Origin of the sequence: Actinophytocola sp. (genome assembly GCF_036378875.1) — a bacterium.
In the GTDB taxonomy this organism is placed as follows: domain Bacteria; phylum Actinomycetota; class Actinomycetes; order Mycobacteriales; family Pseudonocardiaceae; genus Actinophytocola.
On the sequence record NZ_DASUVO010000038.1, the window covers coordinates 1 to 57671 of the forward strand.

The 57671-nt window shown below is 69.4% G+C and carries 51 protein-coding genes, 2 tRNA genes and 3 pseudogenes (1 of these 56 running past the window's edge); 27 read left to right on the top strand and 29 right to left on the bottom strand.

The window, feature by feature from the left end:
- Positions 1–170: 170 nt before the first annotated feature.
- From VF106_RS10040 to VF106_RS10055, 4 genes are all read right to left on the bottom strand, one after another.
- The gene (locus VF106_RS10040; RefSeq protein WP_330839349.1) at positions 171–725 is read right to left on the bottom strand and encodes a DUF4383 domain-containing protein; all 555 of its coding nucleotides are present in this window, start codon (positions 723–725) and stop codon (positions 171–173) included.
- Positions 726–854: 129 nt separating this feature from the next.
- Positions 855–2315, bottom strand: a complete 1461-nt coding sequence (locus tag VF106_RS10045) for a dihydroorotase (RefSeq protein WP_330839350.1) — start codon at positions 2313–2315, stop codon at positions 855–857.
- Positions 2312–3010 (bottom strand): ABC transporter ATP-binding protein, encoded by a 699-nt coding sequence (locus tag VF106_RS10050; protein WP_330839351.1) that lies wholly within the window; start codon positions 3008–3010, stop codon positions 2312–2314. Before VF106_RS10050 ends, VF106_RS10045 begins: the two co-directional genes overlap by 4 nt.
- Positions 3004–3726 (bottom strand): ABC transporter ATP-binding protein, encoded by a 723-nt coding sequence (locus tag VF106_RS10055; protein ID WP_330839352.1) that lies wholly within the window; start codon positions 3724–3726, stop codon positions 3004–3006. The genes VF106_RS10050 and VF106_RS10055 overlap by 7 nt, the downstream gene beginning before the upstream one ends.
- Before the next feature lie 298 nt (positions 3727–4024).
- Here VF106_RS10055 and VF106_RS10060 point away from each other — a divergent pair, with 298 nt between their 5' ends.
- Entirely contained in the window at positions 4025–4984 is a 960-nt protein-coding gene (locus tag VF106_RS10060; protein WP_330839353.1) for an arabinan endo-1,5-alpha-L-arabinosidase, read from the top strand.
- Positions 4985–4990: 6 nt separating this feature from the next.
- Here the strand turns inward: VF106_RS10060 and VF106_RS10065 are convergent, their stop codons facing one another.
- The gene (locus VF106_RS10065) at positions 4991–5242 is read right to left on the bottom strand and encodes a hypothetical protein (protein WP_330839354.1); all 252 of its coding nucleotides are present in this window, start codon (positions 5240–5242) and stop codon (positions 4991–4993) included.
- Between the two features lie 287 nt (positions 5243–5529).
- Between VF106_RS10065 and VF106_RS50850 the strand changes: the two are divergent.
- The 3 genes and pseudogenes from VF106_RS50850 to VF106_RS10080 form a co-directional block, all read left to right on the top strand.
- Positions 5530–6141 (top strand): annotated as a pseudogene (locus VF106_RS50850) (MMPL family transporter); the annotation flags it as partial.
- Positions 6142–6457: 316 nt separating this feature from the next.
- Positions 6458–9004 (top strand): valine--tRNA ligase, encoded by a 2547-nt coding sequence (valS, locus tag VF106_RS10075; RefSeq protein WP_330839417.1) that lies wholly within the window; start codon positions 6458–6460, stop codon positions 9002–9004.
- A gap of 202 nt (positions 9005–9206) precedes the next feature.
- A pseudogene (locus tag VF106_RS10080) lies at positions 9207–10078 on the top strand (AMP-binding protein).
- Between the two features lie 305 nt (positions 10079–10383).
- Here the strand turns inward: VF106_RS10080 and VF106_RS10085 are convergent.
- The 3 genes from VF106_RS10085 to VF106_RS10095 all read right to left on the bottom strand — a co-directional run bounded on the left by VF106_RS10085 (position 10384) and on the right by VF106_RS10095 (position 12844).
- Positions 10384–11391, bottom strand: a complete 1008-nt coding sequence (locus tag VF106_RS10085; RefSeq protein ID WP_330839355.1) for a hypothetical protein — start codon at positions 11389–11391, stop codon at positions 10384–10386.
- Complete coding sequence (locus VF106_RS10090; protein ID WP_330839356.1) at positions 11388–11960, bottom strand: PadR family transcriptional regulator; 573 nt, start codon at positions 11958–11960, stop codon at positions 11388–11390. The genes VF106_RS10085 and VF106_RS10090 overlap by 4 nt, the downstream gene beginning before the upstream one ends.
- A gap of 92 nt (positions 11961–12052) precedes the next feature.
- A complete protein-coding gene (locus tag VF106_RS10095) occupies positions 12053–12844 on the bottom strand; it encodes an HxlR-like winged helix-turn-helix transcriptional regulator (RefSeq protein WP_330839357.1) in 792 nt (263 codons plus the stop codon).
- Positions 12845–12928: 84 nt separating this feature from the next.
- On the opposite strand from VF106_RS10095, the gene VF106_RS10100 reads away from it, so the two are divergent.
- The 4 genes from VF106_RS10100 (at position 12929) to VF106_RS10115 (ending at position 15363) form a co-directional block, all read left to right on the top strand.
- Positions 12929–13366 (top strand): PPOX class F420-dependent oxidoreductase, encoded by a 438-nt coding sequence (locus VF106_RS10100; protein ID WP_330839358.1) that lies wholly within the window; start codon positions 12929–12931, stop codon positions 13364–13366.
- Between the two features lie 26 nt (positions 13367–13392).
- On the top strand, positions 13393–13860 hold the full coding sequence (locus tag VF106_RS10105; RefSeq protein WP_330839359.1) for a nitroreductase/quinone reductase family protein: 468 nt from the start codon (positions 13393–13395) through the stop codon (positions 13858–13860).
- Between the two features lie 307 nt (positions 13861–14167).
- Positions 14168–14776 (top strand): ClpP family protease, encoded by a 609-nt coding sequence (locus tag VF106_RS10110; RefSeq protein ID WP_330839360.1) that lies wholly within the window; start codon positions 14168–14170, stop codon positions 14774–14776.
- Positions 14773–15363 (top strand): ClpP family protease, encoded by a 591-nt coding sequence (locus tag VF106_RS10115; RefSeq protein ID WP_330839361.1) that lies wholly within the window; start codon positions 14773–14775, stop codon positions 15361–15363. The genes VF106_RS10110 and VF106_RS10115 overlap by 4 nt, the downstream gene beginning before the upstream one ends.
- Before the next feature lie 4 nt (positions 15364–15367).
- On the opposite strand, the gene VF106_RS10120 is transcribed toward VF106_RS10115, so the two are convergent.
- From VF106_RS10120 to VF106_RS10140, 5 genes are all read right to left on the bottom strand, one after another.
- Positions 15368–15709 carry a helix-turn-helix domain-containing protein gene (locus VF106_RS10120; RefSeq protein ID WP_330839362.1) on the bottom strand — a complete coding sequence of 114 codons (342 nt, stop codon included), beginning with the start codon at positions 15707–15709 and terminating at the stop codon, positions 15368–15370.
- Positions 15710–15770: 61 nt separating this feature from the next.
- Positions 15771–16325 (bottom strand): hypothetical protein, encoded by a 555-nt coding sequence (locus tag VF106_RS10125; protein ID WP_330839363.1) that lies wholly within the window; start codon positions 16323–16325, stop codon positions 15771–15773.
- 84 nt (positions 16326–16409) lie between these two features.
- The gene (locus VF106_RS10130; RefSeq protein ID WP_330839364.1) at positions 16410–17192 is read right to left on the bottom strand and encodes an ESX secretion-associated protein EspG; all 783 of its coding nucleotides are present in this window, start codon (positions 17190–17192) and stop codon (positions 16410–16412) included.
- Positions 17193–17209: 17 nt separating this feature from the next.
- Positions 17210–18652, bottom strand: coding sequence for a hypothetical protein (locus VF106_RS10135; RefSeq protein WP_330839365.1), 1443 nt, complete (start codon positions 18650–18652; stop codon positions 17210–17212).
- Between the two features lies 1 nt (position 18653).
- Positions 18654–18962 carry a PE domain-containing protein gene (locus VF106_RS10140; protein ID WP_330839366.1) on the bottom strand — a complete coding sequence of 103 codons (309 nt, stop codon included), beginning with the start codon at positions 18960–18962 and terminating at the stop codon, positions 18654–18656.
- Between the two features lie 189 nt (positions 18963–19151).
- Here VF106_RS10140 and VF106_RS10145 point away from each other — a divergent pair, with 189 nt between their 5' ends.
- From VF106_RS10145 to VF106_RS10160, 4 genes are read left to right on the top strand one after another with little or no spacing between them, the layout of a single operon-like run.
- Positions 19152–20573 (top strand): hypothetical protein, encoded by a 1422-nt coding sequence (locus VF106_RS10145; protein WP_330839367.1) that lies wholly within the window; start codon positions 19152–19154, stop codon positions 20571–20573.
- Complete coding sequence (locus VF106_RS10150) at positions 20570–22243, top strand: Hsp70 family protein (RefSeq protein WP_330839368.1); 1674 nt, start codon at positions 20570–20572, stop codon at positions 22241–22243. Before VF106_RS10145 ends, VF106_RS10150 begins: the two co-directional genes overlap by 4 nt.
- A 2-nt stretch (positions 22244–22245) precedes the next feature.
- On the top strand, positions 22246–22833 hold the full coding sequence (locus tag VF106_RS10155; protein WP_330839369.1) for a hypothetical protein: 588 nt from the start codon (positions 22246–22248) through the stop codon (positions 22831–22833).
- Between the two features lie 60 nt (positions 22834–22893).
- Complete coding sequence (locus VF106_RS10160; protein ID WP_330839370.1) at positions 22894–24099, top strand: cytochrome P450; 1206 nt, start codon at positions 22894–22896, stop codon at positions 24097–24099.
- A gap of 81 nt (positions 24100–24180) precedes the next feature.
- Here the strand turns inward: VF106_RS10160 and VF106_RS10165 are convergent.
- Both VF106_RS10165 and VF106_RS10170 read right to left on the bottom strand, forming a co-directional pair.
- Positions 24181–25308, bottom strand: a pseudogene (locus VF106_RS10165) (monooxygenase); the annotation flags it as partial.
- A gap of 279 nt (positions 25309–25587) precedes the next feature.
- Positions 25588–26175 (bottom strand): copper resistance CopC family protein, encoded by a 588-nt coding sequence (locus tag VF106_RS10170; protein ID WP_330839371.1) that lies wholly within the window; start codon positions 26173–26175, stop codon positions 25588–25590.
- 199 nt (positions 26176–26374) lie between these two features.
- Here VF106_RS10170 and VF106_RS10175 point away from each other — a divergent pair, with 199 nt between their 5' ends.
- The 6 genes from VF106_RS10175 (at position 26375) to VF106_RS10200 (ending at position 32197) form a co-directional block, all read left to right on the top strand.
- Positions 26375–27583, top strand: coding sequence for a helix-turn-helix domain-containing protein (locus VF106_RS10175; protein WP_330839372.1), 1209 nt, complete (start codon positions 26375–26377; stop codon positions 27581–27583).
- Positions 27584–27899: 316 nt separating this feature from the next.
- Positions 27900–29420, top strand: coding sequence for an arsenate reductase/protein-tyrosine-phosphatase family protein (locus tag VF106_RS10180; protein WP_330839373.1), 1521 nt, complete (start codon positions 27900–27902; stop codon positions 29418–29420).
- Positions 29421–29534: 114 nt separating this feature from the next.
- Positions 29535–29607, top strand: a tRNA-OTHER gene (locus tag VF106_RS10185).
- An 11-nt stretch (positions 29608–29618) separates the two neighbouring features.
- Positions 29619–29690: transfer RNA gene (locus tag VF106_RS10190), tRNA-Ala, on the top strand.
- 18 nt (positions 29691–29708) lie between these two features.
- Entirely contained in the window at positions 29709–31043 is a 1335-nt protein-coding gene (locus VF106_RS10195; RefSeq protein ID WP_330839374.1) for an SDR family NAD(P)-dependent oxidoreductase, read from the top strand.
- Positions 31040–32197 carry a leucine-rich repeat domain-containing protein gene (locus tag VF106_RS10200; RefSeq protein ID WP_330839375.1) on the top strand — a complete coding sequence of 386 codons (1158 nt, stop codon included), beginning with the start codon at positions 31040–31042 and terminating at the stop codon, positions 32195–32197. Before VF106_RS10195 ends, VF106_RS10200 begins: the two co-directional genes overlap by 4 nt.
- Here the strand turns inward: VF106_RS10200 and VF106_RS10205 are convergent.
- The 4 genes from VF106_RS10205 to VF106_RS10220 all read right to left on the bottom strand — a co-directional run bounded on the left by VF106_RS10205 (position 32162) and on the right by VF106_RS10220 (position 39813).
- Positions 32162–33466, bottom strand: coding sequence for a hypothetical protein (locus tag VF106_RS10205; protein ID WP_330839376.1), 1305 nt, complete (start codon positions 33464–33466; stop codon positions 32162–32164). The two genes, VF106_RS10200 and VF106_RS10205, sit on opposite strands and share 36 nt — an antisense overlap.
- A gap of 25 nt (positions 33467–33491) precedes the next feature.
- A complete protein-coding gene (locus VF106_RS10210; RefSeq protein WP_330839377.1) occupies positions 33492–37520 on the bottom strand; it encodes a family 43 glycosylhydrolase in 4029 nt (1342 codons plus the stop codon).
- A 224-nt stretch (positions 37521–37744) separates the two neighbouring features.
- Positions 37745–39316 (bottom strand): acyl-CoA synthetase, encoded by a 1572-nt coding sequence (locus tag VF106_RS10215; protein WP_330839378.1) that lies wholly within the window; start codon positions 39314–39316, stop codon positions 37745–37747.
- Positions 39316–39813, bottom strand: coding sequence for a pyridoxamine 5'-phosphate oxidase family protein (locus VF106_RS10220; protein ID WP_330839379.1), 498 nt, complete (start codon positions 39811–39813; stop codon positions 39316–39318). Before VF106_RS10220 ends, VF106_RS10215 begins: the two co-directional genes overlap by 1 nt.
- Positions 39814–39858: 45 nt before the next feature.
- Here VF106_RS10220 and VF106_RS10225 point away from each other — a divergent pair, with 45 nt between their 5' ends.
- Positions 39859–40488, top strand: a complete 630-nt coding sequence (locus VF106_RS10225; protein ID WP_330839380.1) for a TetR family transcriptional regulator — start codon at positions 39859–39861, stop codon at positions 40486–40488.
- Here VF106_RS10225 and VF106_RS10230 read toward each other — a convergent pair.
- From VF106_RS10230 to VF106_RS10245, 4 genes are read right to left on the bottom strand one after another with little or no spacing between them, the layout of a single operon-like run.
- Positions 40474–40899 (bottom strand): DUF1801 domain-containing protein, encoded by a 426-nt coding sequence (locus VF106_RS10230; RefSeq protein ID WP_330839381.1) that lies wholly within the window; start codon positions 40897–40899, stop codon positions 40474–40476. The genes VF106_RS10225 and VF106_RS10230 overlap by 15 nt on opposite strands.
- A 59-nt stretch (positions 40900–40958) precedes the next feature.
- The gene (locus tag VF106_RS10235) at positions 40959–41363 is read right to left on the bottom strand and encodes a methyltransferase family protein (RefSeq protein ID WP_330839382.1); all 405 of its coding nucleotides are present in this window, start codon (positions 41361–41363) and stop codon (positions 40959–40961) included.
- A 16-nt stretch (positions 41364–41379) separates the two neighbouring features.
- Positions 41380–43008: a LuxR C-terminal-related transcriptional regulator gene (locus VF106_RS10240; RefSeq protein ID WP_330839383.1), complete on the bottom strand. Its 1629-nt coding sequence runs from the start codon at positions 43006–43008 to the stop codon at positions 41380–41382.
- A 51-nt stretch (positions 43009–43059) separates the two neighbouring features.
- Positions 43060–44154, bottom strand: a complete 1095-nt coding sequence (locus VF106_RS10245; RefSeq protein WP_330839384.1) for a flavin-containing monooxygenase — start codon at positions 44152–44154, stop codon at positions 43060–43062.
- A gap of 93 nt (positions 44155–44247) precedes the next feature.
- Between VF106_RS10245 and VF106_RS10250 the strand changes: the two genes are divergently transcribed.
- From VF106_RS10250 to VF106_RS10275, 6 genes are all read left to right on the top strand, one after another.
- Positions 44248–45384: an alpha/beta fold hydrolase gene (locus VF106_RS10250; RefSeq protein ID WP_330839385.1), complete on the top strand. Its 1137-nt coding sequence runs from the start codon at positions 44248–44250 to the stop codon at positions 45382–45384.
- A gap of 98 nt (positions 45385–45482) precedes the next feature.
- Positions 45483–46061 (top strand): carboxymuconolactone decarboxylase family protein, encoded by a 579-nt coding sequence (locus VF106_RS10255; RefSeq protein ID WP_330839386.1) that lies wholly within the window; start codon positions 45483–45485, stop codon positions 46059–46061.
- 36 nt (positions 46062–46097) lie between these two features.
- Positions 46098–46661 (top strand): OsmC family protein, encoded by a 564-nt coding sequence (locus VF106_RS10260; RefSeq protein WP_330839387.1) that lies wholly within the window; start codon positions 46098–46100, stop codon positions 46659–46661.
- Positions 46662–46671: 10 nt separating this feature from the next.
- Positions 46672–47856, top strand: a complete 1185-nt coding sequence (locus VF106_RS10265) for an NAD(P)/FAD-dependent oxidoreductase (protein ID WP_330839388.1) — start codon at positions 46672–46674, stop codon at positions 47854–47856.
- A 165-nt stretch (positions 47857–48021) separates the two neighbouring features.
- Positions 48022–49410, top strand: coding sequence for a pectate lyase family protein (locus VF106_RS10270; protein ID WP_330839389.1), 1389 nt, complete (start codon positions 48022–48024; stop codon positions 49408–49410).
- A gap of 15 nt (positions 49411–49425) precedes the next feature.
- Positions 49426–50973 carry a right-handed parallel beta-helix repeat-containing protein gene (locus VF106_RS10275; RefSeq protein ID WP_330839390.1) on the top strand — a complete coding sequence of 516 codons (1548 nt, stop codon included), beginning with the start codon at positions 49426–49428 and terminating at the stop codon, positions 50971–50973.
- Between the two features lie 65 nt (positions 50974–51038).
- Here VF106_RS10275 and VF106_RS10280 read toward each other — a convergent pair whose 3' ends face one another.
- Positions 51039–51419 (bottom strand): nuclear transport factor 2 family protein, encoded by a 381-nt coding sequence (locus tag VF106_RS10280; protein ID WP_330839391.1) that lies wholly within the window; start codon positions 51417–51419, stop codon positions 51039–51041.
- Positions 51420–51605: 186 nt separating this feature from the next.
- On the opposite strand from VF106_RS10280, the gene trxA reads away from it, so the two are divergent.
- Entirely contained in the window at positions 51606–51965 is a 360-nt protein-coding gene (gene trxA / locus VF106_RS10285; RefSeq protein ID WP_330839392.1) for a thioredoxin, read from the top strand.
- A 6-nt stretch (positions 51966–51971) separates the two neighbouring features.
- Positions 51972–53078, top strand: coding sequence for a cysteine--tRNA ligase (locus tag VF106_RS10290; RefSeq protein ID WP_330839393.1), 1107 nt, complete (start codon positions 51972–51974; stop codon positions 53076–53078).
- Between the two features lie 39 nt (positions 53079–53117).
- On the opposite strand, the gene VF106_RS10295 is transcribed toward VF106_RS10290, so the two are convergent.
- The 5 genes from VF106_RS10295 to iolD form a co-directional block, all read right to left on the bottom strand.
- Positions 53118–53765 carry a response regulator gene (locus tag VF106_RS10295; protein ID WP_330839394.1) on the bottom strand — a complete coding sequence of 216 codons (648 nt, stop codon included), beginning with the start codon at positions 53763–53765 and terminating at the stop codon, positions 53118–53120.
- Between the two features lie 98 nt (positions 53766–53863).
- A complete protein-coding gene (locus VF106_RS10300) occupies positions 53864–54397 on the bottom strand; it encodes a flavodoxin family protein (protein ID WP_330839395.1) in 534 nt (177 codons plus the stop codon).
- Between the two features lie 108 nt (positions 54398–54505).
- Entirely contained in the window at positions 54506–55174 is a 669-nt protein-coding gene (locus VF106_RS10305) for a lysophospholipid acyltransferase family protein (RefSeq protein WP_330839418.1), read from the bottom strand.
- Between the two features lie 153 nt (positions 55175–55327).
- Positions 55328–56812: a CoA-acylating methylmalonate-semialdehyde dehydrogenase gene (locus tag VF106_RS10310; RefSeq protein ID WP_330839396.1), complete on the bottom strand. Its 1485-nt coding sequence runs from the start codon at positions 56810–56812 to the stop codon at positions 55328–55330.
- Between the two features lie 10 nt (positions 56813–56822).
- A protein-coding gene (gene iolD, locus VF106_RS10315) for a 3D-(3,5/4)-trihydroxycyclohexane-1,2-dione acylhydrolase (decyclizing) (RefSeq protein WP_330839397.1) crosses the window boundary here: on the bottom strand, positions 56823–57671 show its 3' portion. Its footprint extends 1002 nt past the window's final position; the window shows 849 of its 1851 coding nt (coding positions 1003–1851); its start codon lies off the right edge, out of view; it ends in the stop codon at positions 56823–56825.

The window sequence follows — 57671 nt, forward strand, 5'->3', positions numbered from 1 at the left end:
TCAGTGTGGTCGTGGTCAGCGAGAGGGTGCCCTTACGCATGTCCGGTGTCCTTCCGAAGTGGTGGTGTGTCTGCCACCTAGATTCGGTGTGGACAGGTGCGTGTCGATGCACGGCTGTGGTGCACATCGGTAGCACGCCGACTACTGTCTGTATTGGACGCTCGGGGCGCCTATGGCGCGTGCGGTTGGCCCAGTTCGAGCGGCCGGGCGGGAACCGTCGTGACTGATGGGGCGCGTTCGTGTCGATGTCGGGTGCGGGAGATCCGGTCCGAGCCGAGGTAGATCGCCTTGCGCGCGGGGTGGATGGCGATCAACAGCCCGACCACCGCCGCGCCCAGATGCCACCAACCGTCCGAGATGGTCAGACCAAGTGGGTCACCTGGCCAGGGCGGTGGGTTGCCGGCGATCATGCCGTTGAGCACGAGGCCCCAGACGAACAGCAGTCCGCACCCGCCGAACAGGAACCAGCAGAACGCGCGCGCGGTCAGCGAGGTGAAGGCCTCCACCAGACCGAGTAGACCGAGCCCCAGATAGATCCAGGACCGGGGCGGGTTCAGCGTCAGGCCGTACGCCGTCATCCGAGTGTCGTCGAACAGGTTGGTTCCGGTCCGCAGTAGACCGATCGCTCCGATGAGGACGAAGGCGGCGGCGGCCAGCCCGGTGAGAATCTGAACTGGTTGCACCCCTTCGACCACGAGGTGCGTGTGCGCGTGAGAGGAAGCCATGACGCCTGCCTTGCCACCGGACCAGCTCTTGTCTTTCCAGTCGCGTACCCGGCTCTTCTCACCCGAAACGGACGAAAACTCCCCTCAGCGTGTCGGGTCGAAGCGCAGGAGCACGTATCTTTCCGACCACTATGGACGGTTGGCGAATCCCGGCCGGCGAAGATAGCGACCCGTCGGCCGGCCCACCACGTTGCCGTCTCGTAGTACATGGTGGCCTCGGACGAACGTGTCGGTCACCGTCGCGGGCATGTCGAAGCCCTCGAACGGGGTGTAGTCCTGCGCCGACGCTGAGTCCGCCGCGTGCACGGTCCAGCTCCTGGACGGGTCGACCAGGCAGAAGTCGGCGTCGTAGCCCTCCGCGATGGCGCCCTTGGTGAGCAGACCGAACCGCTGCGCCGGCTGCCACGATGTCAGTGCGGCGACCCGGGCGTGGGGCAGTCGGTTCACGAGACCCGGCAGCAGGTAGTCCGTCCCGCCGAAACCCGACTTCGCGGCGAACACGTCGTCCGCCGGCACACCGAACTTCTGTTCGGAGCGGCCGCAGGCGTGGTCGCTGACCACCCAGTCGACCTCACCGGCCAGCAGGTGTTCCCACAACGCGTCGACGTCCTCGCGGGGCCGCAGCGGCGGGTTCACCTTGCCCCCGATGCCGGCGGCGGTGTTCACGTCCGCCAGCAGGTGGCCGATGGTGACCTCACGCCGGAAGTCCACCGCCGGGAACGTCTGCGCCATCAACCCGGCCGCCGCCATGGCCTTGCGTGACGACAGGTGCAGCAGGTTGATCGCCGGCAGGCCGGTCTCGTGCGCGAGGTACGACGCGATGGTGATCGCCAGGCCCTCCGAGTGCGGCGGCCGGGACGCGCTGTACGCGGCGAGCCCGGACAGTGTGCCGTCCTGCTCCACCATTCTCGTGTAGGCGGTCATGATCTCGGCGGTCTCACAGTGCAGCGACAGCGAGATGTACCGCGCGATGTCCGTGAACTTCTCCCTCGCCGCCTGGACACCCCGCATCACGAACTCGAAGTGCGCGAGGTCGTAGCGTTCGTCGTCGGGGAGCATCAGGAAGGCGTTCTGGTCGTTCGACCTGCCGTGGAGGCCATGACCGCCGTAGAACATGAAGATCTTGAACGACGTGACGCCGAACTCCTCCACGAGGTAGGGGATCTCCGCGATGTGCTCGCGGGTCATCGGCGCCAGGTGGAAGCCGTAGTCCACATAGGATCTGTCCTGCACCGCGGCCAGCACGAGCGGGAAGAACTCCCGGTAGCTGCCACCCCGGTTGAGGTAGTACTGGCCGGTCCGCATGTACGTCAGCGCCGTCGTGACCCCGCCATGCGCACACGCTCTGCTCTCGGTGTCGGCGTCCTGCTCCAGCGGGTGGTAGATCCCCCAGTGCTGATGTGAGTCGATCACCCCGGGGAAGGCCAGTAGTCCGCGCCCGTCGACGACCCGGGCCACGCCCTCCGTCAGGATGTCCGGCCTGACCTCGACGAACCTGCCGCCCGCGATGCCGATGTCCGTCCACATCGGCTCCAGCAGGTCGTGCCGCACGACGAGGACGTTCTTCACCACTGTCTCGAGCGGACTCACAGGGAACCTCCACCCAGATACGCGGCGCGCACCCGGTCGTCGCGGGCCAGCTCGGCTCCGGTGCCCGTCAACACCGCGCTGCCGCTCTCCAGCACGTAGGCACGGTCGGCGATCGCCAGTGCCTGCACGGCGTTCTGCTCGACCAACAGCACCCCGACGCCTCGGTCCCTGATCGCCAGCACCGCGTCCAGCACCGCTCTCGTGAGCTTGGGTGCGAGCCCGGTCGACGGCTCGTCGAGCATCAGCAACCGGGGCCGTGCCATCAGCGCGCGCCCGATGGCGAGCATCCGCTGTTGTCCGCCGGACAGTGTCTCCGCGATCTGCCGGCGACGCTCCGCCAGGATCGGGAACAACGCGTACACCTCGTCGAAGTCGAGCACCGACCTGGTCCACGCACCCATGCGGAGGTTCTCCTCCACGGTCAGCGGGCCGAACAGTGCCCGCTCCTCCGGTACGTGCACCAGCCCCGCCCGCACCAGGTCACTCGTGCGCCGACCGTCCACACGGGAGCCGAGGAACTCGATCGTGCCGGCGACCGGCGTCAGCACACCGCTGATCGTGCGCAGCGTCGTCGTCTTGCCCGCCCCGTTGGCGCCCACCAGCGCCACGATCTCGCCGTCGTCGACCCGCAACGACAGCGCGTGGAGAACCCGCGAGCCGCCGTAGCCGGCAGACACCCCGACGAGGCTCAGCACGGCTCCTCCCCGAGATAGGCCTCGACGACCCGGGGATCCGCGGTCACCTCGGCGGGCGCCCCGCACGCGAGCACCGCGCCCTGGTCCAGTACGAGTACGCGGTCCGACAACCGCATCACCGCCGGCATGATGTGCTCGACGAAGACCAGCGTCAGGCCGTCGCGCTCACGCAGCCCGGCGAGCAGCTCGAGCACCGGCTCGCGCTCCGCCGGCACCAACCCCGCGAGCACCTCGTCCAGCAGCAGCACCCGTGGCCGCGTCGCGAGGGCTCTGGCCAGTTCGAGACGCTTGAGCCCCGCGGCCGGTAGCGTGCCGGCGCGGACGTTCCGCCACTCGTCGAGGCCCACCCGTGCCACCACTTCGGCGGCGCGTGACCGTGCCTCGCGTCGTGACCGGACATGTGTCATCGCCGCGATGTCGACGTTGTCCAGCACACTCATCGACGCGAACGGACGCATCAACTGGAACGTGCGGACCAGTCCCGCCCGCGCGACGCGGTGTGCCGGCATGCCCGTGATGTCGTGACCGTCGAGCACCACCCGACCCGAGTCGAGCGGCAACCCGCCGGCCAGCACGGTGAACAACGTCGTCTTGCCGGCGCCGTTCGGTCCGATGACACCGAGGATCTCGCCGTCGGCCACCTCGAAGCTGACCCCGTCCAGCGCACGCAGGCCGCGAAAAGCCTTGCGCACGGCGGAAACACTCAGGATCGCCATCTGCGCGGCCTTTCCTCCGCCGCGCCGTACACACCCTGCGGGAGCGCCAACACGATCACGATCAACAGCACGGCGTAGAGCAGCACGTCCAGCCCGCCCCTGCCAGCGAGGAACCCAAGAAACTGATCGAGGAGCGGGTGGACGCGAACCGTGGTGGGCCGGGCAACCCACAGGCTGATGACTTTCGCGAGTCGCTGAGGGCGCGCTACAGTATTGGGAGCGCTCCCAGTTGTGCGGGCAGGGCGTACGACACGGTGCGCGATTCGCGGCGACCATTCCACCGAAATCGAGGAATCCCGTGACCGCATCGCGAAAGTACCCCTTGACCCTGCTGCTCGCGTTCGTCATGACGATCGCCATGGCGCCGAACGCGGCCGCCTACCCCTTACCAGGCCGGGTGACCGGCGACATCAGCGTGCACGACCCGACCGTGGTCAGGCGCGCCGACGGGAGCTACCTGGTGGCCCACACCGGTGTCAACATCGCGCTCAAGACCTCCACCGACCGGATCGCGTTCCGCAACGCGGGTGCGGTGTTCCCGGGTGGCGCGCCGTGGACCACCACCTACACCGGCGGCAGCCGGAACCTCTGGGCGCCCGACCTGTCCTATCGGAACGGTCGATACCACCTGTACTACTCGGCCTCCACGTTCGGCTCGAACCGGTCAGCGATCTTCCTGGCCACCAGTCCCAGCGGCAACTCGGGCACCTGGACCAACCAGGGGCTGGTCATCGAGTCCCGCACCAGCGACAACTTCAACGCCATCGACCCCGATCTCGTCGTGGACCAGAGCGGCCGGTGGTGGCTCTCGTTCGGGTCGTTCTGGTCAGGCATCAAGATGGTCGCCATCGACCCGGCCACCGGCAAGCGATCGGACAGCACCATCCGCGCGATCGCCGGGCGTGGCGGCGGCGCGATCGAGGCGCCGAACATCGTCAAGCGCGGGTCCTACTACTACCTGTTCGTCTCGTTCGACCTGTGCTGTCAGGGCGCCGCGAGCACATACCGTGTGATGGTCGGCCGCTCGACGAACGTCACCGGTCCCTACGTCGACCGCAACGGCGTCGCGCTGACGTCCGGCGGTGGCACGGAGATCCTGGCCGGCCAGGGCAGCGTGCACGGCACCGGCCACACGGACGTGCTGGCCGACGCGGACAGTGACGTCCTCTTCTACCACTACTACGCCGACAACGGGGCTTCCCGGCTCGGTGTCAACCTGCTCGCGTTCGACGCCGCGGGCTGGCCGTACCTGCACTGAGCTGGGTCAGTAGTCGTCGCGGTCGTCGGGCGGGGCTTTCTTGACCGGCCGGTTGGCCCACGAGTCGATCACCACGACCAGGATCGCCATCACGATGAAGGCCACGCCGACGATCGCGATGCCGCCCCAGATGAACAGGCCCGCGACGAGCAGCATCGGCAGCACCGCGAACATGCAGAACGGGTCAACCCGTCCGAAGGCCTGCTGTTTCTGTCCCGAGGAACGTCCGTACTGCCCTGCGATCTTCTGTCCGCCCATCATCCCGTGCTATCTGGCGTGTGCCTGAGGAGGTCCCGGGCAGCATAGTTGCCTCCTCGTGACCTGTGGAACAGGGGGATGCCGTCAACGCGGGGGCAGCGGGCCACGTTGACCCCCGGCCTCGTCGGCGATGTTCTCCCGGGTCGCTTGTAAATCTTCGTTTACATCAGTGTTGGGGGTGTTGGCGGCGACGCTGGTCAGTGCTGTCGGGCCCGACCGCGGACCCGTTCAGTTCGGGCGCGGTCAACCAGACGGGCACGGTCGGGTTCGCCTCGGCGACCTGTCGGATGGCGAACGACAAGCTGACCACCGAGGCCCGCGACGCGCTCACGAACGTGGTCACCGACGCGCGGAGCAGCGGGTTGGCCCCCGATGCGGGCGGCGACGTGGTGGAGGGCAAGCCCGGCTTCGGGGTGGGTGAGGTCATCGGCCTGGTCGTGGCGGCGGTCGTGCTGGTCATCACGTTCGGGTCGCTGATCGCCGCCGGGTTGCCGCTGCTGACCGCCCTGTTGGGGATCGGGATCGGCATCGGGTTGGTCACCGCGGCCAGCGGGTTCGTGGACATGTCCTCGACAACGCCGATGCTCGCGCTGATGCTGGGTTCGGCGGTGGCGATCGACTACGCCCTGTTTATCGTGTCCCGCTACCGCAACGAGTTGGCGGCCGGGCATGAGCCGGAGGAGGCGGCCGGCCGCGCGGTCGGATCGGCGGTCGTGTTCGCCGGTCTGACCGTGGTGATCCCGCTGGCCGCGTTGTCGATCGTGGGCATCCCGTTCCTCACCCAGATGGGGCTGGCCGCCGCGGTCACCGTGGCCATCGCCGTGATAATCGCGCTGACTCTGCTGCCCGCGCTGCTCGGTTTCGCCGGCCACCGCGTGCTCGGCAAGAAGGCCCGTGTCACCGAGGACGGGTTCGGGACGCAGCAGCGGGTTCGGCCACGGCGCGCGGGTCGTCACGGCCCTGCTCGACAAGGCCGCCCGGCTCGACCAGGTTCTGCCCAATGTGGACGTAGAAGGCGAGAAACTCCGCCACCAACTCGACGAGAAACCCGAACGCGTCCCCGTCTGACCTGCTGGGGCCGTCGCCGCTGGGGGCGACGGCCCCAGCGTTCTCGTCAGGCTGCGCTAGGCTAGGCGGTCACATGGGCCGTGGTCTGGCCGGTCCGTGTGCATCCGGTTTCGAGTTGATGAGGTGGGCGAGCGCGTGTCCGAGTTCATGCCGATTGTGCCTGAGCGGCCGTCGTTGGATGGGCTTGAGCAGAAATGGGCCGATCGCTGGGAATCGTCTGGTGTATACCGGTTCCAGGCTCCGGGCGAGCGTTCGGCGGTGTTCTCGATTGACACGCCGCCACCCACGGTCAGCGGTTCGCTGCATGTGGGTCACGTGTTCTCGTATACCCACACCGACATCATCGCCCGGTTTCAGCGGATGCGGGGCATGCACGTCTTCTACCCGATGGGGTGGGATGACAATGGTTTGCCCACGGAGCGGCGAGTGCAGAACCATTTCGGCGTCCGCTGCGATCCGTCGTTGCCGTATGACCCGGATTGTGTGTATCCGGAGCCGTTGACGAAGAAGGGCGAACGCCCGCTGATCAACCTCTCGCGGCGGAACTTCGTCGAGTTGTGCGAACAGCTGACCGTTGTGGATGAGCGGGCATTCGAGGAACTCTGGCGTCGGTTGGGTTTGTCGGTGGACTGGTCGATGACCTATATGACGGTCAGCCAGCGGGTCCAGCGGTTGTCGCAGTTGGCGTTCCTGCGGCTGGCTCAGGCCGGGGAGGCCTATCAGGCCGAGGCACCCACGCTGTGGGATGTGGGATTCCAAACCGCGGTTGCGCAGGCCGAACTGGAGGACCGGGAACACCCCGGGGCGTGGCATCGGATCGCGTTCCACACCCCCGACAACGATCGGGTGTTCATTGAGACGACGCGTCCGGAGCTCCTACCGGCGTGTGTGGCGTTGGTCGCGCACCCCGACGACGAGCGCTACCAGGGCCTGTTCGGCTCGACGGTGACCTCTGCGGTGTTCGGGGTGTCGGTGCCGGTGCTGGCCCACCCCGCCGCGGAGAAAGACCGTGGCGCGGGGATCGCGATGTGCTGCACGTTCGGTGACATGACCGATGTGCAGTGGTGGCGTGAGTTGAAACTACCCGCCCGGACGATCATCGGTCGGGATGGGCGGATCCTGCCCGAACCCCCCACCGGTCTCGACGATCCGCAGGGCCGCAAAGCCTACGCCGAGCTGGCCGGCGCGACCGTGCACACCGCGCGGGAGCGGGTGGTGGCGATGCTGGCGGAGTCCGGGGATCTGGACGGCGAACCCCGCAAAGTGGTGCGGCCGGTGAAGTTTTATGAGAAGGGGGACAAGCCGCTGGAGATCGTGTCCAGCCGCCAGTGGTTCGTCCGCTCCCTCACCCATCAGGACGCCCTGCTCGACCGCGGCGCGGAGTTGGAGTGGCACCCGGCCTACATGAAGGCCCGCTACGACGACTGGGTCCGGGGGTTGAACGCGGATTGGTTGATCAGCCGGCAGCGGTTCTTCGGCGTCCCCTTCCCCGTCTGGTATCCCCTCGACGGTGAAGGCGAACCGGTCTACGACAGGCCGATCTGGCCTGCCGAGGAACTGTTGCCGGTCGACCCCTCCTCCACGACCCCACCCGGCTACACCGAGGACCAGCGCGGCCGGCCGGGCGGGTTCACCGGGGATCCGGATGTGATGGACACCTGGGCCACCTCGTCGCTGACCCCGTTGATCGTGTGCGGCTGGGAAACCGATCCCGACCTGTTCGCGCAGACGTTCCCGATGGATCTGCGGCCGCAGGGCCACGACATCATCCGCACCTGGTTGTTCGCCACGGTGCTGCGGTCGCACCTGGCGCAGGATGCGCTGCCGTGGCGGCACGCCGCCCTGTCCGGGTGGATCCTGGATCCGGATCGGAAGAAGATGAGTAAGTCCAAGGGGAACGTGGTCACCCCGATGGACTTGTTGGAGCGGTTCAGCTCGGACGCGGTGCGGTACTGGGCGGCCAGCGGCCGGCCGGGCACCGACACCGCGTTCGACGAGGGGCAGATGAAGATCGGCCGCCGCCTGGCCACCAAACTGCTCAATGCGAGCAAGTTCGTGCTCAGCTTCCCGCAGCCGGGGGAGGGGGCGGTGGTGAGCGACCCGCTGGACCGGGCGATGCTCACCCAACTCGACACCGTCATCACCCACGCCACCACGGCGTTGGAGGCGTTCGAGTACACCACGGCGTTGGAGGTCACCGAACGGTTCTTCTGGCTGTTCTGCGACGACTACCTCGAACTCGTCAAACCCCGCGCCTACGCCGACATCGCCGACACCACCGGCTGGGACTCCGCCCGCCTCGCCCTCCGCACCGCCCTGTCCACCCTGCTACGTCTGTTCGCGCCGTTCGTGCCCTACGCCGCCGAAGAAGCCTGGTCCTGGTGGCACACCACCTCCGTCCACACCACCACCTGGCCCACCCCCACCAGCCCCGGCGGTGGCGGCGGTGTTGGGTCGGATGATCTGGTCACCCTCGCCGCCACCGCCATCAGCGCCGTCCGCAAAGCCAAAAGCGACGTCAAACAGTCCATGCGCGCCCCGGTCGACACCCTCCACGTGTCCGGACCCCGCACCCAACTCGACCAACTCGACCACATCGCCCACGACCTCCGCGCCGCCGGCAACATCACCACCCTCGACTACCACCCCACCACCGAACCACTCCACTTCCAGGTCACACTCCACCAACCCTGAGCCCGTCCGTCCATGACCGACACCTGCCAGAGTCCGGGAGAAATCAGTCCTCTCGACTGATCCCGCCGGTGCACAGGCGGCCCCTGGCTGAACTGTTCATGGCTCAGGTGCGGCGTCACGCGGACCGACCCGCGATCGCGGATGCCGAGGGCAGCTCAGCTACGCCGAACTCGGCTCGTTCGTCGAGCGGTTCGCTCGTGGACTGCGGCGTCGGGGATTGTCCGAGGGGGCGGTCGTCGCGGTGGTGGGTGAGCGGGGCCGGGACGCGCTCGTCGCGATGGGGGGCTCGCGTACCTGCCCCTTGATCCATCACTGCCGGCGGACCGGCTCAGCCGCATGTTGGCGGACGGTGGCTCGGTGGCCGTGATTCGATTACCTGGCGCGGATTCCGTCGACGGGCCGATGCTGGAGTTCGCCGACGTTCTCGACGCCGGTCGGTCGGATGAACCGCTACCCATGCCTCGGGCGACGACCCCTGCCTACGTGATGTTCACCTCCGGCACCACCGGGCGCCCGAAGGCGGTCGCGGTTCCCCAGCGTGGTGTGGCACGGCTGTCGATCGACAACGGCTTCCTCGACATCGAGCCGACGAACCGGGTGCTGCACGCCGCTTCGCTGTTCTTCGACGCCTCGGTTTTCGAGATGTGGCCGACGCTGTTGGGTGGCGCCTGTCTGGTGCCGGTCGCCTCCGATGTGCTGCTGTCCGCGCCCGCCCTGCACGCGTTGGTGGAACGGGAGCGGATCAGCGTTCTGTTCCTGACCACCAGCATCTTCCACCACATGGCCGCCGCGCGGCCCGAACTGTTCGCCGGTCTGCGGTACGTGGCCACCGCCGGCGAGGCGTTACGGGCCGACGCCGCCCGCCGGGTGCTCGAACACGGCCGACCCACGCACCTGCTCAACCTCTACAGTCGGCGACCTGGCCGCCCGCAGGCATTCCACCACCACCGCCAACGGTCAGCTGCTGATGCACCTGGCCGGCCTGCTCGACCACGCGGAGTTGGCCGACGACGGCCTGATCCGCCGCCTACTGGACGCGGAGATCGACGGCGACCGGCTGACCCGCGAGGATGAACTGCCTCAACCTGGCCATTGCCGGCAATGAGACCACCAAGAACGCCACCACCGGCGGCCTGGTCGCGTTCAGCCGCAACCCGGACCAGTGGCAACCGTTGCGTCGACGGCCGGAGGGCTGGACTCGGCCGTGGAGGAAGTCCTGCGTTACACCGCGCCGGTGCAACACCTGACCCGCGCCGTCGTCCGTCCACAAAGACTGTCCGATACCAACCTGAACCCGGGCGACCGTCCTTGCTGGCCCGCGTCGAGTCGATCCAGCTTCTTGGTGCCCCGGTGCGCAAGCCGACCAACCTGGTCACCGCCTACGCAAGCCTCCCGGTCGCACTGGTGGCCGGCTGAACGATGCTTCGGTAGGTGGCGAAGGCGGGTTTGGGTTGGTAGGTGTCGGTGACGAGGCCGAGTGTGCCGGTGGGTTGGTCGGAGCCGCTGTCGGCGTCGCGGAGGCTGAACAGTTCGTACTGGGCGATGTTGAGGGATTCCCGGGCGGCGAGGATCGCGTCGAGCATGTCGGACAGCGATTCGCACTGTCCTTGTTCGGTGCGGGGTGCTCCGCTGGGGGAGCCGTTCTCGACGATGTGGATCGGGGTCGTGGCGGGGATGTGCGCGCGGGGCAACGAGTGCTGCCGCAGGTGGTGGAGCGCGTGGGTGGTGAGGGACGCGACGTCCCCCGGTGTGCCGCGCGGCGCGACGGGGGAGAAGGCGTCGGGGTACAGGCCCAGGCCGACGTAGTCGACGTGGGCCGCGAAGTCCTGTGGTGGCAGGGCGGAGAGGTGCTGCCAGAACCCGTCGTCGCCGCCGAGCCATTCCGGTGGTTCGGCGACGGAGAAGCCGACCAGCACGTCGCGGTGGCCTCGCTGGTCAAGCGCGGCGCGAGCGTGAGGGATGCCGAGTGCCAGGGCGTCGAGCACGCCGGGGGAGCTGCCGTCGATGAGCGGAATCGGGAAGTTCGGCTCCAGCGTCACCTGCAGGTACCGCACCAGGTGCCCGTACCGGTCGATGGCGGTGTCGAGGAACGACAGCCAGCCGGGAAGGTCGGCGACCCGGGGGAGGTAGCTGACCACGAGGTCCAGTTCGCGGCCTCCCGCGACATACCACTCGTCGGGCATCGTGAGGTGCTCGAGTTCGTGGTCGGCGCCGAGTGAGGTGACGACGTCCGGCGGTGTCGTGTCGCCGAAGAAGTGCACGTACTCGCGGATGACGAACGGCCGTCCGCCCGCGAGGTCCTCGACCAGCCCGTCGATCGCGGCGCGGTCGGGCGGGTAGGAGCAGACGGTGCCCGCACGGCCGCCAGGGTAGATGCCGAACTTCACGCTTGTGTCCTCCTCGGTTCGGTGGCCGGCCAGTCGATGTCCTGCGTCTGGATCCGTGACACCAAGGTTCTGATCCAGGCGATCTCGGTGGCCACGATGGTGCGCCAGTAGGCGACTTCGAGCATGTGCACCTCGGCGACGCCCTGCGGATCCGCCGGCAGTGCGGCCAGTTCCTCGTCGAGCCGGTCGGCCCGGGCGGCCAGAATGGACATCGCGTGGCCCGCGGGCAGGATCCCCGCGTACGCGACGGCCATGGTGAAGTCCACCGCGGCGACCTGGCTGTCCCGCAGCCCCTCCTCGACCTTCCGCCGGAAGTCCGCGATCCCCGCGTCGGTCAGCTCGAAGACCGTGCGCGGCGGTCGGTTGCCCACCCGCTCAGGGACGCCCGAAGCGACCAACCCCTTGCTTTCCAGGGCTTTCAGCAAGGACGTGACCGAGCTGCGGGTCACCGTGAGGTGCCCGTACCGCGCGGAGAGGCGGGCGGCGAGGTCGTAGGCGTGCGCCGGCTGCTCGACGAGAAGGCCGAGCAGCGGCAACACCAGGCTGTTCCGGGACGCGTCCAAGGGCACCGGCACACCATATAGACGTATACGCCTATTGGCAACGTGGGTCCTCTGCCACGCCGACCTGTGGGCGGAGTATGTTCAGCGCTGTAATACTCTCAGTCAGCGGAAGGGTCGTCGGCGTGAGCGGTGTCGGAGAAGCTGGCGAGGATCTTCTCGCACAGCACGCGCAGCTGGTGCTGTTCGGCCGGGGTGAGCGGGCCGAGCACGTGCTCGCGGACCACGCGGACGTACTCGGGGCGGGCGGCGTCCATGGCCTGAATACCCTGGTCGGTGAGGGTGGCGGTGCAGCCGCGACCGTCGGTGGGATGGCTGTCGCGGGTGATCCAGCCGGCCTGTTCGAGGCGGTTGACCGCGTGGGTGATCCGGCTGGGTTTGCTGCCGGTGGCAGCGGCCAGCTCGCTCATCCGCAGCTGCCCGCCGGGCGCGTACCGGAGCTGGACGAGCAGCTCGAAGTAGCTGAGCGGCATGCCGGCGCGGTGCTGCACCCGCTGGTCCAACGCGTCGCGGACGCGGTCGCCAGCGTAGGAGAAGGCCTCCCACACCCCGCGGAAGTCGAGGTCGAGACAGGAGTTGCCGGCCGGGTCGACGGCTGGTCGGGGCTCGGACCAGGTGGCCAGGGCGTCGATCGCCGGACGAAGGCCTTCGCCACGAGTGGTCAGGGTGTACTGACCGGCGTCGCGGGTGACGACACCCGCCTCCTGGAGCTCTGTCAGCCGCTCGGTGAGGACGCGGTTCGACAGGCCGGGCAGCGCCGCGACCAGTTGGCCGAACCGGGCCGGCTGCTGCAGCAGCAGGTCGATGATCTGGCCGTTCCACCGCTTGCCCAGCAGCGTGAACACGGTTCCGGTCCGTGGCGCGCACGGGCAGGCGTCCGTGGGATGAGACATGCCGTCAGCGTACGTGCCGCCTCGCACGCCACTCGACGGAGTTGGAAATAGTAACTATGTGGTTCCAGTGACGAAAGGACTGCCATGCCTTTCACCGACATCGAACTCGAGTACCTGTCCCCGCAGCGCCTCGGGCGCCTGGCCACCGCGCAGCCGGACGGCACGCTCCAGGTCAGCCCGGTCGGGTTCCGGTACAACGAGAAGACCGGCACGATCGACATCGCCGGGCACCGGATGGCCCGCAGCCGGAAGTTCCGCAACGTCGCCGAGAACGGCCAGGTCGCGTTCGTGGTCGACGACCTGGCCTCGACGCAGCCGTGGCGACCGCGGTGCGTGGAGATCCGCGGCGAAGGCGAGGCGATCGCGGAGCCCACCGACTCCGCATGGGCACCCGCCATCGCGCAGACGGGGTTCGACGGGGCGATCATCCGCATCCGCCCGAAACGGATCATCAGCTTCGGCATCGGCGAGACCACGAGCAACGTCCGTGAGTTCACGGTCAACAAACGCAACGTCGGCTGATGGATCATTCCAAAGAGAGGAATCGCATGAGTTTCACCACGCGTAACGGCACCCGCGGCGCCCGCCAACCCAAGGCGGGACGGCTGATGAAGTGGTTCAACGGCCGGGCCGCGAAACGAATCCGCGGCAAGGGCGGCAAGTTCATGGGCTTCAACGCCCTCGTGCTGACGACCGTCGGCGCCAGGAGCGGTGCCGAACGCGTCACCCCGGTCGGCTGGTTCCCCACCGGCGACGACGACAGCTGGCTGATCGTCGCGTCCGCGGCAGGCGCGGCGAAGAACCCGGCCTGGTACTACAACCTCGCCGCCCACCCCGACCAGGTCACGATCGAGATGGCCGGCCGCAGGATCCCCGTCACCGCCGAGCAGTTGCACGGCCCCGAACGCGACGAGGCCTGGCAGCGGATCGCCACCGCCGCGCCCCGCTTGGCGCAGTACCAGGTGAAGACCGATCGCGAGCTGCCGATCATCCGACTGGCCCGCCGAGCCGGCTGACCCGCGTGACGCGAAGGATCCGGACGCCGAGGGGACGTCCGGATCGCCTTCGACCGTCCACAGTGGGCGTTCCCGAAAACGCCACTCGCGGGGGCTGAACGCGCGACTCGCGGGGGTTCAGTCGTGTTGCGTGGTGGCTGTGATGCGCTTGTTGATCGTCACGCCAGCACCCGTTCGTCAGTGAAGATCGTCGATCGAGTGTCCGTGCGTGTGCGCTGTGTAGTCAAGGATCGGCGCTGCTGTGGGCTGATCCGCTCACGGCAGCAACGGCTGCGAACCGTGCGCCGTGCGCGGCATTGTCGGGAGCATGACCAACAACGACAGACTGTTCGACTACCGGCTTCGGGAACGGTTCCTCGGCCAGCGTGTGCTGGTGCTCGACGGAGTGCTGGACGACGACAACGGGGCCGTGCTCGCGACCCAGATGCTCTCGCTCGCGGGTGACGACCCCAAGAAGGACATCGCGCTGTGGATCCATTCGCCAGGCGGCTCGGTGCCGTCGATGCTGGCCGTCCGCGACGTGATGCGGCTCGTGCCGTGTGACGTGACCACGCTCGCGCTGGGGTTGGCGTGCAGTGCCGGGCAGTTCCTGCTGTCGGCGGGCACGCCGGGCAAGCGCTTCGCCCTGCCGCACGCCCGCATCCTGATGCACCAGGGTTCCGCGGGGATCGGCGGTTCGGCGGTCGAGGTGGAGGTGCAGGCCGACGACCTGCGCCACACCCGGGACACGGTGCTGGGACTCATCGCCGAGGACACCGGCCAGGGCGTCGACCGGATCTTCACCGACTCCCTGCACGACCGCTGGTTCACCGCGGAACAGGCGCGGGAGTACGGCTTCATCGACCACATCGTCGAGGGCCTCGCGCAGGTCGTGCCCGTGCGCATGCACGAAATGGGCTTGGGGGTGTCTGCATGAGTACGTACACCATCCCGAATGTGATCACGCGGGTGCCGGGTGGCGAGCGGATCATGGACGTCTACTCGCACCTGCTGTCGTCGCGGATCGTCTATCTCGGCACGGCGATCGACTCCGGCGTGGCGAACGCGTTGATCGCCCAGTTGTTGCACCTGGAGGCGGAGAACCCGGACCAGGAGATCAACCTGTACATCAACTCCGAGGGGGGCGACCCGTCCGCGATGCTCGCGTTGTACGACACCATGCGCTACATCAAGCCGCCGGTGGCGACGACCTGCGTCGGCCAGGCCGTGGCGACCGGGGCGGTACTGCTCGCCGCGGGCGAGTCAGGCCGCCGCGCCGTGCTGCCGCACACCAGGGTGGTGTTGCACCAACCCGCCGCGCAGGGTCGCGGCACCATCCCGGACCTCATCCTCCAGGCCGACGAGGTGGTGCGGGTACGCACCCAGCTGGAGGAGATCCTGTCGGCGCACACCGGCCGCGCCATCGCGGACCTACGGCACGACACCGACCGCGACCGCGTGTTCGACGCGGTGGACGCCGTCGCCTACGGGCTCGCCGACCACGTGCTCGACCGCCGCGTCTGAACGGTCAAGCCGCCAGGAGCACCGGACCTTGGGAGCGGACCGGGAAGCGCGCGGTGCGGTGTTGTCGCACGGTGGAGACGACGTCGATGAGGAGTTCGTCCAGGCCGACGCCGAGTGCGCCGGAGACGGCCGCGATCATCTCGCTCGACGGCTCCTTGCGTCCGCGTTCGATCTCGGACAGGTACTGGGGCGAGATGCCGGCCCGCTCCGCGACGTCGACGAGTCGGCCGCCCTGCTCCTCCCTCGTCGCGCGCAGGCTCCGGCCGAGCGCCTCCCGCCACAGCGGCTCCGGCTCCGGATCCGGCTCTGGAGCGCGGTTCTGATGAATGTGGACGATGTCCGCCATGCCGCCATCCTCGCATCGGCGCGTCACCCACAGCAGTGGTTACGCTCCGGGCGGAACCTGTTCACCCGGTGGGGCTGTAGTACAGCCAGTCGTCTTCGGACTGGACGAACGTCAGCGTGAGGTAGGCGTCGCCGGTCATGGCCGGGGTGCGGTACGGGACGTCCTTCGTGCCCGGTGCGGCACCGTCGATCGGAATCGCGAACTCGGCGCCCTTGAGGTGCTCGGCCAGCTCGTACACGCCGTCGCGGATCACGTCTCGTGTCTCGGTGAGCTGTGCCTCGCTCAGCCCGGCGGCGTGTTCGCTGACGCAGGCGGGACGGCTGACGCAGGCCAGTTCCAGCAGTGTGTCACCGGATCCGGTCTCGGCGGCCGCCGCGAAGGCTTTGGCGGCAGCCTCCGGGGTGCTGAGGTCGTACTCACCGCCGCGCTCGTCGCCGCTCGCCGTCGTCTTCGGGGCGGCGGCGTTCCGGTCTGGGCTCTCCGCGTCGCCCGTGGTCAGCACCAACGTGACGGCCACCCCGGCGACGACGACCACGGCGCCGGCGATCACCCATGGCAACGCGGAACGCCGTGGAGGCCGGGACATCGTGTGCTGCTCGGTGGTGTGTGTCGTCATGACCACGGGACGGGGCACACGCGCGATCGGTTCTCGCCGGCACGCAGCCCGCCCACACGAGGGCGGGCTGCGTGGATCCGAGAGCTACTCGCTTCGGTGGAGCTGCCGTTCCGTCTGGACGAGTTGGGTGGCGATCAGGTCGGTGCTCGCCGGGCGAAGAGTGGCCACCATGCCGCGCGCCGTGCTGTCGAGTTGCGTGAGCCAGCGGCCGCTCGTGGTGTCCAGGTAGTTGATCGGCTGCTTGCCACGCCGGCGCGTACCGAGATGGCCGGCCCGGCCGGCCACGTACAGGCTGCCGCCGCCGGTTCGTGGTTGGCTGAGCACGGCGTTGATCTCCCGCACCTCCTGGCTCAGCCTGGTACCGAACCCGGCGAAGCCGTCCTCGGTCGGTTCGGTCGCGGCCAGGAAATCCTGGTACGGCGTGCTGACCGGCTGCCCGGCCGCCGCCCCGAGCGCGGGCAGCTGCGCGAGGAACGTGCTGGTCAGTTCGCGGGGCCGAATCGTGGCCAGCACGGCGGAGTCCGTCTCGTAGTTGCGGATCACGAGCACCGCCTCCTGGTAGGCCGCGACCGCGAGCACCCCGTACCGGTACGGCCGGCCCTCGACCGTCGTGGTGATCCAGCCGTAGTGCTCGCGGTCCGGGCGGACCAGCGCGCCGATCGTGTCGTCCAGGTCCGAGTCCGGCCGGCCCCGGCGCAGGCGTCGGTTCTCTTCCAGCTCGTTCAGCGCGTGCCGGTCCAGCGCCCGTTTCGTGTCCTCGTCGTACCAGGTCGGTGCGGTGGCGAGGATCGGGTGCGGCTCGGCCTGGCGCCACCTGATCAGCGTGTGCACCGTGGTCAGGTTCAGCGTGAGGTTGTCGGTCAGCATGGCTACTCCCAGAGTCCTCAACGGTTGTCACCGATCACCGGCGGCACGTACCGCTCGTCGATGCCGAACAACTCCTTGTCGTCCGGTTCGATGAGGTACTTCCTGCGGTGCTCCTTGTCCTCCTCGCCGTTGGCCCGGCCCGCCGGGCTCGCCGGGAAGCCACCCGCCCCGGCCGCGCCACGGGCGCCAGGAGTGCCGACGCCGCCTCGGCCGGCCGGTTGACCCTGACCGCCCGGTACCTGGCCAGGCACCGGCCCGGTCCCGACCGAACCGCCGCCGCGCAGGCTGTTGCCGCTTCCGGTGCCGACGCCGCCGGGTGCGGCCACCCCGCCGAAGCTCCCGACACCGCCGGAACCACCGGAACCGACGCCGCCCCCACCCGCACCCGTGAACTTGCGTGGTGTGTCAGACAGTCCGGTTGGCTTCGGCTGGGGTAGCTGGCCCGCGGCGACGGTGTTGCGCGGCGCCTGCAGCGCGGGTGTGTTCGCGACCGGCCGGGACGCCGACGGCGTTGGCCGGGATGCCGACGGTGTCGGTCGGGCGGTCGGGCCGGCCGCCGCCACACCCTGCCCGGAGGTCCCATCCGGCTTGCCCGCCGCACCGCCGCCGGGAGACGGTGGGGCGGAAGGACTTCCGCCGGATGCCGCGCTCGCGCCGGTGCCCGCCGGCTGGCCGGCATCGGCGGCCCCACCGACCTGCGGCGGCGCGACCGACTCCGACCCGATGGCGGACGCGGTACGCGTGGGCGCCCCCGCCGCCGACGACGCGCTGAGCGGCGCCGGCTCCAGGTAGCTCTGCGGGACCTGACCCCGTGCCGTGGCGGTCTCCGCCGAGTACGCCTCGTACAGCGCGACGTTCTTGGCCGCCGCGGCGTTGTACTCGTTGATGGCCGCGTCGACATCCGTCTGGAACGGGTTCACCGAGTTGGCGATGCCGCCCTGGGGCGGGTTCTCGGGGACGGGCTCGACCTGGCTGAAGATGTGGTCCCACGCGGTCAGCTCGGCGTTCAACGCCTGTGAGTTCGCGGCGAGTTGCTGCTGCGCCATGGCGAAACTGTCGGACAGCGGCGCGGTCGCCGCGTCGGCGGCGGTGGACGCGTTGCCCTGCCACGCTTCGGCGGCCGTGCGACGCGCTTCCGCGATCTGGCCCGCCCGCTCGTCGGCGAATCTCTTCGACAGCTCGTCCGCGGTGGCATTGGCCTCGGACAGGGTGTTCGAGCCGTACCCGGTCGTGATTCGCACGTAGATCTGGTACGCGTCCAGGGTGACGTTCTCCGGCGCGATGTCGTTCCGCACCGTCGTGGAATGACTTTGGACGGCCGGCTTCGCCTGGTAGGCGTCGGCGGCGAGAGCGCCCAGCCCGCTGCCTACGATGAAGCCGGGTACACCCGCCACCGCGCCACCAACCAGGCCACCCGCAAGGCCGGCGGCGACATGCCCGGCATTGATTTCGTCGCTCATGTCAGCGCCTCCCGCTGTTCATGGTCGCGCTGACGTTGGCTTCCTGTGCCTGGTATTCCTCTTCCGCCTGAGTGAGATTGCTCAGGTAACTGGCCACAAAGGCCTGCATCTGGATGATCGAGTTCCGCAGGGCCTCACCGGAGCTGTTCTGGTCCCGGGCGACGAAGCCGCTCGCCGGTTCGTGGCCGGGGGCCTTGACGACGGCCAGTTTCTGTGCATCCGCAAGGTCCTTGTCCAAGCCGTCACGAAGGTTCACCCAGGCTTGCCGCACCTCCTGGAATGAATCCGGGTTGAAGGCGTATCCGTCCATCTCGTCCCCTGACTCCGATCTGGTTCCCGTCGAGCCTCTCGTTCGTCGTCATGATGACCCGAGCGCCCCGGGACGGGTCCCGAGCGCAATTCCCCATCGCCCTGTAGTGCGTATTTCCCAGGAATCCAGTAACGGACAGGAGTTGCCCGCGATGCACGGGAAGTGTGCGCTGGAGGAGGACGGTGACCGGTGGCGGACAGGCCGAGTTGGTGGAACGGCGCGGTCGTGAAGAGGGTCGCGATCGAGGGTTGGTCGATGGTGTCGAACGCCATCGAGAAGGGCGAGCCGACGATCGCGGCCGTGCGTGCCGCCGGGGACGTGGCCACCGAGCTGGTCAGGGGCGGTCAGGAGCGGAAGACCGCGCTGGTGAAGGACGAACTGGCCGAGAAGCAGAGTGCGCGCGAGCGCCGCAACGCCGGCTACCTCCACGATCTCGCCGAGGAGGCCGCGGACAACCAGCTGGTTCGCGACCGGGCCAGTATGCGTGGACTGTTCCAACTCAATGCGGCGACCAGCGCGGTGAACCTGGCCGGCGACATCGTGTACCGGGTCGTCGACGGTGTCGTGGCGGACCGGGTCGCGCGGGCGGAGCACGAGCGGACGCTGGTTCGCCTGCACACGGCCGCCGAGCTGGCCGAGAGCGCGGCGGAGCGGGACCATGTCCGTGAGCTGGACCTGGCACAGGAGCGTGCCGTGCTGTCGCTCCGGGTCCAGCAGCGGGTCAAGGAAGACGACCGGGAGAGCGCGGACGGGCCGTTCGGTGTGCCGGACTCGGTGATGCGGGAGCAGTTGGCACAGCACACGGACGACGGGCGGTTGCCGGCGTTGATGATCGCGCCGTTCCATCGCGACGGGGATCTGCCTGGGGTGGAAGGGTTTCGGCCCAGCGTCCGCGAGATGTGGGACGCGAGCGCGTGGGGCCAGGACGCCGTGCTCGCCGAGGGTTTCACGCGCCGTGCGCTGCACCGGATGGACTACGACCTGCTGCGGATCGGCCAGGTGGTCGGTGACCTGCCGGTGATCCTGGTGTGGGGTGTCGTCCGCGCCGACCACCAGGTCGTGCCGAAGCTGACCGCGTGGAACCTCGGTTCCCGACCGGACGGGCGGGCCACGTCGTTGACGTTCACCCCGATGGTGTTGCCGCGGAGCGATGAGCGGGTGGAGTTCGAGAACGCGCTCGGCGAGTTGCTGACCGGTGTGCTGTGTGCGATGACGGACCGGTTCCACCTGGTGCGCCACGGCCGGCCGCCCTCGATCGAGACGCTTCGGTCGGCGCCACCGGAAATCCGGCAGGCGCTGGCACTCAGCGCCGTGCTGGCCTACGACACGGCGATCCGCCATGGCGTGCTGCCGGACGAGGAGGCGGTCGCGGGGCAGGCCCACCTGCTGTCCGCGTCCGGACTGACCGACCAGGCAACGGAAACGGTCACCGACGCGCTCGACACGCTGACGGACTCGACCCGTCCCGCGCGGGAGCTGATCACCGCGGCCAGGGAGACGGCCGCGGTCGCTGACGAACTCGGCGACCCCGACCTGTCAGCGCGGGCCGGGCGGCTGCTCGACGACCTGTGCCGGCGCGCGGTCGGCGAGCTGTACGGGGGATCGCGGTGACGGGCTTCACGGCCGCCGCGGCCATCGACTTCGGCTCGTACCAGAGCGGTTTCGCCTGGGCGCCGCTGACCGACACCGACGAAGGGCCCGTGCCCGGCGAGATCCGGTGGCGTCTGGCGTGGCCGGGGCAGGGAGCCGTGTCGTCGCCGAAAACCCTGTCGGCGCTGCGGCTGGCCGACGGCGACATCGTCGCCTGGGGCGACATGGCGGTGCAGCAACCGGAAGCCGGCGAGCCGGGGTTCCTGCGCCGCGGGTTCAAGATGGACCTGGCGCGCGCGACCGGCCTCGTGCCCGACTCCCTGGGGCCGGAGGAACTCACGGAGGACGAGGTCCGCCCGCTGGTGGTCGGCTACCTCCGCAGGCTCTTCGACGCCGCGCTCACCCACCTCACCGGCGAGGGGCACGAGCCGGACGCGGTGCGCTGGTGCCTGACCGTGCCGGCGTTGTGGGGTGAGTACGAACGCCAGCTCATGCTGCGATGGGCGGTCGAGGCCGGCATGCCCGGCTCCCCGGAACGGTTGCTGCTCGCGATCGAGCCCGAGGTCGCCGGCCTGCACGCGTTGGCAGAGCACGAGGATCTCAACCGGCACGGCCACCGGCTGCTGGTCGTCGACGCGGGTGGCGGCACCGTCGACATCACGACACTGCAGGTGCAGGCCGACGGGTTGGCGCAGGTCGGCACTCCGGTGAGCGGCGGCTGCGGCAGCGACTACGTCAACCGGCTCTTCCTCGAGCGGGTCGTCTCCGGGATCGGCCCGGTGCGGATGTACGAGTTGGCCAGACGGCACAGTCACGTGTTGTTCCGGCTGGCCGAGGCTTTCGAGACCGCCAAGCGGGAGTTCGATCCGAACAACCCCGACGACACCAATGTCCTCGTGCCGCAGGACGTCCACCGCATCCTGCCCGACGACATCAAGAAGGCACTGGCCGAACGCCAGGACGGTGTCTACTACGCGATCGTCATCCCGCGCGACACCATGCGTGAGCTGCTCGACCACACGATCGACGACGTGCTCAAGATGGTGGACGAGCAGCTCGACGAGGTGGGCGCCGACGATCTGACCGTGGTGCTGGCCGGCGGGTTCGGCCGATCCACCTATCTCCGCGACCGCCTCGACGCCCACCTGGCCGGCCGGCTGCCGTGGCGGGCGGTGAGCCAGGCGGAGTTGGCGGTGCTGCGCGGCGCGGTCCGGTTCGCCGCGGATCCCGCCACGTTCCGCCGGCGGCAGGCACGTACCACCTACGGCATCGCGCGAACCGTCCCGTTCGACCCGGAACTGGACCCGCCGGAGAAGAAGATCGAGTTCGCGTTCCGCGCCCCGCTGTGCGGAGACAGGTTCGAGCCGCTGGTGCGCGCCGGCGACATCGTCCCGTACGACAAGGTCTTCCGCGTCGAGGTCGCCCCGGCACTGTGGCGAAGACGGACGTTCGTCATTCCGCTGTACGCCACGGATTCGCCGCACGCACCGCGGTACGTCGACGCGGACGGCTGCCGGAAGGTGGCCACGCTCTCGGTGAAACTGCCATGGCGCATGTACGCGCGACCGACGCGCCTGCGCCGCTTCGAGCTGACGGTACGGTTCGGCTCCACCCATCTCACCGCCACCGCGACCAACCTGATCACCGGCGACGAGGTCGCGGTCTCCGCCGAGTTCGACCACAGGTGGTAGCAGTGACACCGTCATGGTTCATCGCGCTCGGCGGCGTGGTCGTCCTCGTCGTGCTGGCGGTCGTGATCCTGTTCGTGCTGCCTTCGCGCCTCATGCCGGGGGACCCGAACTCGGGTGTCCACTTAGGACAGATCAGCTCGGTCACCGACACCCAGGTGCGTCACCTCGAGGTCGTCGAACGGTTCACCGGAATGGTCACCCAGCACGTGCTCACCGCCGCCCACCTGGCCTGCCGGTCATCCGGGCGGCCACTGGCCGATGTCGTCGGCCAGCTCTGCCGTGCCCTGTTCGGCAATCCACTGGGGGTGGACGACATCGCCGTACTGGCACTGCTCGACAGCGTTCCTGATCGGGACACCCGGGCCGCGACCCTGCAGGCCCACGCGGCCGCCATCAGACAGTTGGCCGACACACTCGGCGGCCGACAGCAATGGGACTTCACCCTCCTGCCCGGCCAGCCCTACGACGAGAACCGGCACAGCCCCTGGCTCGACAGCCGCCCCGGTCTGCCGATCACCGCCGTCGTCACCCCCGCCTACATCGTCGACGAGCACATCCTGTGCCGCCAACGGGTAACGACGGGTTGGTAACCACAAACCGGTACTCCACCCGGGTTGTTCTTGACCAGTGGTGTGTCGGTTGGTCGTAGCATGACCGCGGTGACCGATCTCGCTGATTTCTCGATGGAACGGGAAGCCGGTTGCCCGTTCGACCCCGCGCCGGCGTTGAGTGGGCAACAACAGGAACGCCCGATGCGGCGGGTGCGCTTGTGGGACGGCAGTACGCCGTGGCTGGTGACCAGCTACGCGGAACAACGGGCGCTGCTCGGCGATCCCAAAGCCAGCGCCGACTCGAACGGTGCCGGCTTCCCCAACTTCGCCAAGGACTTCGGCACGTCCGGGCTGAGCTTCGTCATGATGGACGACCCCGAGCACAACCGCCTGCGGCGCACGGTGATCTCGCCGTTCACCGTGAAGCGGGTGGAGGCCATGCGTCCCCGCGTGCAGCAGATCGTCGACGAACAGCTGGACCGCATGCTGGCCTTGCCGAAGCCGGTGGATCTGGTGGAGGGGTTCGCTCTTCCCGTGCCGTCACTGGTGATCTGCGAACTGCTGGGCGTGCCGTATGACGACCACGACTTCTTCCAGACCGAAAGCAGGGCGATCCTCCACCAGGAGTCCACGCCCGAGCAGCGGATGGCGGCCGCCGGCGCGATGTTCGGCTACCTGAGCACCCTGGTCGACGCCCGCTTCGACGATCCCGGCGACGACATGCTGTCCGGGCTGACCGGCCGGATCGGGGCGGGGGAGCTGACGAAGGAAGAAGCGACCGAGATCGGCGTGCTGATGCTGCTCGCCGGCCACGAGACCACCGCCAACATGATCGCTCTCGGCATCCTCGCCCTCCTGGAGCATCCCGACCAGCTGGCCCTGCTGCGCGAGCACCTGGACGACCCGAAGCTGCTCGCGTCGGCGGTGGAGGAGTTGTTGCGTTATCTCACCATCGCCCACGGCGGTCGGCGACGGGTGGCGCTCGAGGACATCACGATCGGCGGCCACACCATCCGTGCCGGCGAGGGAATGATCCTCGTCAACGAGACCGGCAACCGGGATCCCGCGGCCTTCCCGGATCCCGACCGCCTGGACATCCAGCGGGACGCGCGCAGCCATCTGTCGTTCGGGTTCGGGGTCCACCAGTGCCTCGGTCAACCACTGGCCAGGTTGGAGCTACAGGTCGCCTACGCGAGCCTGTTCCGGCGGGTCCCGACACTCGAGCTGGCCACCGAGTTCGACCGGATCCCGTTCAAGCACGACGGGTTCGTCTACGGGCTCAACGAGCTGCCCGTGACGTGGTGACCGGCGCAGAGCAGGAAGTCCCCGCTCTGCGCCAGGTTCGGTCAGACCTCGGGGGGTCACGGTCAGGATGGCCAGGCACATCTCGTCGCTGGTGCCGTCACCCCACACCACGTAGCGCGGCTTGAGCGTCTTGAGCTGTGGCAGCTGCGAACGCAGTGAGGCGTCGTGGGTGCAGGTGACCCGGACCGTGTCGCCCGGGTTGAGCCGCACCGGTTCCGGCAGCACCTGCTCGGACTGGTCGTCGAAGTTGTACGCCGGCTGGTTCAGCAGCATCCGCGCGTTCGGCGTGCCCGGGTTGAGCTCCACCGAGATCGAACGCCCCAGCAGGTGCATGTGCGGCATGACCGCGTACAGGAGCGCGGGCTCGGGAATCTGGTGGTCGCAGTGCTGGGTGTTGCCGGCGACCGGCTCCTTTCCGCCGTTGCACAGCTCGTTGAGCCCGTCGACCTCGTCGCGGGCGTCGGAACTGGTGCGCTTGGCCAGGTCCGCGATCGCCGTCTCGCGGTCGCAGAGCGGGCCGGACTCCTCCGGCGTGCACGGCAGCTCGATCGGCGCCGGCAGCAGGCTTCCGAAGAGCGGCGTCACGTCCGCCGTGCCGGGTGCCAGACGCAGGCGGATCGAGGACTGGTCGGTCGGGCCGGTCTTTCCGTTGGTGGCCAACAGGTTGTAGTGCACCTGCAGCACGATCTGGCTACCAGGCTCGAGTCGGTAACCGGTGCGGTCGCCGATCAGCGTCTCCGCGTGGCCAGGAGCCCAGACACCGATGTAGTTCGACTGGTTGTCCTCCAGCCCACTGCCGCCGAAGCACTGCCAGCCGTCGCCATCGGCCTTGGCGTCCACGCTCTTCGCCTGCTCCACGCCCGACGCGGGAATCTGGTAGAAGATGCCGTGGTGCACGATCTCCGCGTTCTGCGGGAGGAACTCACTGCCCGTCAGGAACGTGGTGTCGGTGAGTTTCGGATCGATGAGGAAGCACCGGTACTCGTCGGTGCCACCCTCGGGCGGCGCCGGCGTATACGGCCGGGCGAGACCCACTTCCTGGAACCGCTCGCCGTCCCGTAGCGGCGTCGCCGGCGGCGGTGGGCTGCCGTGCGCATGGCCGCTGGCCTTCCCCGCGTTGTCGGCCGGATTGGCCGCCGGCGTCCCCGTCCCACAAGCCGCGAGGGCAAGCAGTACTGGCACGGCGACGATGAATTTCCTGATCCCCATTTCATCCCCTTTTGTCCCCAGACCTACGCCGATTCTTTCGCGTCGCGGCGACACTGGGTATCGGTGAAATCCCTGATATCCAGTCAGCCCGGAGAGGTACGGCGGGCCCACGAACAGCGGCTTCACGCCACGGGCGATGTCTCGAAAGACGCGCTCATGTCGTTGAACGTCCCGATCGCGTCCTTCAGGACAGGCCGTGGTCCACGGAAGTTCCAGTCGTGTCGGAGACCACAGTGGACAGCTCAGTGGGCGTCACGCCGTGACGCCCACTGAGCTGTCTCAGCTTCCCGGGTTCTTGGGCCGGGCCACGCGAAGCGCCACCGCCACGCCGACGGCGACCACCACCACGGCGCCGAGGATCCACACCCAGACCGGGATGCCGCTGTTGGAGTCGCTGGTGTCCGCGGCCTGCACGGCCGACGCCGTGGTGCTCGGTGGCGCTTCCTCGGTCGTCGTGGTCGTCGGTGGGGGAGTGGTCGTGGTCGTCGGGGCGGGCACGGCCGCGGTCAGCGTGAACTGCACGCTGCCGTTGATCGCGTCGCCGTCGTCCGAGACCACCTGGTAGGCGAGCGTGTAGGGGCCGGCGGGCCCGCTCGGCTGCACCGGGACCGTGATCACGGCCCCGGCGATCGACGGCTGCCCGACGGTCCACGCCGCCCCGCCGGGACCGGTGATCGTGACCGGGTTCGGTGCGAGTGTCACCGGTTCGTTGAAGGTCAGCGACACCTGCTGGGGTGGTGCGGCCACCGAGGCGTTCTGAGCCGGGTCGCTGGCGATGAGCTCGGCATGCGCGAACGCGGGTGTCGCGGTGACGATCACCGCCATCCCGCTGAGCAGGAACGCGGTCGCGAGTCGTCGAACAATCATCGTGGTTCCTCCACCACATGGACACGGCGTGAGCGCCCATCCTGCACCAACCGGCCGACAGCCACCATGTGACGAACCAGATGGGGCCTTTTGCCGAACCCCGGGAACTTTGCCGGCCGACGAAACGACCATGGGATCCGTCGGCTCGTCGTGCTCGCTGATCTCGTGGGTGGCTTTCGTGCTGGTTACCATGGGCGTTGTGGTGGCGGTAGAGCCTGGTCTGCCACCGGGTGAGCGGATTCGGTTGTACCGCAGGCGGATGGGGTTGACCCAGGAGCAGTGCGCGCAGCTGAAGGGCTGCACGGTGTCGGCGTGGCGTAAGTGGGAGTCCGGTGAGCGGCAGGTGGTCGCCTTCTCGGACTGGATGGAGATCGCCCGGATCCTGCGCGTGCGGGACCTGTACAAGCTGACCGGGCTGCCGGTCGACGACCTGCCCGAGCGGTCCGCCGAGCACGACACGGTGCCGGCGATCCGGGCGGCGATGGTCTCGTTCAGCCCGAAGCTCACCGGCGCGCCGGACGTCACGCGCCTGGGCGACGCCGTACGGACCGTGTGGGACATCTGGCAGGAACGGCGCCCGTTCGCACAGGTCGGGTCGATGTTGCCCGGGTTGATCGCCGAGGTGCGGGCGACGATCCCGGTGGTGGACGATGCGGAGCGGGACAGCCTGCTGCGGACGGCCTCGATGCTGTACTTCCTGGCCCGGGCGTTCACCAAACGGGTGGGTGCACACGATGTGTCGCTGCTGGCCGCGGACCGCGCGATGGCCGCCGCGATCAAGGCCGACGACCTCGACTACCGAGCCGCGTCGGCGTGGAACGTCGGGATGATCCTGGCCGAGCAGGGCCACACCGAGGTGGTACTTGAGCTGGCCACCGACGCGGCCGCCGAGCTGGAGCCGACGTTGCCGGACGGTCCACCCGAGCGGATGAGCATCTTCGGCGCCTTGCAGCTGCTGCGGGCCATGCAGTTCGCCCGGCTCGGGGACGAACCCGGTGCGCTCGGCGCGCTGGACACCGCCGACGCCGTGGCGGTGACGCTGGGCGAGCGCAACGATTTTCGGACCGTGTTCGGCCCGACCAACGTCGGCATCCACCGGGTGTGGTTGGCCGTCGAGCTGTCCAGGCCGGGCGAGGCGATCAGAATCGCCCAGCAGTACGACGTCTCGGCCATACCCAGTGTTGAGCGACGGTTCGCCTACCACGTGGACCTTGCCCGGGCCTACAGCAGCCGCGGTGAGGACGTCGCCGCCGTGCACATGTTGTTGCGTGCCGAGCGGGAGTCGGCCGACGATCTGCGGTTCAACGTCGACGTCCGCGCCATGGTTCGTGAGCTACTGCGTCGCGAGAGTCTGTTGACCCGCGTCGACCTCCGGCCGCTGGCGGACCGGATGGGCGTCCTCACCTAGGTGTCGACAGGCCCGACTGCCCTGGCCGGTACTTACCCGCCGGGTGGGACCACCACCACGAGGGGCACGACGCCACACCACGGTCCGGGTCGGCTACCCACCGGTAACCGTTTTAGGTTGGGACGGTCGATCATTTAGACGGACCCGGGTGATCGACACCGGGTCCCGTCGCAATTCGGTGACCGGCACTGGGTTGGGTGCTGGTGCCGGTCGCCCCGTGTTCCCAGCTGCGGTCATGACTTGGCCGGACGGTGACGCGCGCCCTTTTTCACTCCCCGGCGCTGTGCGCTGAGGTTCGACGGGATTGGAGACCGTCATGTCGATCACCGAAGGCAGGACGACGACTCGCCCGGCCGCGCGAAAATCGTGGTGGCTGGCCGGCGGCATGCTCGGTTTGGCGTTCGGATATTTCTTCTGGTACACGCCCTATGCCGCCCTGACGAAGTCGTTGTCCGCCGGACTGTTGCCGGGCATGGACGAAAACGTGGGCGGGTTGGTGCTACTTCCGGCCGCCGCGCTTGGCACGCTGGTCGGCGCCACACTGACGCTGGCCCTCACCGGCTGGTGGCGGTACATGGGCACCCGCCCGGTGCTGGGCCGCGTGATGCGCTTTCCCAGCCGCACCATGCTCCTCGCCGGTTTCTTCATGGCGCTGGTGATCGCCACCACCACCCTGAACTACACGTTCGTCGGTGTGTCGATCCTGTTCATGTTGTTGATGATGCGTGGTGGCGTGCTGGTCCTGTCCCCGATCGTGGACGCCCTGCGCGGCCGCAAGGTCAAGATCTACTCGTGGATCGCGTTGGTGTTCAGCCTCGGCGCGGTGGTCATCGCACTGTCCGATGTGGCCAGCTACACCCTCACCATCGCCGCCGTGGCCAGCCTTGGGTTCTACCTCACCGGCTACATGGGCCGGTTCCAGATCATGAGCAAGGTCGCCAAGACCGGTGACGAGCAGACCGACCGCCGCTACTTCGCCGAAGAGGCCATCTCCGCCGCGGTGTGGCAGGTCCTGCTGTGCGCCGTGCTGGCACTGGTCGGCGCCGGACAGTTCTCGGCCGCGCTGCGCGAGGGGTTCACCAGCTTCCTGCTCACCCCCGCCGTGCTACCGGCCTTCGGCATCGGCCTGCTCTACTCCGCGCTGTACGTCTACGGCACCCTGATCTACCTCGACCCGCGCGAGTACACCTGGTGCGTGCCAGCGAACCGGTGCGCCAGCCTGCTTTCCGGCCTGATCGCCTCGTTCGCGCTGACCGCACTCACCGGTATCGCCGCCCCCGGCACCGGGCAGCTCGTCGCGACCGGGTTCATCGTGCTGGCCATCCTTTCGCTCAGCTACCCCGCGATCCGCGCCGCCCTGCGGAAACCCGACAGCGTCAGCACCACGATGCCGTTGCTGCTGTTCGTCTGCGGCGGCAACACCTGCCGGTCGGCGATGGCAGAAGCCATCGCCCGCATCGCCGCCGGCAGCGGTCGCTGGCGCATCACCAGCGCCGGGCTGGAGGCCAAGCCCGGCGCCTCCATCGCCGACGAGGCCGTCACCGCGCTGAGCGAACTCGGCGTCCCCAAGCCGGAGCACCAGGCACGCATGATCACGCCTGAGCTCATCGCCGAGGCCCACACCGTCTACTGCATGACCGAGGCCCAGTGCGCCGCCGTGCTCGCCCGCTACCCCGATGCCGCGAGCAAGACGATCTGCCTCGACCCCGACGGCGACATCCCCGACCCGCACGGCCATCCGGACTCGGTGTACCAGGAATGCGCCACCCGGCTCCACCGAGTGATCATCGAACGACTCGCACCCGTCAACGACAGCCCTCTCCCCGTCACTCGATAATCCGCAACCGACCCGCCGCGTGGCCGCTGGAGCATCGCTCCGGCGGCCACGCACTTGGTATGCCGAAAATCGGACGCGGAGGCGCTCCATTCGATCTACGATGGCGCGCAATGCCCGGGTCGTAGCGCAGTGGCAGTCGCGCCGTCTTCCCCGACGGGACACGCCGGTTCGAATCCGGCCGCCCGGGCAGGCGACCGTGGTCCCGTAGCGCAGAGGCAGGCGCCCCGGTTTGGCAGGCCGGACACGCCGGTTCGAATCCGGCCGGGGCCACGGTTCAGGAGGAACGTGGTGGCGGATCTCAGCGAGGCCGAGCTCGCCGCGTTTCACGCGACCGTCGCCCGGTTGCGTGCCCTGCCTGTCGACGACCCGGTGCGCCTGCGTGCCGAGCGGGTCGCCGAGTCGTTCGCGAGGGACGGTCGGCAGCGGCGTAGGAAGGTTCGCGGCGCACAGCGGGCCGCCGCGGACGCCATAGTGGACGCCGGGACCGCCACTGGTGGGCTCGACCGCCGCGCGGATGCGCCGTTGCGCGTCGAGCCGGGCGCTTCGGCCCGACCGCTCGCCCGCCCCCGCCGTTGCTATGTCTGCAAGAACGGCTATCAGCTCGCGGACCCGTTCTACCACCGGCTGTGCCCGTCCTGTGCCGAGGAGAACGCCGCTCGGCGCACCGCCCGCGCGGACCTCGCCGGACGGCGGGCACTGCTCACCGGGGGACGAGTCAAGATCGGTTTCCAGCTCGCGCTGATGCTGCTGCGGGACGGCGCCGAGCTGATGGTCACCACCCGCTTCCCTCGCGACGCCGTGCGGCGCTTCCGGGCTGTGCCGGACAGTGAGGCGTGGTTGGACCGGCTCTCGGTCGTCGGGGTCGACCTGCGTGACCCCCGACAGGTGCTCGGCCTGTGCGACTCGTTGCTGGACGAGGGCAGGCCGCTTTCCATCCTGGTCAACAACGCCGCCCAGACCGTGCGTCGCCCACCGGAGGCGTACGCCGTCATCGCCCGCGGCGAGACCGGGGCGCTGCCGCCGAACGTGCGCCTCGCTCCCGGCTTCGGCCGGTCGCTCGCCCTGGCACACGGGCACACCGCGCTCGCGGGCGTACTGGACGAAGCGGTGGACGAGGCCGGTCTGGTGCCCGACAAGGCGTCGGCCAACTCGTGGTCGGCGCGCATCGGCGAGCTGGACCCGGCCGACCTGCTGGAGACGCAGCTGGTCAACGCCCTGGCGCCGACGCTGCTGTGCGACCGCCTGCTGCCGCTGCTGCTCGCCTCACCCCACTCGCGCCGCTACATCGTCAACGTCACCGCCGTCGAGGGCCGGTTCGCGGTGCGGAACAAGACCGCAGGACACCCGCACACCAACATGGCGAAAGCCGCGCTCAACATGCTCACCCGCACCAGCGGTCCGGACCTGGCCGGCCGCGGTGTGTACATGTGCGCGGTGGACACCGGGTGGATCACCGACGAGAACCCCGCACCGAAGCGGACCCGGCTCGTGCGGAACGGGTTCCGCACGCCGCTGGACGTCGTCGACGGCGCGGCACGCGTGTACGACCCGATCGTGCGTGGCGAGGCGGGCACGCCGGTCGCCGGTGTGTTCCTCAAGGACTACCGAGAGGCCGCGTGGTGAGCGATCTGGAACCGTTGCTGGCCTGGCTGCGCACCGGGGCGGCACCTGCCGCGCGACTGGACTTCCCGATCGGGACCGCGCTGCCCGACGGCCGCCTCGACCTGTGCAAGCAGGCTCTCGGGCCGGCCGGCGCGGCGAGGGTGGCCGGCGAGCTGCGTCCCGGCCTGGTGCGGCACCTGCTGCTGGGCACGGACGGGCTCGGCGACGACGGTGCCGCCAAGGCGGCCGGTGCGGCCGTGGCCCGCGAGGTGGAGACGCTGTACCTCGGCTGCAACGGGATCACGGCGGGCGGCGCGTGCCGCATCGCGGACGGTCTGCGCATGTCGCCGCAGGCCAACCGGGTCACCGGGGTGTGGCTCAAACGCAATCCGCTGGGTGCGGGCGCGGGGGAGGCCGCCGCCGGGATCGTCGAGTCCGCGCGTGCGCTCCGCACGCTCGACCTCGTCCAGACCGGGTTGACCGCGGCCAGCCTCGGTGTCCTGGTGACCGCGTTGATCACCGCGCACCGGTCCGGGCGGCGGGTCGAGCGGCTCTACGCCGGCGGCAACGCGCTCGACCCGGCCGGCGCCGCGCACCTGGGCACGTTGGTGCGTGCCGACGCGGTCGACGAGCTGTACGTTTCCGCGGCCAGGCTCGGCGACGAAGGCGCCGAGACGCTCGCGGCCGCGCTCGTGCCGGCCGGCCGACTGCGGCGGATTTCCTTGGCCAGCAACGGGATCGGCCCCACGGCAGCGGCCCGGCTCGTGACCGCGGCCGCCGCATCCGGCGTCGAGGTGTGCGATCTCGGCCGGGTCCGGGCGGCGGGTGTCCTCGGCGCGTTGGACAACCGCCTCGACGAGGCGGCGACGACGGTGATCGCCGGTGCGCTCGCGGCCCGGCCACACGGGCTGCGCCACCTCGTCCTCAGCGACACGGGGATGAGCAGCGGCGCGGCGCATCACCTGCTGGACGGCGCGTCGCGAGCCGTGACACCGACGCGTTTCTCGCTGGGCAAGGGAATCGCGGCCAGTATCAGGCGCAGGCTCAACGCGTTGAGCGAGGACGTGCCGGTCCGGCCGCCCGAGCCCGCCGACGTCACCGCGATCCGCAGCGTGCACCGCCAACCGCCACCCGGTGGTTCAACGGGGCACCGAGAGCCGGGGATCGCCGAGTGAGTCGAGTGCGGCGTGGAACGCCTCGGCGAACCGGGCAGCCGCCCTCGCGTCCAGCAGTTCGCGCCGGTACCGGAAACACAGGCCGAGCCGGTCGTTCGCCGTGACCACGCCGACGGACAGGCCGGCGGGCATCCGGACCGGTGGCGAGAACCACAGCCCGGCGACGGGCGCGTCGGCACCGAAGTCCGGCGGCTCGCCCACCAGGCCCAGGTTGGACAGCATCGCGGTGTCGGCGATCCGGAGAGCGGTCAGTCGCCGGGCGATGGTCAGCAGCCGCGCCTTGGCCGCGACCGGTAGCCACGGCGTGGCGAACAGCCGGCTCACCGGGTCGAGCTGTGGTCCGCCAAGCGTTTTGGCCGAGGCCGTCTGCCGGTTGATGTCAGTCAGCAGACCGTCCGCCGAGCGCCGGTCCGCCGGCGTGCTCGTGATCACCGTCAGTCTGGACAGGTTGCCGAGCGGCTCGTCGGCGCCGGCCGTGGCGCGTGCGTTGATCGGCATGGTGATCCGGATCGTGTCCGCGTCGCGACCGTGGTTCTCGTTCCACGTCCCGACCGCGAGCACGAGCGCGGCGATCAGGATGTCGTTGACGGTGGCGACGGGTTTGCCTTGTCCACTTCGGACTGTGGCGATCGGCACGGACGTCAGGTGGAACCCGCAACCAGGTCCCGGGTCTGCACTGTCCGCCGCGATCCGGGCGGCCGTCCCGGGAGACCGGGTCCTGGGCGCGTCACCGGCTGTCCCGGCGTCCGAGGTCCGGACGGCGAGGGGGTCGGCGCCGACCGGGTCCGGCCGGCCGGCGTAGCACCGGGCGACCGACCGCAGCAGGCGCAGGCACGACAAGCCGTCCATGGCCGCGTGATGGACGTTGAGGATCAGCACGTCCCGGTCCGTGCCGACCGCGTGCCTGATCCGCAGTGGAGGGGCGAGGTCCAGCGGCGGCACCGCGTCGAGCAGCGACCGCCGGTGCCCGGCCAGCTCGTCCTCGGTTCGCCAGCGCACGTGGTCGACCGGCGCCACGTCCGGTGAGCCGACGACCTCCCAGTTGAACCGGCGATGCCAGCCGCGCCACCGGGCCCGCCGCACTCTGGCCAGCGGGTGTGCGGTGAGCGTGGCCAGCACCGCCGCGCGCAGCCGGGCCGCGTCGAGGTGCCCGTCGAGCAGCACCTCGAGGTGGATGCTGTTGGGCTCGGCAGCGCTGTCGACGTAGCAGCCCAGTTCGTCGACCGGGGTGAACGGCAGTGGTGGTCGGGGGTCTGCCGGCTTCCGCACGGTCCACAGGCTAGCCCGTGTCGGTCTAGTTCTTCAGCGGAGTGACGCTTTCCAGTGTGGGCACGACCTTCGCGATGGTTCCGTCGGCGTTGTAGCGGAGCCGGTCGATCGTCACCTCGCGATGTGTGCCGTCGCCGCCCGGGATCGCGAAGCGGTGGTAGGCGATGTACCAGTCGTCGGTTCCCGGCGCCTGGATGATGCTGTGGTGGCCGGTGCCGAGGATGCCGAGTGACGGGTCCTTCTCGAGGATGACACCGCGCCCGACCAGGCCGTCGAGCATCGGGCTCGTGGCGGTCGCGTAGCCGACGCGGTAGTTCTCACTGCCGGTGTCGTCGATTGACCAGGTCAGGTGGTACGTGCCGCCGCGTTTGGTCATGAACAGGCCCTCGCGGAAGCCGTCCAGGCCCGTGATCCGCTTGATCTTCGTGGCGTCGAACGAGGTCATGTCCGCGTTCAGCGGCACCACGTAGGCGTTGCCGTTGCCCCAGTACAGGTAGCTCTGGCCGTCGTCGTCGGTGAAGACCGCCGGGTCGATGGCCTGGCCGCCGTTCGGGTTCGACGCGATCAGCGGTGTGCCGAGCACGTCGGTGAACGGACCGGTGGGGGAGTCGGCGACCGCCACGCCGATCTTGGCGTCCGCACAGAAGTAGAAGTAGTACTTCCCGTTCTTCTCCGCGATCGTCGGGGCCCACGCCCGACTGTCCGCCCAGGACACACCCGGTCCTAGGTCGAGGATCGTGGGGTGCTTCGTCCAGTTGACGAGGTCCTTGCTCGACCACGCGTCGAACGACGTGCTCGACCAACCGGGGAAGCCGTCGGTGGTGGCGTAGATGTAGTAGGTGTCGCCGAACCGCACGATGTTGGGGTCGGCGTTGTACCCGGGCAGGACCGGGCTGTTCATGACCGCCGCGCGCACCGTCCACGTGCGCTTGCTCCGGTCGGCTCCCGTGACCGTGTAGGTGACGGGCTTGGTGAAGTCCTGCCGCGAACCGTTGCGTGGCGACACGGTCGCGCGGTTGGAGATCACGAGCGTCGGGGCCAGGCGACGCAGGTCCGTGCCGGGCTTGACGGGCAGCACGATGGTGCCGGCCTGGCTGTCGATGATCGCGGGCACCTTGAGCGCGTCGAGCCGCACCGAGCTGACGGCCGTCTCGTTGCCTGGCAGGCCGAGCACCTCCTGGGGCGTCAGGCCGCGGTTCCACACGGTGAAGCCGCGCATCCTGCCCTTGAAGTACTTGTCGGAGCCGTAGGCGGACCGCCCGACGTAGTTGGACGTCGTGATGCCGCCGCCGAGGTCGCCAGGCTTCGTCGTCACACCGTCCACATGGGCCACTTCGACACCGTTGTCGTACAGGCGCGCGGTACCCCCATCCAGGGTGTACGTGAGGGTGTGCCACGTGCCTCTGGCCAGGTTGCGGCCGCTGTTGGCGTTCTGCTCGGTCGACCAGTTGCCGGCCGCGATGGCCGCCCGGTAGGCGTCGCCGGTGGCGAACAGGTAGCCGTCACCGGCGTTGTTCGTGCTGTTGCCGAGGTTGAACAGGAAGTACGGCGTCTGCTGGCCCGGGTCGACCCACACCCGCGCGGACACGCTGATCTCGTCGAGCCCGGTCATGAGGTTGTTCGGCAGGTGGACATAACCGTCGGTGCCGCCGAAGGCGAGGCCGTCCGAGGCGCGGGTGACGTCGCCGTGGAGCACGGCGTCGTGGCCGTTCCCGGAGCGGTCCGCGACCGTCGTCCCCGAGCCGCCGGTGAGGTTGTAGTCGGCGATCACGCCCTTCTCGTTGGCGGTCACCGGAAGCGGGCCCTGACGAAGGCGGTCCAGCTCGGCCTTGGTCACCGGCAGGACCGTGCCGTGGCGCGGTTTCGTTGGCAGCGCGTACTCCGCCGGGATCTGCCAGTTCGGGCTCGACAGGGAGTCGGTGACGAACGGGATGTACCCTCGGCGCGGCGTCTCGTCCATGAAGGCGTAGAACTTGCTGCCGTCGTTGGACTTGAACACCGTCGGGCCCTCGACCCAGTCGGTGCCGAGGCTCGTGCGGATGCAGTCGTCGACCAACTCCCAGTTGCGCGGGTTCGTCGTCGGCAGGTCCACGGCACGCAGGTCCTTCGAGCGCTCCAGCACGATGTCCCGCGTGCACGACCCGATGACCTTCTCGTCGGTGGTGAGGCGGTAGTAGTAGTCGCCGTCCTTGATGACGGTCGAGTCGATGACCGTGCGGCCTGGGTCGTTCCAGATCTTCGGCTCGGTGAACGTCCGGAAGTCGCGTGTGGTCGAGTACCACATCCGCGCGTACGTTGAACCGGTGTGGTCGACGTCGTCGGCCGCGTACGGGCTCGATGCCCAGTAGACGACGTAGGCGCCGATGGTCGGGTCGTAGGTCGCCTCCGGCGCCCACGTCATGCCGAACGTGTCGGGCGAGACCTTGACGTGCCGCTGGTCCGACCAGGTCACGAGGTCCGTGGACTCCCAGACCTCCAGGTACTTGCTGCCCTTCCGCTGCGCCGCGTCCCACCCGCGACCGTCGTTGATCTGCAGGTCGGTCGCGATCAGGTAGAACTTGTCGCCCTCCGGGCTGCGGATGATGAACGGGTCGCGCACGCCGGTCTCGCCGTACTGCGACCGCAGCACGGGACGGCCGCCGTTCAGCTCGTCCCAGTGCAGCGGGTCGTTCCCGCGGCTCACCGCGAAGTGCACCTGCTCGGTGTCCTGCGTCGCCTCACCGGTGAAGTACGCGAACATGTAGCCCTCACGCGCTTCCTGCTTCGGCAGCGGGAGGACGGTGAGCGTGAAGTCCCGGACGCCGCTGGCCTTCCCCTTCGTCGCGCGGACCCGCAGCTCCGCCTTCCTCGGCTTGGCACCGTACGGCGGCCGGGTCACCTCACCGGTCGCGGTGACGACGTTCGGGTCGTCGCTGTGCCAGGTGAGCGTGACGTCGCGGGCACCCTTCGTCGGCAGCGTGATGTTGCCCCTGACCGCGTCCTGGTCGGTGATCACGATGTCCCGCAGGGCGTTCTGGACCTTCTGCCGGTCGGTGATGTCGGCCAGGACGGTGACGGTGAACGTGCGCGTCGCGGTGAAGCCGGCGTAGGAGGCGGTCGCGGTCAGCGTCACGGTCGCGTTGGGGGTGCCCGGGGCCGGCCGGGTGACGACGCCGGTGTCCGACACCACGGCCGGGTCACTGGAGGACCAGGAGATCGCCGAGCCGCCCGCGCCCTTCGCGGGCAGGGCGAGGTTGTCGGTCACGGCGGACGTGTCGCCGAGGTCGAGCGCCGCCGCGTCCTCGGCCGCCCGACCCGCCGCGGTCCGCTCGCCGAGGGCGCGGGCCTCCTCGGCACTCACGGCGCGGCTGTAGATGCGGAAGTCGCGGACCTCGCCCTTGAGGTACCTGTCCGAGGTGTACACGGACCGGCCCAGGTAGTTCGCGGTCGTGGTGCCGCCGCCGATCGCGCCCGGCGTGATCGTCACGTCGGTCTTGCGGGCGACCTCGATACCGTCCTCGTACAGGACGGCGACGCCGCCGGCGAGGGTGTAGGTGATCGTGCGCCAGCTGCCGCGTGCGAGGTTGCGGCCCGCGGAGACCGTCTGCTCGGTCGACCAGTTGCCGGTGGCGATCGAGCTGCGGTACCCGTCACCGGTGGTGAACAGGTAGCCGTTCCCGACGCCGTTCAACGTGTTGCCGAGCCCCCAGATGAAGTACGGCGTGCCCTGGTCGGTCGCGACGTTCACCTGGACGGACACGGTGATGTCCGTGAGGTCCCGCATGATGTTGTCGGGCAGGCGGACGTAGCCGTTCCCGCCGCCGAGGCGGAGGCCTTCGTCGCCCTGCCACGTGGCGTCACCGCTGAGCGTGCCGTCCCGGCCGTTGCCGGACACGTCGGTCACGGTCGTGCCGGCGGTCTGGGTGAGGCCGTAGTGGGCCACCAGCCCCTCGTCCAGCGTCTCCGCCGCGCTGGGGGCCGCCGTGACGCCCACGAACGTCGCGGTGAGGGCCAGGACGGCGGTGACCACGGGGATCGAGCGGCGCCGTCGCGAGAGCGTCAGCCAAGGGGACATGCGGGGGCCCTCCTCAACGTGGGCGCCGACCATCCGCCCACTGTGAACGTCGTCGTTCAAAAGTGAGCGTTAACATAGCTGCGCCACGAGAGAGGGTCAACAACTTCGCAGGGGGACATCGAGTCCTGATAGGACTCTGTTATCGCTAACAGTCATGGGACCCGGATGGGAGACTCGGGGCGCTGCCGGTGCCCTGCGACTCACCCGGGACGACGTCGCCCGTCTCAACGCGGTCCATGGCGGTGGGTCGCCGCGTTGACGAGGGTTTCGGTCGCCCACCGGTAGTCCGGTTTGCCCGACGGGGAGCGCTGGATCAGGGGCACGATGTGGACGACGCGGGGGAGTTTGTAGCGGGCGATCAGGGGTGACAGGTGGTCCTCGAGGTCCTGCCGGGTCGGGGCGGCCGCGGTCGGGACGAGTTGGATCACGGCGGCGACCTTCTGGCCCCAGCGAGGATCGGGGATTCCGGCGACGACGGCGTCGGTGATGGCCGGGTGGGTCTTGAGGGCGGCCTCGACCTCCTCGGGGTGGATCTTCTCGCCCCCGGAGTTGACGCAGATCGAGCCGCGGCCCAGGAACCGCACGGTGCCGTCGGCGTCCACGGTCGCCTGATCACCGGACAGGACCCAGCGGACGCCGTCGATCTCGACGAACGTGCGTGCGGTCTTGTCGGGGTCGCCGTAGTAGCCCAGGGCGACGTGGCCGTGGCGCGCGACCTGGCCGACCACCCCGCTGCCTGGAATGACAGGTGTGCGGGTGTCGTCGAGGACGGTCGTGGTGTCGTTGACGGTGAAACGCAGTCCCTGGTCGACGCCGGCGCCGCTGTGCCCGGTCTCGGTGGAGCCGAAGCTGTCCACAATGTACAGATGGGGGAGGTGGGCGCGGAGCCGGTCGCGGACGGGCTGGGTGAGCAACGCGCCGGCGCTCGCGATGATGTGCAGTGAGGGCAGGCCGTGACCCGCGGCGTCGAGGGCCTCGATGAGCGGCATGGCCATCGCGTCACCGACGATCATCATTGTCTGGCAGCCCTGTTCCTGGATGACGCGCAGTGCTCCGTCGCCCGTGTACTTGCGGGTGAGGCAGACCGTGCCGCCGTTCAGGAAGGTGATGAACGTGGCCAGGACGGAGGTGCCGTGCATGAGGGGCGGCGCGGCGTACATGATGTGCGGGGTCGCTTCGGTCACGCGTGGACCCACGTCCTCGGGTCGGTCCAGCGGTGCCACGCCGCCGCTCATGCCGCCGAAGAGCAGGTCCTCCTGCCGCCACATCACGCCCTTGGGCAGGCCGGTGGTGCCGCCCGTGTAGATGATCAGCAGGTCGTCGGCGGACCGTTCGGGGAAACCGTCGCGGTCGTCGGGTTGTGCGGCAAGCGCCTGCTCGTAGCGTGGTGCGTCGTCCGTGGGGCCGACGGCCAGCAGGTGCCGCAGCCGGGGCACGTGCGGCAGGACGACGGCAACGCGGTCGGCGAACTCGGTGTCGTAGACCAGCCCGACGAGGTCCGCGTTGTCGTACAGGTAACTCAGCTCGTCGCGGACGTACCGGTAGTTGACGTTGATGGGCACGGCGCGGATCTTCAGCAGCGCGAGCATCGTCTCGAGGTACTCGGTGCCGTTCATCAGGTGGCAGCCGACGTGGTCGCCGGCACCGACGCCCGCCGCGGTGAAGTGGTGGGCGAGCCGGTTGGCGCGCTGGTCGAGTTCCCGGTAGGTGAGGGTCCGTCCCTCGGCGTGCAGGGCGATCCGGTCGGGAACCGCGTCGACGACGTGCTCGAACAGGTCGGCCAGGTTGAACGCCATCACAGGTACGCCGCCGTGGTGCCGCCGAGCGGGAGTTCCGGCAGCCCGAGCTTGCGGTGGTCCCAGGACCGGGTCCGCTCGACGTCGATCCGCACGGCCACCCGTTTGGCGAGCATGAACTCGACCATCGGCCGTACTTCCTCGCTGTAGGGCCCGTTGTAGCGTTCCCACACGTTGACGCCGACCGCCCACAACGCGTCGGGATCGTCGACGATGGTCGCGCGGCCTTCCAACGCGATACCGCGCAGCATGTCGTAGGTGTGTCCGGTCTCGACCATCACGGTCACGCGGCCGTCCCGGCGCACGTTCACGGCCTTCTGCGACTTGGCCTTGGTCTCGAACCACACCACGCCGTCGAGCACCGCGTACCACATGGCCACCAGATGCGGCTGGCCGTCGGCGCCGACCGTGGCGAGGGTGGCCACGCGCTGCTCATGGAGGAACTGGGTGATCTCCTCCGCGGACATGACGATCTGGTCGCGCTGGTTCACACCCATGAAAGCCCCTTTGCCACTGGATGAGACATAGTCCAAACTGAGACTATGTCTCATAGTGAACCGGAGAGCCTCACCGTCCGCAAGAGGCGCGCGACGAACGCCCGGATCGCCGCCTCAGCGGCCCGGCTCGCCGGCACACAGGGGATCGGCAACACCACGGTGGACCAGATCGCGGCGGACGCCGAGGTCGCGCGGGCAACCTTCTTCCGCTACTACGACACCAAGGAATGCGCGGTCGCCGAAGGCATCACCGGCCCCTGGCTCACACTGATCATCGAGGCGATCGCGGACCAACCCGCCCACCTGTCCGCGAAGAACGCACTCGTGGCGGCCTTCGGCGAGATGGCGGAACGGTTCCCGGCCCACCACGACCAGATCCGCGAACTCGCCCGGCTCACCCGCTCCTCGACGACCCTCAACGCCTGGACCGCCCAGGCCTACCAGCGCTACGAGACCGCCATCGCGGAGCTGCTCACCCCACGGTTCTCAGACCTCGCTGAACGCGACCCCCGGCCCCGCCTGCTCGCCGCTCTGGCCATGGCCTCGGTCCGCATCTGCCTGGACGACTGGGTCCACCACGGGGGCTCGCTACCCGACCTCATCCACCACGCCCTCAACGCGATCGCCATCGAGCAAACGTGGCCCAGTGCCGCCGCGGGATCAGTCGGGTGCTGATCCCGTCGCCGTGCGGTAGGAGCGGTCGACGATTTCTCGCAGTGTCCGGTGATCGGCCTGGTCGACTCGTTTCAGGTACAGGCAGCCCTTGCCAGTCGTGTGCTCTCCGAGCCGGGCCAAGAGGTCCTCGTACTGGTCCATCCCGCCGGTCAGGTACAGCACCGTCTGCGCCTTGCGTGGCGAGAAGGAGATCGCCGCGGTGTCTCCTTCTCGCCCTGAGGCATAGCGGTAGTGCCAGGACCCGAACCCGATGATCGAACTGCCCCACAGCACCGGAGGTTGTCCGGTGACCTCGCGCATGAGCGCGACGAGCAGGTGGGCGTCGCGGCGGCGTTGTTCGTCGGTGATCGTCGTGATGAAGGCGTCGACGTCGCCGGTGGTCGGGGTGGTCTTGTTCGGGGTGTTTGCCACGACGGCTCCCTAGCGGATGTTCTGGTTGACGTGGAACAGGTTGGTTGGATTGCGGTTACTCAGCGTAGGTAACGCGGAACGGTCGTCCGGTACGTTCGGTACCGCGTGCCGAACCGTTCGGTGAGTGCCCGCTCCTCGCGCAGGACCTCCGCGTGCGTCCAACCACACGCGGCGGGCAACGTGACGAGCGTCCAGCGGGAGCCGGCCGCGAGCCCAACGCCCAGGTGAAGGAGAGCCCAGGCGAGGTACATCGGGTTACGGCTCACGGCATACGGGCCGGCCGTCACCAGGTCGTCGGGTGCCGCGAGATGAACGCGACCGGCGACGCGGACACAGCGGGCGGCGAGCACCACCCCGGCGGCCGCCAGCGACCACCCGACCAGTCGTCGAGCGGGCGTGGTCGGCCCACGGTCGAGCACGAGCGCCGCCGCGATGCCGACGAGGTGCTCGGATGGGATCGGCACGTTGCGCAGCACGGGGTCAGACCAGGTCGTGGTCGAAGGCGAACCTGGCGGCCGCCGTCCGCGAGGACACGCCGAGCTTGGTGTAGATGTTCGCGAGGTGGCGCTCGACGGTCTTCTGGCTCAACACGAGGGCGCGCGCGATCTCCGGGGTGCTGCTGCCGCTCGCGACCAGCCGGAGCACGTCGACCTCCCGCCGGGTCAGCCCGCCCGGTGCCGACGGCGCCCCGCGGGCGGCGAGTACGGCCTGCTCGGCGGGCACCGCGCCGAGCTCGCGGAACGTCCGGCACGCGGTGTCCAGCTCCGTGGCCGCGGACTCCGCGTCGTCGAGATCGAGCATGGCCTTGCCGATCAGGAACCGGCACCGCGCGACCTCGTACGGGATGTCGAGCCCGTGCCATTCGTGCATCGCGCGCCGCAGTTCGGCGATCGCGGCCGAATGCTCGCCGCGGCCGGCGAGGACACCGCCCCTGGCGAAACACGCGAGCGCGCGAATCGCCGGGATGCCGAACGTGGTCGCCATCGCGGTGAGCTCCTCGCTGAGCGTCTCCGCGTCCTCGACCGCGCCGGCGGAGAGGAGGACCTCGACGGCTCCCGGGAGGAGCCGTGAGCGGTGGACGGGATCGCGTGGTTCGGTGAGCAGCCGGCGGACCGCCGCGACGGCGGCGGTGACGCGGCCGCGTGCCATCCAGAGCTGGGCGAGCCCGGGTTGGGGCTCATACCCGAACTCGACGGCCTGCCGGTAGGCGTCCTCCGCGGCGGTGTATTCCCCGCGGATGCGCAGCACCTCCCCGCACTCGGCCCAGGCCAGGCCAGCGGCCCACGGCGTCCTGCTCCCGGCGTACCGCCGCACCGCGCGCCCGAACTCCTCCACCGCCTCGGTGTACGCGCCGCGCAGCCGCATGAGCTGTCCACGGTGGACGGCGGCCTGTCCGGTGAACGCCACGAGGTCTGGCTGCTCGTCGACGAAGGTGGTCAACACCGCGGTCCACTGCGCGGCCCGGCCGTAGTCGGACACCTCCTGGCAGGCCTCGATCAGCGAGCAATAGACCATGCCGGCCCAGACCGGTGACACCTCGCCCGTGGTGATCCCGATCATCGCCTCGTCCAGGAGCGCGAGGCCCTCGGGCACGCGGCCCTGGTAGAGCAGCATCCGGCCCCGGGCGTTGAGGCTCTGCGCGACCAGGTTGGCGTCGCCGAACCGGCGGCCGTAGCCGCCGATCTCGACGGCCAACACCTCGACGCGGTCGAACTCGGCGGCGAAGACGTGCCCCATCATCACGTGGACGAGCAGGTAGCCGCGCTCGACCACGTCCTCGCCGAGGTCGTCGAGCAGATGCTGGCAGCGGCCCACCCAGCCACCCCCGACCGCGGGCTCGCCGCCCTCGACCAGCAGGAAGGCCAGCCAGAGCCCGCAACGGACAGCGGCCAGGGTCTCCCCGGCGTCGATGCTCACCTGGTACGCGCGCTGCAACGCCTGGATGGCGTCGTTGCTACGCCCGACCAGGTACGCCGCGGTCGCGAGCTGGGTGAAGTCCTCGGCGGTCAGTGCGGAGGCGTCGCGATCGGACAGGCCCTCGTACGCCGCGAGCCACTCGCGGCGCTCGAAGGCTTCTCGTGCCCACTGCAGATCCTCTACCAGGCCCATCGCGTCATCGCCTCGGCCGATGATAGCCACGACGGGCCTGGCGGCGCGCGCTCAAGCGGCTACGCGGGCCGGGGTACGCGTCGCGATGAGGTGGGCGAGGTACGCCGCGTCGCGGCTGATCCCCGGCAGCACCATCGAGCTGAACCCGAACTGGAACGCGAGCCCGCAGAAGAACAGCCCTGGGGCGGTCTCGACGACGCCGCGGTACTCCGTCGGCCAGCCGTCCTCCCGCAGGATCGGCAGCTTGATCCAGTCGAGGACCTGCCGGAACCCGGTGCACCAGACCACGTTGGCCACGTCGACGACACGGCCGTCGTCGAGCATCGGCAGCCCGCCGGACACTCCGGTCACCCGCGACAGCACCCGTTCGACGTCGCGCTCGGCGAGGTCCTCGCGCTTGACCCTGATCATCGGGCCGCCGTGGAGACGGATCTCCTCCATCGCCTTGCGGCCGATCGGTGTGCGGCGGGTGAGCACGTGCCGGGCCACGAAGACCAGCACGGGGAAGAACACCCGGTTCATGCGGTGCTCGATCCGGAACGGGATCTGCCCGCAGTCACGTCCGCAGAGCACCGTCTCATGCGTCGGGGCGACCTCGTACGCGATGTCGGTGCCCGAGTGGGACGCGCCCACGACCAGCACCCGGCCGGGCCGCAGCTGGCTGGGCCGGCGGTACTGGCTGGAGTGCAGCTGCAGCACCGACGGGTCCAGCTCGGCGGCGAAGTCGGGGATGTTCGGGGTGCGCCCGAACGAGCCGGTCGCCACCACCACGTTGTCGCACGTGATCGTGTCCGCGCCGACCGTGGCGGCGTAGCCACCGCCCGGTCGCGCCTCGAGCGAGCCGATGCGGGTGCTCGTCCGCACCGGCAGGTCCCAGCGCAGCGCGTAGCTCTCCAGGTAGTCGGCGACCTGGTCCTTCTGCGGGAACTCCCACTGGTCGCCGGGGAACCGCAGTCCGGGCAGGCCGTCGTACTTCGCAGGCGTGTACAGCCGCAGCGTGTCCCACTGCTGGCGCCAGTTGTCCCCGACCCGCTCGTTCCCGTCGACGATCAGGAACGGCCGGTTCAGCCGCCGCAGGTGGTAGCCCGTCGACAGACCGGCCTGGCCGGCGCCGACGATGAGGGTTTCGATGTGCTGGTCGGACATGGCGTGCCTCCGGTCTCGGTGGATGACACGACGCTAGGAAACCGACGGCCTCACCCGCTTCGGGCGAATCATGCATTTCCCGGGTGAGCGGACGTGGGGGACATCGTCCAGAATCCGCCGTACGATCTGCTCGTGCCGCGGTCCGGTCGAGGTGTCGCGCAGCCGCAGGAGCTGAGGTTCTGCCGGTCTGCCGATGGCGCGCGCATCGCCTACGCACGGCATGGGTCCGGCCCGCCGCTGGTGATCGCCACCTGCTGGCTCAGCCACCTGGAGCACGACTGGAACAGCCCGGTGTGGCGGCACTTCCTCGCCGACCTCGGCGAGATCGCCACCGTCGTCCGGTACGACGAGCGCGGGCACGGGTTGTCCGACTGGGACGTCGAGGACTTCGGCCTTGAAGCGCGGATCGCGGACATCGAGGCGGTGGTCGACGACGCCGGGCTCGACCGGTTCGCGTTGATGGCCATGTCGCAGGGCGGCCCGCCCTCGATCGCCTACGCGGCACGGCATCCGGAGCGGGTGTCGCGCCTGGTCTTCTACGGCAGCTACGCGGCTGCCCTGCGTGACCCGACTCCGGAGGACCTGGAGCTCGACGAGACGTTCGAACGGTTGATCAAGGTCGGTTGGGCGCGGCCCGACTCGTTGTTCCGCCGGGTGTTCACCTCGATGCTGATCCCCGGCGCGACCGAGGAACAGATGAGCTGGCTCGACGAGCTCCAGCGCGTGTCGACCTCGGCCGGCAACGCGCTCACCGCGCGCCGGCAGCGCAAGCTGGCCAACGTCGTCGACCTGCTGCCCCAGCTCGACTTTCCCACGCTGGTGCTGCACTCCCGGGACGACCGGATGAACGACTTCTCCGACAGCCGCTTCCTCGCGTCGGCGATCGCCGGGGCGCGCCTGGTCGTGCTGGAGAGCGAGAACCACATCGTGCTCGGCGACGAGCCGGCGTGGCGGGTGTTCCGCGACGAGGTCGCCGCGTTCCTCGCCCCGGACCGCCGGCCGGCGGCGGTCCAGAAACAGCTCGCCGACGCCGCGTCGGTGCTCTCCGCGCGGGAGCTGGACGTGCTGCGGCTGGCCGCAGAGGGGCAGGACAACGCGGCCATCGCGCGGTCACTGACACTCAGCGTGCGCACGGTCGAGCGCCACCTGCACAACACGTACGCGAAGCTCGGCATCCAGGGCAAGGCCGCCCGCGCGGCCGCCGTCGCCCGCCTGCTCAGCCGCACCTGACCACTACGCGCAACCCGCCATCTCGCCGCGCTTCGGCGGCGGGAAGTTGCGTGCACGCGCCGACGCGGCGGAGCCCGCCGTGTTCGTAGTTTCGCCGCATGACAACGACCGAGTCCACGAGCTTCCTCGCCACCGGCGAACCGACCGACAGCATGCGCGACCACGACGTCGAGCAGGTCGGCCACGTCATGAACCTGTCCCGGACCTGGGCACACCTGCCGACCCTCCACACGGGACTGTTCGACGTCATGGCCCGGGCCGCGAAGGCGGCGTCGCTGACGTTCCGACAGCGGGGCGTCCTGGTGGTCGCCTGCGCGTCGACGCTCGGTGACTCGTACTGCTCGCTGGTCTGGGGGACGAAGCTGGCGAAGGTCGCGGGCGGCGAGGTGGCCGGCGGTGTGCTGCGCGGCGACGACGGACCACTGGACCAGACCGAGCAGGCGCTGGCCCGCTGGGCACGGACGATGACCCGCGACCCCAACGCCACGTCACCTGGCGACGTCCACGAACTCCGCGACGTGGGCTACGACGACGCGCAGATCCTCGCGATCACCGTGTTCGTCGCGTTGCGCGCCGCCTTCGCCACCGTCAACGACGCGCTCGGCGTCCGACCCGACCCGCAGGCCCGCGAGGCCGCTCCCGAGGCGGTCCGCGACGCCGTCACCTACGGCCGATGACCGGCCGGTTCCACTGAAACAGAAGGAGAAAGTCAGATGACCACCACCGAGAACCCGATCCGCAACGGCGTCGACACCGCGACCCTGTTCGCCACGCTCGACGCGGTGCGGGAGGACCCCGAGATCGCCAAGTTCCGGTTCCGGGCGACCAACCGCTGGGTCAGCGGGACCCACAACCAGTCGATGATCCACGGTTTCCACGGCGCCAAGCAGGACATGGCCCACCGCCAGCCGTTCACGCTCGACGCCGACCACCCGCCGGTGCTCGTCGGCTCGGACCACGGCCCGACGCCGGTCGAGTACGTGCTGCACGCGCTCGCCGCCTGCCTGACGGCGGGCATCGCGAACGTGGCCGCGGCCCGCGGCATCCGGCTGACCGAGGTCTCCTCGACCGTCGAGGGCGACATCGACCTGCTCGGCATCCTCGGGCTGTCCGACGACGTCCGCAACGGCTACCAGGGGATCAGGGTCAGCTTCGTGCTCCGCGGCGACGATCCGGACAAGCTGCGCAAGGTCGTCGAGCGGTCACGCCGCCGCTCGGCCGTGTTCGACATCGTCACCAACGGCGTGCCCGTCTCGATCGACGTCGACGCCGGCTGAGGACACCGCCATGCTCCCCCGTTACGACGTGGTGGTCGTCGGTGCCCGTGTGGCGGGCGCGGCCACCGCCATGCTGCTCGCCCGCTTCGGGCTGTCCGTGCTGCTCCTCGACCGCGCCGGCTACGGCACCGACACCATGTCGACGCACGCGTTCATGCGGGGCGGGGTCCTGCAGCTGTCCCGGTGGGGCCTGCTGGACGACGTCGTCGCCGCTGGCACGCCGCCGGTGCGCCGCACGACCTTCCGCTACGCGAACGACGTCGTGCCCGTCGAGGTCAAGCCGTCGTACGGGGTGGAGGCCCTGTACGCGCCGCGGCGCACCGTGCTCGACCCGATCGTCGTCGACGCGGCCGTCGCCGCCGGGGTCGAGGTGCGGTTCGGGGCGGCCGTGGCCGACGTGACGCGGGACCGTCGCGGCGCGGTCACCGGCGTCACCGGCCGCACCCGGGACGGCGAGGTCTTCCGTGCCGCCGCGCGGATCGTCGTCGGCGCGGACGGCATCCGCTCCACGATCGCCGACCTCGTCCGCGCGCCGTACGAGCGAGTCGGGCGGTCGGTCGCGGCCATCACCTACGGGCACTGGGCGGACCTGGAGACCGACGGCTACGAGTGGAACTTCCGCGCCGGCGCGGCATCCGGGGTGGTGCCGACCAACGACGGCAAGGCATGCGTGTACGCGAGCGCCTCGCCCCGCCGCATCGGCCGGGGCGGGCTCGCGGCGTTGTGCCGGCTCGTCGCCGAGTCCTCGCCGCGGCTCGCCGCCCGGCTCGCGGCGGCGACACCGCCCGCGTCCATGCGCACGTTCACCGGCCGCCGCGGCCACGTTCGACGCTCGTGGGGCCGCGGCTGGGCGCTGGTGGGCGACGCGGGTTACTACAAGGACCCGATCTCCTCCCACGGCCAGACCGACGCACTGCGCGACGCCGAACTGCTCGCCCGCGCGATCGTGGCGGTCGTCGCCGACGGCGCGGACGAGCGCGAGGCGCTGTCGAGCTACCAAGGGACCCGTGACGCCCTGTCCACGACGTTCTTCGAGCTGACCGACGTGGTGGCCGGCTACCGCTGGACCGACGAGGAGATCCCGAACCTGTTGCTGTCGCTCAGTGCGGCGATGAGCGAGGAGGTCAAGGTCATCCACGCGCTCCCGCCGGTCCCACGTGCGGTCGCCATGACCCAGCCGGTCCACTGTGGATGATCGCGCGGCGGAATTGGTCGTTGACCCTGTGTGGTGGACCTCATACCATCGGTGGGAAAGCGGTTTCCCGGCCAGTGGCGCGAGGGGCCAGCTGACCACTGTGCGGTAGTGGCGTGGGTGGAAACCGGTTTCTTCACCCTGCAACTGCGTCAACGGAGACGAACCATGCGCGTGCGACCCATGATCGCTTGTGTCGGCCTGTTAGCCGGTGCCCTGGTCGTAGTGGCGTCCCCCGCCGCTGTGGCCGCGCCGACGCGGTACGAGGCGGAGAGTTCGCCCGCGGTCTGCACCGGCACCATCGATGCCAACTGGGCCGGTTACTCCGGCAGTGGATTCTGCAACGGGACCAACGCCACGAGCGGCTTCGTCCAGTTCACCGTGAACGCCTCGGCTTCTGGCACCGCGACGGTGGGGATTCGGTTCGCCAACGGGACCACCACGGCGCGCCCGGCGAACCTGGTCGTGAACGGGGCCACCGTCCAGGCGCCGTCGTTCGAGGGCACAGGGGCCTGGTCGACGTGGGTGACCAGGACGTTGAGCGTGTCGGTGAACGCGGGTAGCAACACCATCCGGTTGAACCCGACCACCTCCGGCGGCCTGCCCAACATCGACTACCTCGACGTCGAGGTCGGTGGCACCACGCCCCCGCCACCGCCCGGCGGGATCGTCGGCTGGGCCACGCAGGCCGGCGGCACCACCGGCGGTGCTGGCGGGCCGACGGTCACCGTGAGCAGCTTCGCCGACCTCCGGACCCAGGCACAGAACTCGGGTGCCAGGACCATCCTGGTCAACGGCATGATCAGCGGCTCGGGCACCGTCGAGATCAGTGCCAACAAGACGATCCGGGGCGTCGGCGCCAACTCGGGTGTCTCCGGCACGACCCTCAACATCGAGGACATGAGTCCCGCCAACGTGATCATCCAGAACATGAACATCCGCGGGGTGCCTGGCAACGACGCGATCCAGATCGAGAACGCGACGCACATCTGGCTCGACCACAACACCATGTCCAGCACCATCGAGAACGACCCCGACTTCTACGACGGCATGCTGGACATCACCCACGCGGGCGACTACGTCACGGTGTCGTGGAACATCATCCGCAACCACTGGAAGACCTCGCTGGTCGGCCACTCCGACGACAACGAGAGCGAGGACCGGGGTCACCTGCGGGTCACCTACCACCACAACTGGTTCGACCACACCTTCGAGCGCAGCCCCCGAGTGCGCTTCGGCGAGACGGTCCACGTGTTCAACAACTACTACTCCAACGTCGACAACAACGAGGACTCGTACGCCATCGCCTCCCTCATGGACGCCGGCGTCCTCGTGGAGGGCAACGTCTTCGAGAACGTGCAACAGGCGTGCTGGTCGGCGAGCGGGTACGCGGACTCCGACCCCGGACGTCTGGTGGCACGCAACAACTCGCTCACCAACTCCGGACCGTGTGAGGTCAACGGCACCGTGGCCCCGATCCCGTACAGCTACACCGCGGAAGGCGTCGGCACCGTCAAGTCATCCGTGACGGCCGGCGCGGGCGCGGGAAGGCTCTAGTCGAGGAGAGAGATGATGAGAACCCTGCCTCTCGTCGCCGGCATCGCCCTCACCGCGGGCGTGCTGGTTCCTGGCTCCGCCGCCGCCGCGACCACCCGGTACGAGGCCGAGACCTCGCCGGCGGTCTGCACCGGCACGATCGACAGTGACTGGCCCGGGTACTCCGGATCCGGTTTCTGCAACGGCACCAACGCGACCAACGCGCACGCCCAGTTCACGGTGAACGCCGCCGCCGGCACGGCGACACTGGCGGTGCGGTTCGCCAACGGCACCACCGGCAGCCGTCCCGTCGACCTGGTCGTCAACGGCACCCGGGAGCAGTCGGTGTCGTTCGAGAGCACGGGCGCGTGGAGCACCTGGGCCACCAAGACGTTCACCGTCACCATGGTCGCGGGCAGCAACACGATCCGGCTCAACCCCACCGGCAGTGGCGGTCTGCCGAACATCGACTACTTCGACTTCACCTCGGACGGCACACCGCCGCCACCGCCACCACCCGCCGACACGTTGTACGCGGCGCCGAACGGCACCGACAACGCGTCCGGCACGCAGGCCAACCCGACGACCCTCACCTCGGCGCTCACCCGGATCACCTCGGGTGGCACGATCTTCCTGCGCGGCGGGACCTACCGCTTCTCGGAGACGGTCGTCATCGAGGGCCGCAACGGCACCGCGAACGCCCGCACCACGTTGTCCGCCTTCCCTGGCGAGACGCCGGTGCTGAACTTCTCGGCGCAGAGCGAGGATCCGGCGAACCGCGGGCTCGCGCTGGTCGCGTCGTTCTGGCACGTCCACGGCATCGTCGTCGAACGGGCGGGGGACAACGGGATCCTGCTCGCCGGCAACAACAACATCGTGGAGCGCACGGTGACGCGCTTCAACCGGGACAGCGGCCTGCAACTGTCGCGGTGGACGGCCGGTGCGCCCCAGGACCAGTGGCCGGCCAACAACCTCGTGCTGAGCTCGGAGTCACACGACAACGCCGACTCCGACGGTGAGGACGCCGACGGGTTCGCCCCGAAGCTCACCGTCGGCCCGGGCAACGTCTTCCGCTACACCGTGTCCCACAACAACATCGACGACGGCTACGACCTCTACACCAAGTCGGACACGGGTCCCATCGGCGCGGTGACCATCGAGGACTCGTTGGCCTACGACAACGGCACCCTGTCCGACGGCTCCCAGGCCGGGAACGGCGACCGCAACGGCTACAAGCTCGGCGGCGAGGACATCGGGGTCAACCACGTCGTCCGGCGCAACATCGCCTACGACAACGGCAAACACGGGTTCACCTACAACCGCAACCCCGGCACGATGGCGGTCTCGGACAACGTCAGCATGAACAACGCCGAACGCATCTACTCGTTCGACGCCGGCACCTCGGTGTTCCGGGGCAACACCTCCTGCCGCGGTGGCAGCGGGACGAACGACCGGATCATCGGCAACACCGACAGTTCGAACCAGTTCTGGTCCGGTTCGAACGGATCCCGGTGCGCTTCCTACACCGGCACGCTGCGCTGGTCGTTCGCCGCGGACGGCCGTCTCGTCGTGACCTTCGGATAGGGGATCCCACCGGCCAGCACCCACGGCCCGCCGCCGGGGGTGCTGGCCGGCCCGCTCCCCGCGGCTCAGTCCCCTTCGGGAAGGGGAATCGAGTGGACGAGCGCGACCTTCCAGCGGTCGTCGATTCTCCGGAGCACGAACGTGGTGGGGGAGGAGACGTGTTGCCGCGTTCCCCGCATCGTGTAGTCCTGTTCCAGCCAGCAGGTGACGAGCCCGACCTCGCCCCAGGTCTGTTCCCGTAGGTCCGACAGCTTCGTGCTCAGGTCGCTGACGCTGGACTCCAGCTGGCCGAAGTACTCGCCGATCTCGTCGGCGGTGCGCAGCCAGCGGTGGGAGATCTCGTCGATTCCCTGACTGTCGGGTGCGAGCAGTTCGCGCGAGGCGGCGAAGTTCATGCTGTCGAAGTTGTTGATCAGTTCCTTGACCGTGGCTTCCAGCTGGCTCATGGAGCCTCCCTCCACAGAGGACGAGTTGGCTCGACTGTTCCACCGCCGCAGCCCGCTGACCAGGGCCTTTCGCCTCTGAGGTCACGTGGTCGGACCGCTACGCACGGTGCTTTTCGGCGGTGGTGCGGAACATCGTGACCGCTCGGGTGGTTGTAGGTACCGTCGGGTGTCCAGGAGGAGGAACCAATGGCGACGGTCGAGCTGACGGAACAGAACTTCAACGAGGTCGTGAGCGCGCCGGGCACGGTGCTGGTCGACTTCTGGGCGGCGTGGTGTGGGCCGTGCCGGCGGTTCGCGCCGGTGTTCGAGCAGGCCGCCGAGAAGCACCAGGACATCGTGTTCGGCAAGGTCGACACCGAGGCAGAGATCGGGCTGGCGCAGACGTTCCAGATCTCGTCGATCCCGACGCTGATGGTGATCCGTGACGGCGTGGTGCTCTACGCCCAACCGGGCGCGCTGCCGCCTGCCGACCTGGAGAAGCTGATCGAGGCGGCCGGTGAGGTGGACATGGACGAGGTGCGGGCGTCGCTGTCCAAGCCGGCCTGACCTGACATGAACGCGATCGTGCTCGCCGGCCGGCGGCTGGCCCTGTTGAACCGGGCGCGGATCTACACGTGCGGCATCACCCCGTACGACGTGACGCATCTCGGGCACGCGGCCACGTTCGTGTGGGTGGACACGCTGGCGCGGGTGCTGCGCCGGTGCCTGCGGGTGGAGCCGGTCGTGTGCCGCAACGTGACCGATGTGGACGATGTGCTCGACTCGGCGGCCATGCGCGCCGGCACGCGATCGGACGACTTCGCGGCCTTCCAGGAGTTCCTGTTCGAAGGGGACATGTCGGCGCTGCACGTCAACCGGCCGGATCACGAACCGTGGGCGCACCGCTACATCGGCCCCGTGATTCGCCTGGCCGAGGCCCTGCTCGAGTCAGGCGCCGCCTACGAGCGGTCCGGCACGGTGTACTTCCGGGGCGCTGACGTCCCCGCCAGGGCCGGGGTGGACCGGGCGACGGCGCTGCGGCTCGCGGCGGAGTTCGGCGGACGCCCCGGCGACACGGACAAGGACGACCCGTTCGACGTCGCGCTCTGGCAGGCCACCGAGCACGACCACCAGACGTGGCCCTCACCGTGGGGGCAGGGCCGGCCGGGCTGGCACGCCGAGTGCGTGGCGATGGCACTCTCCGTGCTGGGGGTCGGCGTGGACGTGCACGCCGGCGGCGCCGACCTGCGCTTCCCGCATCACGCCTACCACGCGGCCATCGCCGAGACGTTCACCGGCGTGGTGCCCCACACCCGGGCGTGGTTCCACGTCGGCGCGGTCACCTTCGGCGGCGCGAAGATGGCCAAGTCGACCGGGAACCTCGTGCTGATCGCCGACCTGCTCGCGAAGCATCCCGCGGCGACAGTGCGGATGATGATCCTCGACCGGCCGTGGCACGAGAGCTGGGACTACCGGCCCGAACTGCTGGACGCCGCCACCGACCGCGTGCGGCTGCTCCATGAGGCCGCCGCACGGCCGGGCCCCAGCGAATCGACGGCGGTCGACGAGGTGCGGAGCCTGCTGGCCGCCGACCTCGACGTGCCGGCCGCCCTGGCGGTCGCGGACGAGGCCGGCGGAGACGCCGCCCGCCTGCTCATCGCCGTCCTCGGGCTCGCCTGACGACGTCACGTCATCGCGAGGTGGCGGCGTACGGCGGCGTCACTGCTCGTGCTTGCGTGCCCGCAGCTCGGCGGCGAGGGCCGCGGCCTGGGTGCGGCGTTGCATGCCGAGCTTGTTGAGCAGGTGGGACACGTAGTTCTTGATGGTCTTCTCGGCCAGGAACAGCTTCTCGCCGATCTGGCGGTTGGTCAGCCCTTCGCCGATGAGGTCGAACACCGCGCGTTCCTGCTCGGTGAGCTGGTTGAGCGGGTTCTGGTTCTCCCGTTCCCTGCGGATCCGGTTCATCAGCGCGGCCGTGGTCTTGGGATCGAGCAGTGAGCCGCCGGAACCGACGGTGCGGATGGCGTTGAGCAGGTCGAGCCCGAGGACCTGTTTGAGCACGAACCCGGACGCGCCGGCCATGATCGCGTCGAACAGGGCCTCGTCGTCGGCGTAGGAGGTGAGCATCAGGCAGTTCAGGTCGGGCAGTGCGGACTTGAGGTCGCGGCACAGCTCGATGCCGTTGCCGTCGGGCATACGGACGTCGAGTACGGCGACGTCGGGGTTGACCTGTGGTGCGCGGGCCAGCGCCTCGGCGACACCGGAGGCCTCACCGACGACCTCCAGGTCGTCGGCCGTGCCGATCAAATCGGCGATGCCCCTGCGCACGATCTCGTGATCGTCGACCAGCATCACTCGAACCGCCACCGTGGCCTCCCTTTGTCCGTACCCACGGTATGCCTCGCCGCGGGGTACGCGCTGTGGACTGTCGACACCAATCGGCAGGGACGAAAGTCCCTTCGGCATTACTTCCCTCGGTGCGCGCCGGTCCGGTGGACGGCCTTGACGAGCTGTTCGCCCCAGGCGCGGGCGCGGTCCGGCTCACCGTCCACCAGTGGCCCCGGGGTGCCGTGGACGTAGAAGTTCTCCGCCGGTGCGACGGGGCGGAAGCCCGCGTGCCGCAGGCGGTTCCGCGCGGCGCGGGCCGCCGAACCGGGCAACCGTGGCCGGCTGACCTTCGTGTCGAACGCGGCGACCGGCGGGCGGGCGCTGTCCGCGGCCACCCGGTCGAGCCATTCGCGTAGCCCGATGCCGGTCGCGGCCCGGTCGTCGGCGCCCTGGCGGCTGGCGTCGGCGCGGGTCGACTGCCTGCTCATGCTGAACGCGTGCGTCGGTCCGCCGACCACGAGCAGGTCCACGTCGGGGCCCAGCGTGACCGGCGCGGAGCCGACCTCGGCCAGCTCCGCCGTCATTCCGGTGCGTAGTCCGTCCGCGATCGCCTCGGCGATCTTCTTCGTGTTGCCGAACATCGACTCGAACACGACAAGGGCGTGCGTCATGGTGAACCTCCGAACTCGCAGTCATGCTCTGCTCATACGGTGGCGCTCGCCGAGTCGGCGTGGGAGGGCTGTTGTTCCTCTCTCGTGGTGACCAAAGTCCCCGCGGAGTCAGCGAGCTGGTTGGTCGTCGAGCGCGGCCGCCGCCTCGGGTGTCGGTGCGGTGCCGCCGAGGTGGGCCGGCAACCAGAACGGGTTCTCGTCGGCCGTCTCGGGGTAGTCCCGCTGCGCCGCGTCCAGGAGCGCGGACATCCTGGCGCGCAGGTCGGCCGTGAGCACCTCGGGGTCGTCCTGCGGGGACGGCTGGAAGGGCTCGCCGACCCGGATCAGGATCGGCACGTGACGCTGGGTGAGATTCTTGGGTCGTCCCTTGGTCCAGAGTCGCTGGCTGCCCCACACCGTGACCGGGATGACCGGCGTGCCGGACTCCGCGGCCATCCGCACCGCACCGGTCTTGATCTGCTTCACGGTGAAGGACCGGCTGATCGTCGCCTCGGGAAACACCCCGACCACCTCGCCGGCACGCAGCGCCGCCACCGCCTCCTGGTAGGAGGCTTGGCCGGCCGAACGGTCGACCGAGATGTGACGCATGCCCCGCATCAGCGGGCCCGCGATCCGGTTGGCGAAGACCTGCTGCTTGGCCATGAACCGCGTCTTGCGCTTGGCCGGCAGCCCCGCCAGCCCGCAGAAGATGAAGTCCAGGTAGCTGACGTGTGTGCAGGCGAGCACAGCCCCGCCGGTGGTCGGGATGTGTTCGGTGCCCTGCAGGTCCAGTTTCATGTCCAGTGCCCGAAAGAGGATCTTGCACGCACCGATGACCGGCGGGTAGACGAGTTCCACTGTGCCTCACTTCGCGTGTGCCGTCGATCTGGGAGAACGGTCCACCCCATCATCCCTGCGAAGGCCGCTCCCAGCTCTGTGACGTGATGGACACTAGTTGGATACAGGGAAGTTGAACGCGGCCTCGGTGTGGGGCCAGCGGGTGGTGACCACCTTGGCGCGGGTGTAGAAGCGGACGCCGTCCGGGCCGTGGATGGGGGAGTCGCCGATGAGGGAGTCCTTCCAGCCGCCGAAGGAGTAGTAGGACATCGGGACCGGGATGGGCACGTTGACGCCGATCATGCCGACCTTGACCTCGCGTTGGAACTTGCGGGCGGCCTCACCGCTGGCGGTGAAGATGGCGGTGCCGTTGCCGTACGGGTTGGCGTTGATGATCGCGATGGCCTCGTCGACGGTGTCGGCGCGGACGACGGCCAGGACGGGGCCGAAGATCTCCTCGCGGTAGGCGTCCATCTCGGCGGTGACGTGGTCCAGAAGGGACGGTCCGACGAAGAAGCCGTCCTCGTGGCCGGCGACCTCGAGTCCACGGCCGTCGACCACGACCGTGGCGCCCTGCTCGGCGCCGGAGGCCACGGAGGCGACGACGCGTTGGCGCGCGGCCTCGGTGACGACCGGGCCCATGTCGCTGGTGGCGTCGTCGCCGGGGCCGACCTTGACCTCGTTCGCCTTGCGGGCCAGGATCTCGACGAGCCGGTCCCCGGCCGCGCCGACCGCGACGCCGACGGAGATCGCCATGCAGCGCTGGCCCGCTGAGCCGAACGCGGCCGCGGTGAGGTGGTTCGCGGCGAACTCCAGGTCGGCGTCGGGGAGCACGACGGCGTGGTTCTTCGCGCCGCCGAGCGCCTGCACGCGCTTGCCGGACGCCGTGGCGCGTTCGTGGACATGGCGGGCGATGGGGGTGGAGCCGACGAACGACACCGCCGTGATGTCGGGGTGGTCGAGGATCGCGTCGACCGCGACCTTGTCGCCGTTGACCACGTTGAACACGCCGTCGGGCAGCCCGGCCTCGGCGTAGAGCTCGGCGACCAGGCGCGAGGCGGACGGGTCGCGCTCGCTTGGCTTGAGCACGAACGTGTTGCCGGTGGCGATGGCGATCGGGTGCATCCACAGCGGCACCATGATCGGGAAGTTGAACGGGGTGATGCCCGCGACCACGCCGAGTGGCTGCCGGAAGTTGTGCACGTCAACGTCGCGGGAGACCTGGTCGGAGAAGCTGCCCTTGAGCGCGTCGGCGATGCCGCACGCGTACTCCACGACCTCGCGGCCGCGCACGATCTCGCCGCGGGCGTCGTCGATGACCTTGCCGTGCTCGCTGGAGATGATCCGCGCCAGCTCGTCCTCGTGGCGCACGAGCAACTCGCGGAAGGCGAACATGACCTTGGTGCGCTGGGACAGCGACGAGTTGCCCCATGACTCGAACGCCTTGGCCGCGGCCGCGACGGCGGTGTCCACATCGGAGGCTTCGGCGAGCAGGACGCGGGCCTGTTCCTGCCCGGTGGCCGGGTTGTAGACGGGCGCGGTACGGGTGGAGCCCGCCGGGGTGGCGACGCCGTTGATCCAGTGTTCGATGGTGTACACGCCACAGCTCCTAGAGGTAGTGCTTCTGGTTCCGCTTGCTCGCGGAGTAGTTCTCGAAGGCCTTGCGGGTGGAGTCGAGTTCGGACACCTCGGAGACCGGCACGTCCCACCAGGCGGAGCCGGGCGGGTTCGGGCCGAACAGGTCGGTTTCGACGTGCACGACGGTGGTCGTGGTGTTCTGCTTGGCCTCGACGATCGCGTCCCGGAACTCGTCCACTGTGGATGCCCGGAGCACGGTGGCGCCGAGGCTTTCCGCGTTCGCGGCCAGGTCGACCGGCAGCCTCGTGCCGTCGAGCTGGCCCGTCTCGTCGTCGCGGTACCGGTACTGGGTGCCGAACCGTTGCGAACCAAGGGATTCCGACAGGGCGCCGATGGAGGCGAACCCGTGGTTCTGCACGATGACGATGATCACCTTGAGGCCCTCGGCGACCATCGTGACGATCTCCTGCGCCATCATCAGGTACGAGCCGTCGCCGACGAGCACCACGACCTCGCGGTCGGGCGCCGCCAGTTTCGTGCCGACCCCGGCGGCGACCTCGTACCCCATGCAGGAGTACGCGTACTCGACGTTGTAGGCCTTGGGATCCCGTGCACGCCAGAGCATCTGGAGGTCGCCCGGCATGGATCCGGCGGCGTTGATCACCACGTCGCGGTCGTCCAGGGTCTCGTTGAGCGCGCCCAGGATCTCGGTCTGCGCGGGGAGCGGGCCATGGCCGAGGTGGAAGCACGCGTCTGCCTTGCGGTTCCAGTCCTCCGCCAGCGTCCGCACGCGAGCGCGGTAGTCGTCGGCCACCTGCCAGCCCTGGAGTCTCTCGTGAAGGGCCTGGATACCGAGCTTCGCGTCCGCGAGCAGCATCTC

What these genes read in the sequence shown, in the direction of transcription:
- VF106_RS10040 (WP_330839349.1), bottom strand. Translation starts at nt 725, where the DNA reads ATGGCTTCCTCTCACGCGCACACGCACCTCGTGGTCGAAGGGGTGCAA.
- VF106_RS10170 (WP_330839371.1), bottom strand. Translation starts at nt 26,175, where the DNA reads ATGATTGTTCGACGACTCGCGACCGCGTTCCTGCTCAGCGGGATGGCG.
- VF106_RS10270 (WP_330839389.1), top strand. Translation starts at nt 48,022, where the DNA reads ATGCGCGTGCGACCCATGATCGCTTGTGTCGGCCTGTTAGCCGGTGCC.
- VF106_RS10265 (WP_330839388.1), top strand. Translation starts at nt 46,672, where the DNA reads ATGCTCCCCCGTTACGACGTGGTGGTCGTCGGTGCCCGTGTGGCGGGC.
- VF106_RS10280 (WP_330839391.1), bottom strand. Translation starts at nt 51,419, where the DNA reads ATGAGCCAGCTGGAAGCCACGGTCAAGGAACTGATCAACAACTTCGAC.
- VF106_RS10100 (WP_330839358.1), top strand. Translation starts at nt 12,929, where the DNA reads ATGCCTTTCACCGACATCGAACTCGAGTACCTGTCCCCGCAGCGCCTC.
- VF106_RS10105 (WP_330839359.1), top strand. Translation starts at nt 13,393, where the DNA reads ATGAGTTTCACCACGCGTAACGGCACCCGCGGCGCCCGCCAACCCAAG.
- VF106_RS10210 (WP_330839377.1), bottom strand. Translation starts at nt 37,520, where the DNA reads ATGTCCCCTTGGCTGACGCTCTCGCGACGGCGCCGCTCGATCCCCGTG.
- VF106_RS10095 (WP_330839357.1), bottom strand. Translation starts at nt 12,844, where the DNA reads ATGTCTCATCCCACGGACGCCTGCCCGTGCGCGCCACGGACCGGAACC.
- VF106_RS10305 (WP_330839418.1), bottom strand. Translation starts at nt 55,174, where the DNA reads ATGAAACTGGACCTGCAGGGCACCGAACACATCCCGACCACCGGCGGG.
- VF106_RS10130 (WP_330839364.1), bottom strand. Translation starts at nt 17,192, where the DNA reads ATGCTGACCGACAACCTCACGCTGAACCTGACCACGGTGCACACGCTG.
- VF106_RS10140 (WP_330839366.1), bottom strand. Translation starts at nt 18,962, where the DNA reads ATGGACGGATACGCCTTCAACCCGGATTCATTCCAGGAGGTGCGGCAA.
- VF106_RS10300 (WP_330839395.1), bottom strand. Translation starts at nt 54,397, where the DNA reads ATGACGCACGCCCTTGTCGTGTTCGAGTCGATGTTCGGCAACACGAAG.
- VF106_RS10115 (WP_330839361.1), top strand. Translation starts at nt 14,773, where the DNA reads ATGAGTACGTACACCATCCCGAATGTGATCACGCGGGTGCCGGGTGGC.
- VF106_RS10065 (WP_330839354.1), bottom strand. Translation starts at nt 5,242, where the DNA reads ATGGGCGGACAGAAGATCGCAGGGCAGTACGGACGTTCCTCGGGACAG.
- VF106_RS10180 (WP_330839373.1), top strand. Translation starts at nt 27,900, where the DNA reads ATGTCGATCACCGAAGGCAGGACGACGACTCGCCCGGCCGCGCGAAAA.
- VF106_RS10290 (WP_330839393.1), top strand. Translation starts at nt 51,972, where the DNA reads ATGAACGCGATCGTGCTCGCCGGCCGGCGGCTGGCCCTGTTGAACCGG.
- VF106_RS10225 (WP_330839380.1), top strand. Translation starts at nt 39,859, where the DNA reads ATGTCTCATAGTGAACCGGAGAGCCTCACCGTCCGCAAGAGGCGCGCG.
- VF106_RS10125 (WP_330839363.1), bottom strand. Translation starts at nt 16,325, where the DNA reads ATGACGACACACACCACCGAGCAGCACACGATGTCCCGGCCTCCACGG.
- valS (WP_330839417.1), top strand. Translation starts at nt 6,458, where the DNA reads ATGCCGATTGTGCCTGAGCGGCCGTCGTTGGATGGGCTTGAGCAGAAA.
- VF106_RS10110 (WP_330839360.1), top strand. Translation starts at nt 14,168, where the DNA reads ATGACCAACAACGACAGACTGTTCGACTACCGGCTTCGGGAACGGTTC.
- VF106_RS10135 (WP_330839365.1), bottom strand. Translation starts at nt 18,652, where the DNA reads ATGAGCGACGAAATCAATGCCGGGCATGTCGCCGCCGGCCTTGCGGGT.
- VF106_RS10215 (WP_330839378.1), bottom strand. Translation starts at nt 39,316, where the DNA reads ATGGCGTTCAACCTGGCCGACCTGTTCGAGCACGTCGTCGACGCGGTT.
- VF106_RS10255 (WP_330839386.1), top strand. Translation starts at nt 45,483, where the DNA reads ATGACAACGACCGAGTCCACGAGCTTCCTCGCCACCGGCGAACCGACC.
- VF106_RS10055 (WP_330839352.1), bottom strand. Translation starts at nt 3,726, where the DNA reads ATGGCGATCCTGAGTGTTTCCGCCGTGCGCAAGGCTTTTCGCGGCCTG.
- VF106_RS10120 (WP_330839362.1), bottom strand. Translation starts at nt 15,709, where the DNA reads ATGGCGGACATCGTCCACATTCATCAGAACCGCGCTCCAGAGCCGGAT.
- VF106_RS10240 (WP_330839383.1), bottom strand. Translation starts at nt 43,008, where the DNA reads ATGGGCCTGGTAGAGGATCTGCAGTGGGCACGAGAAGCCTTCGAGCGC.
- VF106_RS10160 (WP_330839370.1), top strand. Translation starts at nt 22,894, where the DNA reads ATGACCGCGGTGACCGATCTCGCTGATTTCTCGATGGAACGGGAAGCC.
- trxA (WP_330839392.1), top strand. Translation starts at nt 51,606, where the DNA reads ATGGCGACGGTCGAGCTGACGGAACAGAACTTCAACGAGGTCGTGAGC.
- VF106_RS10275 (WP_330839390.1), top strand. Translation starts at nt 49,426, where the DNA reads ATGAGAACCCTGCCTCTCGTCGCCGGCATCGCCCTCACCGCGGGCGTG.
- VF106_RS10220 (WP_330839379.1), bottom strand. Translation starts at nt 39,813, where the DNA reads ATGGGTGTGAACCAGCGCGACCAGATCGTCATGTCCGCGGAGGAGATC.
- VF106_RS10245 (WP_330839384.1), bottom strand. Translation starts at nt 44,154, where the DNA reads ATGTCCGACCAGCACATCGAAACCCTCATCGTCGGCGCCGGCCAGGCC.
- VF106_RS10260 (WP_330839387.1), top strand. Translation starts at nt 46,098, where the DNA reads ATGACCACCACCGAGAACCCGATCCGCAACGGCGTCGACACCGCGACC.